The organism is Caballeronia arvi (assembly GCF_001544695.2).
Taxonomy (GTDB): Bacteria; Pseudomonadota; Gammaproteobacteria; order Burkholderiales; family Burkholderiaceae; genus Caballeronia; species Caballeronia arvi.
In genome coordinates, this window is record NZ_FCOM02000045.1 from 1 (window position 1) to 57,671 (window position 57,671).

The 57,671-nt window shown below is 62.2% G+C and carries 50 protein-coding genes, 1 pseudogene and 2 riboswitches; of the genes and pseudogenes, 31 read left to right on the forward strand and 20 right to left on the reverse strand.

All coding sequences use genetic code 11. The features are described from left to right. The 4 genes and pseudogenes from AWB74_RS32375 to AWB74_RS32390 all read right to left on the reverse strand — a co-directional run. A pseudogene (locus AWB74_RS32375) lies at positions 1–842 on the reverse strand (hypothetical protein); the annotation flags it as partial. 497 nt (positions 843–1,339) lie between these two features. Then, positions 1,340–2,518 (reverse strand): transglutaminase domain-containing protein, encoded by a 1,179-nt coding sequence (locus AWB74_RS32380; protein WP_143749359.1) that lies wholly within the window; start codon positions 2,516–2,518, stop codon positions 1,340–1,342. Positions 2,519–2,791: 273 nt separating this feature from the next. Continuing rightward, the gene (locus tag AWB74_RS32385; protein ID WP_160110338.1) at positions 2,792–3,298 is read right to left on the reverse strand and encodes a lipocalin-like domain-containing protein; all 507 of its coding nucleotides are present in this window, start codon (positions 3,296–3,298) and stop codon (positions 2,792–2,794) included. Positions 3,299–3,400: 102 nt separating this feature from the next. Beyond that, the gene (locus tag AWB74_RS32390) at positions 3,401–4,294 is read right to left on the reverse strand and encodes a LysR family transcriptional regulator (RefSeq protein WP_061150700.1); all 894 of its coding nucleotides are present in this window, start codon (positions 4,292–4,294) and stop codon (positions 3,401–3,403) included. 139 nt (positions 4,295–4,433) lie between these two features. On the opposite strand from AWB74_RS32390, the gene AWB74_RS32395 reads away from it, so the two are divergent. The 6 genes from AWB74_RS32395 (at position 4,434) to lhpI (ending at position 11,218) form a co-directional block, all read left to right on the forward strand. Further along, positions 4,434–5,177, forward strand: coding sequence for an SDR family oxidoreductase (locus AWB74_RS32395; protein ID WP_061150701.1), 744 nt, complete (start codon positions 4,434–4,436; stop codon positions 5,175–5,177). A 19-nt stretch (positions 5,178–5,196) separates the two neighbouring features. Beyond that, positions 5,197–5,994, forward strand: coding sequence for a sugar phosphate isomerase/epimerase family protein (locus AWB74_RS32400; RefSeq protein WP_087039326.1), 798 nt, complete (start codon positions 5,197–5,199; stop codon positions 5,992–5,994). A 39-nt stretch (positions 5,995–6,033) separates the two neighbouring features. Next, positions 6,034–7,383: an MFS transporter gene (locus AWB74_RS32405; protein WP_200822063.1), complete on the forward strand. Its 1,350-nt coding sequence runs from the start codon at positions 6,034–6,036 to the stop codon at positions 7,381–7,383. Between the two features lie 308 nt (positions 7,384–7,691). Continuing rightward, complete coding sequence (locus tag AWB74_RS32410; RefSeq protein ID WP_061150703.1) at positions 7,692–8,870, forward strand: branched-chain amino acid ABC transporter substrate-binding protein; 1,179 nt, start codon at positions 7,692–7,694, stop codon at positions 8,868–8,870. Positions 8,871–9,024: 154 nt separating this feature from the next. Further along, the gene (locus AWB74_RS32415; RefSeq protein ID WP_061150704.1) at positions 9,025–10,269 is read left to right on the forward strand and encodes an NAD(P)/FAD-dependent oxidoreductase; all 1,245 of its coding nucleotides are present in this window, start codon (positions 9,025–9,027) and stop codon (positions 10,267–10,269) included. Positions 10,270–10,303: 34 nt separating this feature from the next. Further along, positions 10,304–11,218: a bifunctional Delta(1)-pyrroline-2-carboxylate/Delta(1)-piperideine-2-carboxylate reductase gene (gene lhpI, locus AWB74_RS32420; RefSeq protein WP_061150705.1), complete on the forward strand. Its 915-nt coding sequence runs from the start codon at positions 10,304–10,306 to the stop codon at positions 11,216–11,218. 80 nt (positions 11,219–11,298) lie between these two features. Here lhpI and AWB74_RS32425 read toward each other — a convergent pair whose 3' ends face one another. The 7 genes from AWB74_RS32425 to AWB74_RS32455 all read right to left on the reverse strand — a co-directional run bounded on the left by AWB74_RS32425 (position 11,299) and on the right by AWB74_RS32455 (position 19,610). Then, on the reverse strand, positions 11,299–12,045 hold the full coding sequence (locus AWB74_RS32425) for a FadR/GntR family transcriptional regulator (protein WP_061150706.1): 747 nt from the start codon (positions 12,043–12,045) through the stop codon (positions 11,299–11,301). A 182-nt stretch (positions 12,046–12,227) separates the two neighbouring features. Then, the gene (locus AWB74_RS32430) at positions 12,228–12,980 is read right to left on the reverse strand and encodes an SDR family NAD(P)-dependent oxidoreductase (protein WP_061150707.1); all 753 of its coding nucleotides are present in this window, start codon (positions 12,978–12,980) and stop codon (positions 12,228–12,230) included. A gap of 24 nt (positions 12,981–13,004) precedes the next feature. Continuing rightward, the gene (locus tag AWB74_RS32435; RefSeq protein WP_061150708.1) at positions 13,005–13,748 is read right to left on the reverse strand and encodes an SDR family oxidoreductase; all 744 of its coding nucleotides are present in this window, start codon (positions 13,746–13,748) and stop codon (positions 13,005–13,007) included. Beyond that, positions 13,748–14,944 carry an NAD(P)/FAD-dependent oxidoreductase gene (locus tag AWB74_RS32440; protein ID WP_061150709.1) on the reverse strand — a complete coding sequence of 399 codons (1,197 nt, stop codon included), beginning with the start codon at positions 14,942–14,944 and terminating at the stop codon, positions 13,748–13,750. Before AWB74_RS32440 ends, AWB74_RS32435 begins: the two co-directional genes overlap by 1 nt. 37 nt (positions 14,945–14,981) lie before the next feature. Further along, on the reverse strand, positions 14,982–15,812 hold the full coding sequence (locus AWB74_RS32445; RefSeq protein WP_061150710.1) for an NAD-dependent epimerase/dehydratase family protein: 831 nt from the start codon (positions 15,810–15,812) through the stop codon (positions 14,982–14,984). 10 nt (positions 15,813–15,822) lie between these two features. Further along, entirely contained in the window at positions 15,823–17,505 is a 1,683-nt protein-coding gene (locus tag AWB74_RS32450) for a hydantoinase B/oxoprolinase family protein (protein ID WP_061150711.1), read from the reverse strand. Positions 17,506–17,510: 5 nt separating this feature from the next. Continuing rightward, positions 17,511–19,610, reverse strand: a complete 2,100-nt coding sequence (locus AWB74_RS32455; RefSeq protein WP_061150712.1) for a hydantoinase/oxoprolinase family protein — start codon at positions 19,608–19,610, stop codon at positions 17,511–17,513. 504 nt (positions 19,611–20,114) lie between these two features. On the opposite strand from AWB74_RS32455, the gene AWB74_RS32460 reads away from it, so the two are divergent. From AWB74_RS32460 to AWB74_RS32505, 10 genes are all read left to right on the forward strand, one after another. After that, a complete protein-coding gene (locus AWB74_RS32460) occupies positions 20,115–21,065 on the forward strand; it encodes a branched-chain amino acid ABC transporter permease (RefSeq protein ID WP_061150713.1) in 951 nt (316 codons plus the stop codon). A 17-nt stretch (positions 21,066–21,082) separates the two neighbouring features. Beyond that, positions 21,083–22,252, forward strand: coding sequence for an ABC transporter permease subunit (locus tag AWB74_RS32465; protein ID WP_061150714.1), 1,170 nt, complete (start codon positions 21,083–21,085; stop codon positions 22,250–22,252). An 18-nt stretch (positions 22,253–22,270) separates the two neighbouring features. After that, a complete protein-coding gene (locus tag AWB74_RS32470; protein WP_061150715.1) occupies positions 22,271–23,047 on the forward strand; it encodes an ABC transporter ATP-binding protein in 777 nt (258 codons plus the stop codon). Next, complete coding sequence (locus AWB74_RS32475) at positions 23,047–23,763, forward strand: ABC transporter ATP-binding protein (protein ID WP_061150716.1); 717 nt, start codon at positions 23,047–23,049, stop codon at positions 23,761–23,763. Before AWB74_RS32470 ends, AWB74_RS32475 begins: the two co-directional genes overlap by 1 nt. A gap of 26 nt (positions 23,764–23,789) precedes the next feature. Next, positions 23,790–24,539, forward strand: coding sequence for an electron transfer flavoprotein subunit beta/FixA family protein (locus AWB74_RS32480; RefSeq protein ID WP_061150717.1), 750 nt, complete (start codon positions 23,790–23,792; stop codon positions 24,537–24,539). Between the two features lie 2 nt (positions 24,540–24,541). Next, complete coding sequence (locus tag AWB74_RS32485; protein ID WP_061150718.1) at positions 24,542–25,474, forward strand: electron transfer flavoprotein subunit alpha/FixB family protein; 933 nt, start codon at positions 24,542–24,544, stop codon at positions 25,472–25,474. A 79-nt stretch (positions 25,475–25,553) separates the two neighbouring features. Further along, positions 25,554–26,336, forward strand: a complete 783-nt coding sequence (locus AWB74_RS32490) for a class II aldolase/adducin family protein (RefSeq protein ID WP_061150719.1) — start codon at positions 25,554–25,556, stop codon at positions 26,334–26,336. A 13-nt stretch (positions 26,337–26,349) separates the two neighbouring features. Continuing rightward, complete coding sequence (locus tag AWB74_RS46540; protein ID WP_160110339.1) at positions 26,350–26,955, forward strand: hypothetical protein; 606 nt, start codon at positions 26,350–26,352, stop codon at positions 26,953–26,955. A gap of 112 nt (positions 26,956–27,067) precedes the next feature. Continuing rightward, positions 27,068–28,474, forward strand: coding sequence for an amino acid permease (locus AWB74_RS32500; protein WP_061150721.1), 1,407 nt, complete (start codon positions 27,068–27,070; stop codon positions 28,472–28,474). A 37-nt stretch (positions 28,475–28,511) separates the two neighbouring features. Beyond that, the gene (locus AWB74_RS32505) at positions 28,512–29,681 is read left to right on the forward strand and encodes a branched-chain amino acid ABC transporter substrate-binding protein (RefSeq protein WP_061150722.1); all 1,170 of its coding nucleotides are present in this window, start codon (positions 28,512–28,514) and stop codon (positions 29,679–29,681) included. A gap of 140 nt (positions 29,682–29,821) precedes the next feature. On the opposite strand, the gene betA is transcribed toward AWB74_RS32505, so the two are convergent. The 4 genes from betA to speB all read right to left on the reverse strand — a co-directional run bounded on the left by betA (position 29,822) and on the right by speB (position 35,700). Then, positions 29,822–31,513, reverse strand: coding sequence for a choline dehydrogenase (gene betA, locus AWB74_RS32510; protein ID WP_061150723.1), 1,692 nt, complete (start codon positions 31,511–31,513; stop codon positions 29,822–29,824). Between the two features lie 47 nt (positions 31,514–31,560). Then, on the reverse strand, positions 31,561–33,090 hold the full coding sequence (locus AWB74_RS32515; RefSeq protein ID WP_061150724.1) for a purine-cytosine permease family protein: 1,530 nt from the start codon (positions 33,088–33,090) through the stop codon (positions 31,561–31,563). Positions 33,091–33,136: 46 nt separating this feature from the next. Next, positions 33,137–34,645: an aldehyde dehydrogenase family protein gene (locus AWB74_RS32520; RefSeq protein ID WP_061150725.1), complete on the reverse strand. Its 1,509-nt coding sequence runs from the start codon at positions 34,643–34,645 to the stop codon at positions 33,137–33,139. 80 nt (positions 34,646–34,725) lie between these two features. After that, the gene (gene speB / locus AWB74_RS32525; RefSeq protein ID WP_061150755.1) at positions 34,726–35,700 is read right to left on the reverse strand and encodes an agmatinase; all 975 of its coding nucleotides are present in this window, start codon (positions 35,698–35,700) and stop codon (positions 34,726–34,728) included. 149 nt (positions 35,701–35,849) lie between these two features. On the opposite strand from speB, the gene AWB74_RS32530 reads away from it, so the two are divergent. Both AWB74_RS32530 and AWB74_RS32535 read left to right on the forward strand, forming a co-directional pair. Continuing rightward, positions 35,850–36,776, forward strand: a complete 927-nt coding sequence (locus AWB74_RS32530) for a LysR family transcriptional regulator (protein WP_061150726.1) — start codon at positions 35,850–35,852, stop codon at positions 36,774–36,776. Between the two features lie 99 nt (positions 36,777–36,875). Next, positions 36,876–36,967: riboswitch (glycine riboswitch) on the forward strand. Between the two features lie 3 nt (positions 36,968–36,970). Beyond that, positions 36,971–37,075, forward strand: a riboswitch (glycine riboswitch). Between the two features lie 68 nt (positions 37,076–37,143). Further along, on the forward strand, positions 37,144–38,397 hold the full coding sequence (locus AWB74_RS32535; protein WP_061150727.1) for a D-amino acid dehydrogenase: 1,254 nt from the start codon (positions 37,144–37,146) through the stop codon (positions 38,395–38,397). 79 nt (positions 38,398–38,476) lie between these two features. On the opposite strand, the gene AWB74_RS32540 is transcribed toward AWB74_RS32535, so the two are convergent. After that, the gene (locus AWB74_RS32540; RefSeq protein WP_143749361.1) at positions 38,477–39,112 is read right to left on the reverse strand and encodes a hypothetical protein; all 636 of its coding nucleotides are present in this window, start codon (positions 39,110–39,112) and stop codon (positions 38,477–38,479) included. A gap of 128 nt (positions 39,113–39,240) precedes the next feature. After that, positions 39,241–40,026 carry a DNA-binding transcriptional regulator gene (locus AWB74_RS32545; RefSeq protein ID WP_061150729.1) on the reverse strand — a complete coding sequence of 262 codons (786 nt, stop codon included), beginning with the start codon at positions 40,024–40,026 and terminating at the stop codon, positions 39,241–39,243. Positions 40,027–40,183: 157 nt separating this feature from the next. Between AWB74_RS32545 and AWB74_RS32550 the strand changes: the two genes are divergently transcribed. From AWB74_RS32550 to AWB74_RS32590, 9 genes are all read left to right on the forward strand, one after another. Further along, positions 40,184–42,028 (forward strand): bifunctional 3-(3-hydroxy-phenyl)propionate/3-hydroxycinnamic acid hydroxylase, encoded by a 1,845-nt coding sequence (locus tag AWB74_RS32550; protein WP_061150730.1) that lies wholly within the window; start codon positions 40,184–40,186, stop codon positions 42,026–42,028. Position 42,029: 1 nt separating this feature from the next. After that, positions 42,030–42,998 (forward strand): 3-carboxyethylcatechol 2,3-dioxygenase, encoded by a 969-nt coding sequence (locus AWB74_RS32555; RefSeq protein WP_061150731.1) that lies wholly within the window; start codon positions 42,030–42,032, stop codon positions 42,996–42,998. A 14-nt stretch (positions 42,999–43,012) separates the two neighbouring features. After that, entirely contained in the window at positions 43,013–43,792 is a 780-nt protein-coding gene (gene mhpD / locus AWB74_RS32560; protein WP_087039331.1) for a 2-keto-4-pentenoate hydratase, read from the forward strand. A 26-nt stretch (positions 43,793–43,818) separates the two neighbouring features. Further along, positions 43,819–44,772 carry an acetaldehyde dehydrogenase (acetylating) gene (locus tag AWB74_RS32565; protein WP_061150733.1) on the forward strand — a complete coding sequence of 318 codons (954 nt, stop codon included), beginning with the start codon at positions 43,819–43,821 and terminating at the stop codon, positions 44,770–44,772. Positions 44,773–44,784: 12 nt separating this feature from the next. Next, on the forward strand, positions 44,785–45,804 hold the full coding sequence (gene dmpG / locus AWB74_RS32570; RefSeq protein ID WP_061150734.1) for a 4-hydroxy-2-oxovalerate aldolase: 1,020 nt from the start codon (positions 44,785–44,787) through the stop codon (positions 45,802–45,804). Positions 45,805–45,865: 61 nt separating this feature from the next. Continuing rightward, positions 45,866–47,116 carry a 3-(3-hydroxy-phenyl)propionate transporter MhpT gene (mhpT, locus tag AWB74_RS32575; RefSeq protein ID WP_061150735.1) on the forward strand — a complete coding sequence of 417 codons (1,251 nt, stop codon included), beginning with the start codon at positions 45,866–45,868 and terminating at the stop codon, positions 47,114–47,116. Positions 47,117–47,139: 23 nt separating this feature from the next. Continuing rightward, positions 47,140–48,009, forward strand: coding sequence for an alpha/beta fold hydrolase (locus tag AWB74_RS32580; protein ID WP_061150736.1), 870 nt, complete (start codon positions 47,140–47,142; stop codon positions 48,007–48,009). 95 nt (positions 48,010–48,104) lie between these two features. Beyond that, positions 48,105–49,316 (forward strand): DUF2252 family protein, encoded by a 1,212-nt coding sequence (locus tag AWB74_RS32585; protein WP_061150737.1) that lies wholly within the window; start codon positions 48,105–48,107, stop codon positions 49,314–49,316. A 160-nt stretch (positions 49,317–49,476) separates the two neighbouring features. Then, on the forward strand, positions 49,477–49,950 hold the full coding sequence (locus AWB74_RS32590) for a cache domain-containing protein (protein ID WP_235024766.1): 474 nt from the start codon (positions 49,477–49,479) through the stop codon (positions 49,948–49,950). Here AWB74_RS32590 and AWB74_RS47490 read toward each other — a convergent pair whose 3' ends face one another. From AWB74_RS47490 to AWB74_RS32605, 3 genes are all read right to left on the reverse strand, one after another. After that, on the reverse strand, positions 49,951–50,283 hold the full coding sequence (locus tag AWB74_RS47490) for a hypothetical protein (protein WP_235024767.1): 333 nt from the start codon (positions 50,281–50,283) through the stop codon (positions 49,951–49,953). Positions 50,284–50,604: 321 nt separating this feature from the next. Further along, a complete protein-coding gene (locus tag AWB74_RS32600; protein ID WP_200822064.1) occupies positions 50,605–51,216 on the reverse strand; it encodes a TetR/AcrR family transcriptional regulator in 612 nt (203 codons plus the stop codon). Between the two features lie 34 nt (positions 51,217–51,250). Continuing rightward, positions 51,251–52,477, reverse strand: coding sequence for an MFS transporter (locus tag AWB74_RS32605; RefSeq protein WP_087039327.1), 1,227 nt, complete (start codon positions 52,475–52,477; stop codon positions 51,251–51,253). A gap of 221 nt (positions 52,478–52,698) precedes the next feature. Here AWB74_RS32605 and AWB74_RS32610 point away from each other — a divergent pair, with 221 nt between their 5' ends. Genes AWB74_RS32610 through AWB74_RS32625 form a run of 4 tightly spaced genes read left to right on the forward strand, consistent with a single transcriptional unit; the run spans position 52,699 to position 57,474 of the window. Then, a complete protein-coding gene (locus AWB74_RS32610) occupies positions 52,699–54,057 on the forward strand; it encodes a short-chain fatty acid transporter (protein WP_160110340.1) in 1,359 nt (452 codons plus the stop codon). A gap of 45 nt (positions 54,058–54,102) precedes the next feature. Then, positions 54,103–55,602 (forward strand): class I adenylate-forming enzyme family protein, encoded by a 1,500-nt coding sequence (locus tag AWB74_RS32615; RefSeq protein WP_061150740.1) that lies wholly within the window; start codon positions 54,103–54,105, stop codon positions 55,600–55,602. 23 nt (positions 55,603–55,625) lie between these two features. After that, complete coding sequence (locus AWB74_RS32620; RefSeq protein ID WP_061150741.1) at positions 55,626–56,441, forward strand: enoyl-CoA hydratase/isomerase family protein; 816 nt, start codon at positions 55,626–55,628, stop codon at positions 56,439–56,441. A gap of 37 nt (positions 56,442–56,478) precedes the next feature. Next, positions 56,479–57,474, forward strand: coding sequence for an MDR family oxidoreductase (locus AWB74_RS32625; RefSeq protein WP_061150742.1), 996 nt, complete (start codon positions 56,479–56,481; stop codon positions 57,472–57,474). The last annotated feature ends 197 nt before the right edge of the window (positions 57,475–57,671 follow it).

Here is a 57,671-nt window from a genome sequence, read left to right on the forward strand (position 1 = left end):
GCGTCGCGGCAGAAGAGGCGCTCCGCCGCCGGATTGATGAACTCGACGAACCCGGTCGGCCCCACCGAAATGACGGCCTCGCCGATCGAGCCGAGCGTGGCCTTTGCGCGCGCCTCGCTTCGTCTCAACGCGTGTTCCGAGGCGAGCCGCGCGGTGATGAAGCGTCGTGCGTACCAGACGGACAGGGACACGAGCAGCGCCGCGACCAGCACGTTGACGACGAAGAGCAGCAGCGCCGTCTTGCGGAACGCGACGCCGAGCACATCGGCGAAGGCGCGGGAGATCGGCGCGATGGCGGAGTTGATGTTCCAGATTTCGCCCGTCAGCGACTCGACCTCGTTTCGGCCCGAGGGGCCCGCAGCCTTGGCGACGCGAAGCTCGTTCGCTGCGGCGACGAGTTGTTCGACGAGCGCATCGCCGCGCGTCCAGTACGTGACTGCCTGTTCGAAGAAGCTGTCGCGGCGGAAGGTGCGGAAGACCCAGATCACCGAGCTCACGTCGGCGGGATCGACGCCGCTTTCGAGCAACGCCTGTCGTGCCGTGCCGAGATCGGATTGGGCGCTGTCGAGCGCAAGCCGTGCGCGCTTGAGATTGAGCGGAAATGCGATCGCGCTTTGATATTGGCGAAAGGCTTTTTCGTCGCCAGTCTGCGCGTAGCGGATCAGATAGAAGACCGCGTCCTTCTGGCCTTTCGACCACGTGCTTTCACCGCCGATGTAAGCCCGCACGGACGACATGATCGACAGGCTCGTCGCGACGAGCGCCAGCAGCGACGCAACGACTGCCACGAACGGCCACGTGGTCTTGAACAGTTGTCGATTGGTCTTCGATGCCGCTGGCATTTCGAGCCTGATAACGGTTTTAAGGGGCTAGCGACAAAACAATCTCGGCCTGCGAGAAACGTCTTCGGGAAGTAATCCGAACGGTCGTCTTTCGCAGAGAGTTTTCCGTCGTCTCTATTTCTAACGGCGCAAAGGAGATGAACTTGAGGCTCTAATCGAAACGATAGAAGCGCGGGTGGGAATCTTAACCGCAAGAAATGACAGGTTTGGCTTTGATAGTAAGAAAGAAACGCAGTGTTGTTTTATAACACCGGTAAATCCGCCTGCTCGCGACCGGTTCGATAAGAAGCCGGAAAATTGTTCCCAGGCCGAACGTGCGTGCTTTAGCGGGGTAGTGCGGCTGAGCAATCGAAAGAGACTGCGCTTTTCGGAGTTCGATATCTCGCGATTCGCGTTATCTGGAAATCCATGACGAGCTAATCTGCCTTTCAAAAATCCTTTCTATTTGATATCGGCCTGAAGACATATAACCGTCCGATTTGCGGATCAAAAAAATATCATCCCTTTGCCTCGCCGCTCGCATTGGTCAATTGCCATTTCGGAAAGACGCCCGACGAATCTATGCTCCACGATTGGCCTGCGTCGTCCGCGACGATCGTGCGAATGCCGCGCCGTTTGGAGACGTGCGGCCGGCGTGTGAAGACAGGCGTCTCGCGCTCGAATGACAGGCTGCCTAGCTCATTGAAAACGACGGCAAGCGGGCGCTCCGCCTGCCCGGACGCGTCGAGTGTCGCGACCGCGGGGCCGGAGGGCGCGTGCAGCACCGCGTCGGCGGGCTTGCGGCCGGCGAGGATCGCTGCGAGCCGCGCAGACGGGCCGGACTTGCTGGCGGTATCGACGGTGTCGACCGTGTCGGCGCGCACTGCGTCGTCGGACGCATCGCCGATGCGCTTGCGCACGGGAGGCGGCGGCGAATCGAGTGCCGCCGGCGCGGCCATGCCATCGGTCTGCACGACGAGCATCACGTGCCAGTCGTCGGGCGTGTTGTTGTAGCGGGGCGCGAGCAACACGAGGCGCAATTGCGACGCGTCGAAGCCCGCCTCGCGCAGCAGCAGGTACTTGGCCACCGCAAAGTCCTTGCAGACGCCGCTCTCGGCGAAGAAGCGCGCGGGCGGATAGTAGCTGCCGTCGGTGCCGTCGCGATAGCGGATTTCATTGATCAGGGCGTTGGCCAACATCAGCGCGGAATAATCGCCGGCCTTCGCGCGCGCGGCGCGTACCTGCGTCACGAGCCGATTCCAGCCTGCGGGCTTGTGCTGCTGATGCGCGCGCATCGCGTCGCGCAGACGCTGCACGCGCGATGCACCTTCGGCTGACTGTTCCGTTTCGCCTTCGGGCGACCTGGCCGCGAACATCAGGTCGCCGACCTGCGCAAGCTGGGGCCGCAACTTGCGATTCGCTTCCCACCACGTCGCGCCACGCAGCCGTTCGATGCCGGGATCGGTTGCGTCCTGCGTTGTTTCGGGAATGTCCTCGCGAGCGGATTCGGTCTGCGCGGCAGCCTGAATGATCGCTGCCGCGGGTGGCGTGGACTCGACGGCCGCCACGGCGGGCCGTACGATCGCGCCGCCCTGAATCGTCACCGAAGACGGCCCACTGCGCGACGTGCAGACGCTGCCGATCGCCGTGATCGCGACGATGCTGCACAGTAATCGACGATGCAATCGCCCGGACATACGATCCCCACGACTCGCTCAAGGTTGCCCGGCGTTTCAATACGGCGATGTCGGGCGTCCCCGAACACTGCACATGACGTGCCAATCGTCAGCGTGAACGTGGGGAAAACTGACGGACAGGCTATGGGCGGCGCGCGCGCCCGATTGTGCAGGGATGCGTGGGTGGACCGGCCGGGGAAGGATGGTGGCTCAGGTCCGACAGATTGCAGCGCACTGTCGTTCGGGACGCGACAGGTATTCGCCGAGTACGGTGGAGAAAAAGCGTTGCAGACCTCATTGCGGCTGCAAACTCTTCACCCTCTCGAACGTCAGGATACCTACGCCTTCGCGCCCGTCTACGGGACTCTTGTTCGGTTCGGTCTTGATCGTAAGCGTGTCGCCGTCGATAGCGTAGAACCGCACCTGGTCGCTTCCGATGCGCCTGCCGTCCCATTCGATGTCGATATGATGCACGACTTTGCCGGGCGACACGCTATACGTTCCGCCGTACGCGAGCATCGATTTATGAAGCCTGATTCGCTCTTCGTCGGAGGGCTCGCTCCGCGGCCGTGGCTGATCGCCGGATACGAAGAACGCGAGCATCCGGCCATCCGGCGAGTAGGTGAGATAGCCGTCAGGATGATCGCCGAGCTGGTTGTATCGCTCGCCGGTGCCACTGACTTCGCGCACGAACGACTTCAGGCGCCATGTTCCGAGCAACGGATTTGCATCGGCCCGGGCGAGCGTGGACAGGCACAGCATGATCAGCATGAACGCGCTCGCGACCATTCTTTTGTGCATGGCGTGCTCCTTCACGAATGAGCGAATCCGGCGCTGCGACGAATGCCGCATCAAGGCAGAGTAGAGCGCTTCGGCTGAAACCGCCATTCGATTTCAACGACGTCAATCAGGAACGAACGCGTCCGGAATCGCGCGCTGCAAGACGGTCGCCCGCCGATACACGGCCTGCATGAACACGCTCGCATTACGCGATGGCGGCGCAAAGCGCGAGTACACGAAGTGCGCCGTCAACTCGATGGCTTCGCGCAGCGGGCGAATGACCAGCGCGCTCCCTGTCGTAGCGAAGGTATCGACGATCGTCACGCCGAGTCCGCCCTCTACGAGTGCGAGCGCCTGATCCGCACGCATCACGTCGATCGTCGATTTCAGTTCGACACCCGCCTGCTGGCAGGCTTGCGCAATTACCGTCCCGAACGGAATGTCGCGCTTGAACAGCACGACTGGCTCGTCTGCCAGATCCGCAAGCGAAACGCTCGGCTGTGCTTCCAGCCGATGCCCCTTCGGCATGGCGCAGACCATGTTGCCGTACATGAACGGAACGTTTTCCAGATGCTCGTGCAGAACGGGCATGGCAGCGATGGCGACCTCCGCCTCCTTGCTCAGGAGTTCCATCGGCATATCGGCCATTAGCGTGGTCTGCCAGCTCACCGTCAGCGCCGGAAGCTTCCTCTTGAGTTCGACGAGTGCGGGCGCCACCACGCTCATCGCGAGCGAGGCGCTGCACGACACGCGCAGAAGACTCGACGGCCCGAGCGCCAGCGCATGGGCGAACTCATCGACGCGCACAGCCGCCTGATAAACCTGCTCGACTTCCCTGAAGAGCGCGTGCGCTTCCGCCGTGGGCACCAGCCGGCCTTTCGAGCGCTCGAAGAGGCGCAGGCCCAGTGTGGTCTCGACATGAGAAACCAGCTTGCTCACGGCGGGCTGCGAGACGAACAGCAGCTTCGACGCGGCATTGATCGAGCCGGTCAGCATGACCGCGCGAAAAACCTCCATGTGGCGAAGCTTGAAACGCACTGGATTCGTCCCGGCGATTAACCAAAAGTTATAGGTTATCGGACTTTCAGCATACGACAAACCGGGCGTTTGTCCCTAGTATCGGTTCATCGATTTTGAACGGATGGAGACAAGAAAGATGAACCAGTTGGACTTGCGCAATCGCGTATGCGTCGTGACAGGAGGCTCCGGCGCGATTGGCTATGCGATTGCCGAACGATTCGTCGCGTCGGGAGCGAAGGTCGTGCTTTGGGATATCGATGGCGCGGCCGCGCATGCGGCAGCCGAAAACGTCCGTGCCGTTTCGTCGGCTCAGGTGAATGTGACCGACGCCGCCAGTGTTGCCGCCGCCGCAAAGGCGGCCTTCGAACGCTTTGGTTCGATCGACGTTCTGATCAACGCCGCGGGCATCAACGGCCCGATCGGTCCCGTCGAAACGTATGCGATCGACGCCTGGCGGCAGGTCATCGACATCAATCTCACGGGCGTGTTCATCTGCTGCCGCGAGGTGCTGCCTTATCTGCGTCGTGCGCAGCATGGGCGAATCGTCAATCTGTCGTCGGTGGGCGGGAAAGAAGGCAATCCGAATCAGGGCGCCTACGGGGCATCGAAGGCCGGCGTGATCGCGTTGACCAAATCGTTGAGCAAGGAACTCGCGGATACGCAGATTCGCGTCAATTGCGTGACCCCTGCCGCCATCGAATCGGACATGCTCCGCAATATGACCGCCGACGCGCGCAACTTCGTGCTCGCCAAGATTCCGCTCGGACGCGCAGGCCGTCCCGACGAAGTCGCGTCGATGGTCGCGTGGCTGGCGACGGAAGAGTGCTCGTTCACCACCGGCGCCGCGTTCGATCTCACGGGCGGACGCGCCACCTACTGACCGGACGAGGCGCGACGCAATGAACCGGCTTTCCCTTTCTCATCTCACCGTGCTCGATGTCGGGCCGCCGCATCTGATATCGCTGGCAGCGCAAGCCGGCTTTCGGGCCGTCGGCATCCGGCTGTGTTCACCGATGCCGGGCGGCATTGCGTATCCGCTGCGTGCCGGAGCGCCTGAATTGCGCGACACCCTGCGGCTCATGAAAGCGCACGACGTTATCGTGTCCGACATCGAAGTGGTGCGCATCGCGCCTGACACACGCATCGACGACTACGTGCCCGCGTTCGAAGCGGGCGCGGAACTCGGCGCACGGCGCGTATGTATCAATATCGACGATGCGGATCGCGCGCGCGTCATCGACCGTCTTGCCGCGCTATGCGATCTGGCCCGGCCGTTCGGGCTCTCGCTCGACATCGAGTTCATGATCTGGCGACCGGTCGCACGACTCGAAGACGCAGTCGATATCGTCAAGGCGGTTCGCATGGACAACGCATTCGTGCTCGTCGATGCGCTGCATCTGTTCCGCTCGGGCGGCACAGTCGAAGCGGTCGCGGCGCTCGACCCCGCGTTGATCGGCAGCATCCAGCTCTGCGATGCGCCCATTGCATCGCCATCCCCTTCAGGGATCGTCGACGAGGCACGCAGCAATCGGCTGTTGCCCGGAGAAGGTCAGTTACCCTTATTGAAATTGCTCGCCGCGTCGCCGAAGGACGTGCCGCTGTCGGTGGAAGTGCCGCTCATCCGCGAGACGGATTCACTGAAGCGCGCGACGCTCGTTCGCCAGGCCACCGAGCAACTGCTTCAGCACAGAACCTAGCCAGTATCAGACCTTTCAGACAAAGAAACGGAGACAGACATGACGACAAACACGATGGAAAACCGCGCCGCGCCAGCGCTTGCACAGGCTGACAGCAGACGGCAGGCGAGAAAAGCCGCGATCGCCGGATGGATCGGCAGCGCGCTCGAATACTACGACTTCTTCATTTACGGCACGGTGGCCGCGCTGATCTTCCCGCGCATCTTTTTTCCTCCCGGCGACATGGCCGCCGCGACCCTCGCATCGATGGCGACTTTCGGCGTCGCCTATGCGGCCCGTCCACTCGGCTCATTTCTGATGGGTCACTACGGCGACCGTCTCGGTCGCAAAGTCGTGATGGTCGGCACGCTGCTGCTGATGGGCGTATCGACGTTTCTCGTCGGCTGCCTGCCGAGCTATCAAAGCGCGGGGATTCTCGCGCCCGCGTTGCTCGTCGTGCTGCGGATACTGCAAGGCATCTCCGCCGCGGGTGAGCAGGCCGGCGCCAATTCGATGTCGTTCGAACACGCACCCGCGAATCGTCGCGGCTATTACACGAGCTGGACGTTGAGCGGCACGCAAGGCGGTCAGGTGCTCGCACCAGCAGTCGTGCTGCCGCTTGCCGCCTTGCTGTCGGAAGATCAACTGCTGTCGTGGGGCTGGCGCGTGCCGTTCTGGTTGAGCGCGGCGGTCGTCATCGTCGGCTTCATCGTGCGTTCACGGCTCGAGGAAACGCCCGCTTTCCAGAGCGAGGCGTCACACGGCGAAGTTCCGCACGCTCCGCTCAGAACCCTCTTCACGACGTATCGGAAGGAATTGCTGCAAGTGTTCTTCGCGGCGCTGATCGCATCCATCGGGACGACGTTCGCCGTGTTCGCGTTGTCGTTCTCGCGCACGATGGAGCACCACATCAGCACGTCGACGATGCTGTGGACCGCCATCATCGGCAATCTGATCGCGGTTTTCACCATCCCTTTCTATGCGACGCTTTCCGACAGGATCGGCCGTCGCCCGGTGTTCATCGCGGGCAACGTGTTGTGTGCGATCGGCGCCGCAGTCTTTCTGTGGTCGATCACAACCGGAAGCGACGCGCTGGTGCTCGCAACGGGTGTCTTTCTCGGTGGCGTCGTGTACAGCATCACCAACGCAGTCTGGCCGGCGACTTATGCCGAGCGCTTTCCGACGCAAGTTCGACTTTCGGGCATGGCGATCGGCACTCAGTTCGGCTTCGCGGTCGCCGGATTCGCCCCGCTGATCGAAACCGCGCTGATCGGCAAGTTCGGCACCGCGCCGTGGGTGATGCCGGCCGCCTTCGCAGCGCTCGTGTGTCTGCTTTCCGCGGTTTCGATCTTCTCCATGAGAGAAACCTTCGACGTTCCGCTCGATCGTCTCGGACGGAAGGTGAGCTGAGAAAGCTGGCTGAAGCGACAGAACGCAACATCCAAAAAAGGCATGGGCGTACTTCACGTCGAATCGTGAAGTACGCCCTTAATCTTTTCTGCGCACCAAAACGGTGCCTTCCAATCTAGTGGGAAGTCCCGATCCGAATCCGGTTTTTGACTCATTGACATATGACGTCTCACCTAATATTTTGATGGTCATGCGCCACAGTTTTCCATGCGTCGCGCATCCCTGTGACGAACGCAGGGAAGCCACGGACCATCCGCAGACCGCCGCGGTCGAGGTCAGCCAACTTTTCAACGCGCCAGAGGTTTTAGATGAAATCCCCGCTCATGTTCAAGCCCTTCGTCGTCGCGTGCGCTTTCGCGGCCGGTGCCTCGCTCGCGGCTCCAAGCGCCTTTGCCGACGATGTCAATATCGGTCTTGCGGCCGGTCTCACCGGCTCCTCTGCGCACTATGGCGAAGACATCAAGCGCGGCGCCCAGCTTGCGATCGATGATGCGAACGCCAAAAAGCTGGTCATCGGCGGAAAGCCGGCGAACTTCGTGCTCGCAGTGGAAGACGATCAGGGCGATCCCCGGATCGGCGCTCAGGTCGCGCAAAAGCTGGTCGACGAGCACGTCGCGGGCGTCGTCGGCCATTTCAACTCCGGAACCAGCATTCCGGCATCCCGCATCTATCACGGCGCGGGAATCCCGATGGTGTCGCCCGCAGCAACGAACCCGACGCTCACGTCGCAGGGCTACGCGGACGTTTTCCGGTTGATCAATTCCGATGCGCAGATGGGGCAGCTCGCGGGCCGGTATGCCGTCGAGTCGCTGAAGTCCAAGAGCATTGCGGTGATGGACGACCGGACGGCATTCGGCCAGGGCATCGCCGACGAGTTCGTCAAAGGCGTGGAAAAGTCGGGCGGCAAGATCGCCATGCGCGAGTTCACGACCGACAAGGCGGTGGATTTTCGCGCGCAGCTGACGCACATCAAGTCGATCAATCCTGACGTCGTGTTCTGGGCAGGCCTCGATCAACAGGCCGCGACCATCGCAAAGCAAATGCGCGCGTTGGGCATCAAGGCAGTGCTGCTCGGCGGCGGCAGCTTCCAGAACGACACCTTCCTGCAAGTGGCCGGACCGCAGGCCTCGGACGGCGCGCTGTCATGGGGTTATGGCGCGCCGTTGACGGCGAGCCCGACCGGCAAGCAATTCGAAGACAGGATGAAATCGAAGTACGGCCAGGGCGTCGTTGCGTTTGCGCCGAATGCCTACGATGCGACGTGGGTGCTGATCCGCGCGATGCAGAAAGCGAATTCGACGGACCCGAAGGTCTACGGCTCGCAAATCAAATCGGTTTCGTTTCCGGGCGTCACGGGCGACGTCTCGTTCCAGGCCAACGGCGACCTGAAAGCGCCGGGCGCGACGCTCTACAAGGTCGAACAGGGCAAGTGGGTGCCGGTCGCACAAACCAACGGAGAGAAGATCGAGCCGCTGAAAACAAACTGAGATCCGACGCTAACAGGCGATTGGCAATAGAACCGCATCGCCGGCAACGGGATCATCGACCGTTGCCGGCATTGCTCTTTCAGACGGGCGAGCGACTCGGTGGTCCGGAGCGATTGATCGGCGCTCGAGTGTCGCTTGCTAACAGAATCGATATATGAAAGACGTACTGATCATTGGGGCCGGGCTGATCGGATGCTCGGCAGCATTGAATCTCGCGAAGAAGGGCTTCCGGGCGCAGATCTTCGACAGCGCCGCGCCTGGTTCCGGGTGCTCGTTCGGGAACGCGGGAATCATCGCTGTCGATCACGTGGCGCCGCTCGCCAGTCCCCAGACCGTCGCGGGCATCCCGCGAATGCTGTTGCAGCAGAACAGTCCGCTCCGGCTGAACACTCAGGGCATTCCCCGGATGACGCCGTGGATGTGGAAGTTCGTACGACAGGCATCGCCGTCGAACTATGCGCGCAACACCGTCTCGCTCGCGAGTCTCGTCACGGTCGCAAAAGCGGGCTGGCGGCGACTGCTCGAATCAGGAGAGATTCCGAAGGAGCTGTTCAGAGACATTGGCGCCCTCTACGTGTACGAGCAGCCCGAGGACCACAAGGCACGCCAGCAACTCATGGAAGTGCTCGACCGGTTCGGCGTGGAGCATCGTGAGTTGAACGCTGACGAGGTGCGAGCGAACTATCTCCCTTCGCTCAAGGCAAAGATCAGTCACGCCCGATACGTGCCCGGCATGTCATCCGTGACGAATCCGCACCGAATCGTTCAGAGCCTGTTCGAAGCGGCGCGCTCGGCGGGCGCCACTTTCAGTCAGGCCCGCGTCGAGGGACTTGTCCTGGAACGCGACGGCCGTGTGACCGTGCATGCCGGCGCCCGAACGACGACAGTCGACAAAGTGCTGGTCGCAGCGGGCGCGCTGTCGGCAAAACTGATCGAGCCTCTTGGAACCAAAGTCCCCTTGACCAACGAGCGTGGTTATCACGTCGAGCTCATGGAGCCTTCGAGCGATCAATTGAAAGTCCCCGTCAGCTTCGTTGAAGCGGGATTCACGTGCAACCCGATGAGCACCGGAATCCGATTGGCCGGCACCGTCGAATTCGGCGGCGGCGAGAAGCCCGACTGGCGGCGAGCGGACATGCTCGTCAAGGAATTCACACGCATGTTCTCCGGCGCAGCGCCGAAAGAATCGAGTCGATGGTTCGGGGATCGTCCGACGCTTCCCGATTACCTGCCCATGATCGACGAGGTGCCGACCGCGAGAAACGTATTCGTCGCGACGGGGCATCAGCATCTGGGGCTGACGCTCGCGCCCGTCACGGGCGAACTGGTCGCGCAAATGATAGCTGGTGCGCCGACAGCCGTTGACCTGAATCCGTTCAGAGCCGACCGCTTCGCGTGAAAAACCATCCGATTGTCTGAAGGAGTAGAAAGAAGTGGAAAACGTCAAAGTACTGGATAGCGCGACGACCGCGCGCATTCTCGATTACCGGGCGCTCGTCGACGCGCTGGAGATCGCAAGCCGTGAACTGGATCAGGGGCGCATCCACGTGCCGGTTCGTGTGAGCCTGCCGCTGGGGCGGGACGGTCAGTTTCTGACGATGCCGGCGAGTGCAAAGGACATCGCGATCCATAAACTCGTGAGCGTCAACTTCGATAACCTGCAGAAAGGTTTCCCGACGATCTTCAGTCTCGTGACGGTATGCGACGGTGAAACGGGCGAGCCGCAGTTCATTCTCGACGGACAGACGCTGACCGGGCGCCGTACCGCCGCGTTGTCGATGCTGGGTGTCCGTCTCCTGCATCCCGCGAAGCCGCAGACTTTTGCCATCGTGGGCACGGGGGTTCAGGCGCGCTATCACGCGCAAGCGATCATGGCGCTGTATCCCGAGGCACGCGTCTATGTGAAGGGCATCGACCCTGCATCGGAAATCGCCTTCCGCGATACGCTCAAGCTCGACGGCATCGACGTGTCTCCGACTGAAGGGAAAATACCGGAGGAAGTGGACACCGTCATCACGGTTACGACGAGCAGAAAGCCCGTCTATGACGAGGAAGCGAGAGCCGATCGACTGGTGATCGGCGCAGGTTCGTCGACCCCCGACGCGGCAGAACTGGCGCCGCGAACCGTGCGGGGCAGTCTCGTTTTCGTCGATAACCTCGCGGGCACGCGTGCCGAGGCGGGCGACCTGCTTCAGGCGGATGTCGACTGGGCGAAAGTGACCAGCCTCGGGTCAGTGGACGCCACGCGCATTCCAAAGGGCACGCCGATCCTGATGAAGGCGGTCGGATGCGGCGCCTGGGATCTGGCCGCGTGCCGGGTTGCTCGCGACGCATTGTCGAGTCGATAAGCGCTGCGCGACATGGAAGTGAAAAGGCCGTAGGGCACTCCTTTCGGAGGCGCTACGGCCTTTCGCTTTGCTCGGTACTTTTATTCGGCGCGACTGCTCGTGAGATTGTGATACCGCTCGAGGCTTTCGTTCAGGTGACGTCGCATCGCGCGTCTCGCCGCGGTCACGTCCTGTTGCTCGATCGCGGCGAGAATGTCGCCGTGTTCGCGCTGGATACGACGAATATACGTTCTGCGCTCTTTGGGATTGGCCTTGGCATGCTTGAGACGCAGATCGATGATGATCTCCTGTCCCATCGACCGAAGGATCGACGCGAAGTGCGGATTCTCCGAGCAAGTGGCAACGGCGAGATGGAACTCGAAGTCGGCCCGCGCGCATTCCGCATCGTCATCGACTGCGACGATTTCCATACGGGCATAGACTTCCTTCAGCGCGCGGAGATGAGCTTCTGATCGACGCTGAGCCGCATAGGCAGCGCATTCGGTTTCGACACCCGTGCGCAATTCGAGCACGTGCATCGAATTGTTCAGCGTAGTCGAGTCGATAAAGGCTGTACCTTCGCTATGACCGGGCGCCTCGGCAACGAAAACACCGACGCCATGACGCGCAATCAGGCGGCGCCCCAGTTTGAGAGAGGCCACGGCCTCGCGTATGACGGTCCGGCTCACGCCAAACTCGGAACACAGTTCAGGCTCGGTCGGCATCTTCGAACCGGGAGGGTAGTCGCCCCGATCGATCTTGTCGTTGAGTGCCTGAATCACGAGCTCAGTCAGGCTGCGACGTTTTCCGGAACTCGAAGCATTCTTCAGCAGGGTTTCAGCGTCCATTCCGAGTGCCTCACACCGGATTAATTAGAGCTCCGCAAAGTACGGTTGCGGATGGCCGCGCCAGCGAAAGCAGACGTTACGTCCGTCTGACTTCCGCCGTATGACATATTACGACTTTATCACAGCGAGCGCTGGCGCGTGGCTCTTGACGAGAAACAGTTCGATCAAGCCGGTGACATCCGTCAAGCGTAGATATAGCCGCCGCTGACGATGACGTTCTCGCCCGTCGCATAGGTATTGCGCGCACTGGCCATCATGACGACCCATTGAGCGATTTCTTCCGGTTCGGCAGCGCGACCCAGCGGATTGGCGGCGGCGAGTTCACCGAGAAAGCCCGCCTTCTTTGCCTTTTCCGTGGCAAAGCCTGCAGGGGCGACCGAGTTCACCAGAATGCCGTCCTTCGCGACCTCTTGCGCAAACGACTTGGTGAGACTCACGACGGCTGCCTTCGTCGCCGCGTAATGCGCGTTCTGCGGATGCGCCTTGAACGCGTCGACCGACGTGATATTCACGATCCGGCCAGCGATGTGGGCTTCGACCTTCGGACGGCTGCGCATGTGTTCGACTGCGGCGACCATCATGTGATACGTGCCCTTGATGTTCACCGCGTTCTCGAGATCCCAGTCGTCGTCCGAGATTTCGAGCAGGGCTTTGCGCGGATAGATCGCTGCGCTGTTGACCAGACAATCGACGCGTCCCAGTTCCTTCACGGCATTCTGAAAGGCTTCTTTCGCAAGACTTGCACGCGTGATGTCGCCTTCGACGCCGACGACGCGATGTCCTTCGCTCTTCAGCGACGCGACCGTTTCCGACAGCAGCGGCCCGTTCTTGTCGATGAGCGCGATGCTTTCGACGCCGTCCGCGAGCATCAGCTTCGCAATGCTCAATCCGAGGCCGGTTGCGCCTCCCACAATCACTACTCTCTGATTCTTCATCTGAGTCTCGAATAAAGGGGTTCGTCAGGACTTGACCGAAACGATCTGCGAGCCACCGGGGGCTTGATCGGTCGGGAAAACTTCGAGCCGCGCGACGTCCACGGCTTCGGGAAGTCTGAGCGCCGTCGAAATAAGCTCGGCAATATCTTCGGGCTGAATCGAGCGATACGCTTCGTAAAGCTTCTCGTTGGCGCCTTGCTCGCCCAGAGCGCTTCGATAGAGGTTGGTCTGAACACGACCGGGAGCCAGTTCGGTCACACGCACCTTGGTTCCCAGCAGGTCACAGCGCAACGAGTCGCAAAACATGCTGATGGCCGCTTTGGTTGCGCCATAGACCGCCGTGTTCGGATGCGGGAATCGCCCCGCGCTCGACCCGATAAAAAACAGATGGCCGCGGCCGCGCTCGACCATGCCTGCCAGCGCCATGTGCGCGAGCCGGAGCGGGGCGCGTAAGTTAATGTCGATCATGTTGTCGACATCGTCCGGACTGCTTTCGTTGAACTTGGCGATGGCCGGCAACAGTCCCGCGTTGTTCACGACGACGTCGATCTCGGTTCGTTCGAAGACTCCGCGAAGCGGAGACGGGTCGCGCAAATCGAGTGCGATCGGCGTGATATTGCCAACGGCTGCGAGCGAATCGAGCGCGCTCGCGTCGCGGCCGACGGCGTAGACGTGCAGACCGTCTTTCACGAGACGCGTCGCAATGGCCCGTCCGATGCCGCTGGACGCGCCGGTGACTACTGCGTTTCGATACCTGAGTGTGTTCATCAGATGACACCTTCTTCAAGGAAGGGCTTGTTCTCGACCACACGCTCGTATCCGAGCGGCGAAAGGTCGAGCGCCCGGTACTGTCCATAGACGATCAGCTCGCTCAAGCCTCGGCCGACCGCGGGCGACTGCTGCAAACCGTGTCCGCTGAATCCATTGGCGAACAGGAAGTTGTTCACTTCCGGGTGCGGTCCGACGATCGCGTTATGGTCGAGCATGCAGAAATCGTAGTGGCCTGCCCACGAACTGACGACCTTGATCGCTTCGAAGGCCGGAACGCGTTCAGCGAGCGCGGGCCAGATCATCTCTTCGAATTCGGAATGGATGACGTCGAAATCATCCACGTCTGCGAGCGGGTCGGGTTCCGGATAACAGCCCGTCAGATAGTATTTACCTTCGGGGCGGAAGAAGATGCCCGTCGTGTCGATAGTGAGCGGCACCGTGCCTTCCAGCGGCGTGCGGCAATCGAAGACGAAGAGACAGCGCTTTCTCGGCTCGACCGGAATGTCCAGTCCCGCCTTGCGCGCCATCGCGGGGCCGCGTGTGCCCGCTGCGTTGACCAGCACGCCGCAACCGATCTCCTCACCGCTCTTCAAAACGATGCCGGTGATCTTCGAACCCTCGCGGCGGATATCGACGACTTCATTCTCGATGTACTCCGCGCCCAGCGAGCGCGCCTTCTTGCGCATGCCTTGAAGCAGGCCGTAGCTGTCGAACCAGCCTTCGCCTGTTTGCCCGTACACGCCGTTGACGAGACCGTCGATGTTGAGCCACGGAAAACGCGCGGCAAGCTTCTCCGGGTCGAGCAAAACGACGTCCGCGCCGTTCTCGCGCTGCGTTTCATAGTTGCGCTCGAACATCGGCGCACCTTTCGCATCGCCCAGATAGAGGTATCCGTTCTCCTTGAAACCGAGTTCCGGTGCATCGCCGTCGACCGCGACGAGTTCATGAAAGTTGCGAATGAACTCGGTCCCGAACTGCGAGATTTTGATGTTCAACGGATTCGAGAACTGATGCCGGATCGAGGCGCTCGACAGAGCGGTCGCGGACTGCGCATAAGACCAGTCGCGCTCCACGACGAGTATCGAACCCGTGAAGTCGGGGTTTTGCTTGAGGAAATATGCGGTCGCACTTCCCACCACGGCGCCACCCACAATGACGACGTCATAGTGGGATTTCTGTGCTTGCTGTGCCATCTTTGCTGTCCAGAAAAGACGTTGGGAGACGAGCCGGTCAGTTCGTTTTCGGGTCTTCGAAATGACCGTCCGCCGCGAACTTGCCGCCCTGATATTTGACGGCCGGGTCAAGGGGATCGGGCATGGGCGTGTTCGCATAGACTTCCGCGGCGTATTCGTCGGCGGAGTCTTGCGGGTGATAGCCCAGATAACCGACTGCCGTGTTGTCCCAGAAGTTGGCGCTGTTCTTCGAGTTCCCGTAGACGATCATATGTCCGACGCTCGGCGTCAACAGGGAGCGCACGCACATGCGCGTGAAGTCATCGTAGGAGAGCCACGTCGCGAGCATGCGGCGGTCGGTCGGCTTCGGAAAGCACGAGCCGATACGCAGACACACGGACTCGATGCCGAACTTGTCGAAGTAATAGCGCGAGAGGTTTTCGACGAAGGTCTTGCTCACGCCGTAAAGGCTGTCGGGCCGCTGCGGCACGTTCGAATCGATCGTCTGCGTGCACTCGTAAAAACCGATCGCATGAACCGAACTTGCATAGATCACGCGCTTCACGCCGGCCTGACGAGCGCCTTCGTAAATGTTGTAGCTTCCGACGATGTTCGAATCGAGGATCACCTGGAAGGTATTCTCACGCGGAGCGCCGCCCATGTGAATGACCATGTCCACGCCCTTGAGCATCTCGAACACGGCATCGCGATCGGCGAGGTCGCAGATGAAGTGCTTTTCGTTCTCGCGTACTTCACCGAGCGATTGCCGGCCATGCAAGCTGAGTGTCTCGGCGTAAGGACGAAGCGACTCCCGCAGCACGGAACCCAAAGCGCCGCCGGCGCCGGTGATCAGGATGTTCTTTAACGGGGGCTTGATAACGTCGGTCATGCCTGACTCCTTATTGTTTGGTCGATGCGGTCAGGGCGTCCAGCGTGACGCCGTAGTCCGCGCGCAGTTGCGCCTCAGAGATATATTCGTTGCGCACATCGCGAAGCAATGCTTCCTTCGAACGCTGTTCCGGCGCGCCGACACCGCCTCCGCCAGGCAAAGACAGCGTGACGCGCTGATGCTCGCCGACCGCTGGCGTGCCTTTGCCGCGCATCTTCGTGCCGTCCGAGAGCGTGACCGCGCCGGCTTCGCCCGACTTGCCGCCGGACTGACCACGCGCCGGATGGTCGATACGGTCGAACATCGCATTGAAGCGGAAGTGATAACCCGAGCGCGGTCCGATTTCGACGATCTGACCGAGGCCGCCGCGATGCTCGCCTGCACCGCCCGAACCCGAACGCATCTCCTTGCGCCAGACGACGATCGGCCCGACTTGTTCCGTGGCCTCGACCGACATCGCGTGCACGCCGCTCGGGAACGCCGTCGCCGAGAGTCCGTCGAGTTCGGGACGCGCGCCCGTGCCCCCGCTGTTGAACATGAGGATTTCGCTGCCCTTGAGTCCGGAACCTTCCTGAACCGGGCGTGCGCTGACGTGCAGATTCCACAGCGCGCCCGAGCCTTCGGCAGGCGCGCGATTCGGCACGACCTTGTGAAGCGCGCCCAGCACCAGATCAGGAACGAAGTGGCCGAGAACGTGACGAACCGCCACCGGGCTCGGATGCTGTGCATTCAGGATGCAGCCCTCGGGCGCCTGAACCTTGAACGGTTCGAGAGACGCGGCATTGTTCGGCACTTCCGGCGCGATGATGCACTTGAGGCCATAGCACGCATACGCTTTCGCGTAGAGCAGAGGCACGTTGATGCCGAACGGACTGGCCGGCGACGAGCCTGCGAAGTCGGCGAGCAGATGATCGTCAGCCACCGTCAGCGTGACGTTGAGCTTGACCGGCGTGTCGTAGCCGTCGAGCGTCATTTCGTTCGTCTGCGTTTCTTTCGGCAGTGCGGCGATACGCTCGAGTGTGGCCTCGCGGCTGCGTGCGAGGATGAACTCGCCGATGCCTTCGACGTCCTTCAGCTCGAACTCCTTGAGCATCTCGATGAGCCGCTTGTGGCCGGTCTCATTGCAGGAGGCGAGCGCGTACAGATCGCCCACGACCTTGTCGGCTTCGCGCACGTTGTGGCGCAGGATGTTGACCAGGTCGCGATTTACTTCGCCGCGCTCGATGAACTTCATGATCGGCACGAACAGACCTTCTTCGTACACTTCGCGCGAGTCCGGGCCGAAACCGCGACCGCCGATATCGACCACATGCGCCGTGCTGGCGAAATAGCCGATCAGCTCGCCGTTATGAAACGAAGGCGAGACGACCGTGAAGTCATGCAGGTGACCGGTGCCTTTCCACGGATCGTTGGTCAGATAGACATCGCCTTCGTACATGCGCTCCACGCCGATATCGGTCATGAAGTGTTCGACCGCTTCGGCCATCGTGTTCACGTGGCCCGGCGTGCCCGTCACTGCCTGGGCGAGCATGCGTCCGCGCTTGTCGAAGATGCCTGCGGACAAGTCGCCCGCTTCGCGCACGCTGGTGCTGAACGCGGTGCGAATCAGGGCCATCGCCTGTTCTTCGACCACGGAGATCAGACGGTTCCACATGACCTGCATGTGAATGGTGTCGAGATTGCTCAATGACATAACCTTTACTCCTGATGTGCAGATTCTTTGGATACCGCGAGCAGACAGCCATCGGGCTGCACCGTCGCAGTGAACGACGAGGTCACCAGCGTCGACGTTTCCGGCTCGACGATGATGGCGGGGCCGCTCACGCTCTCGCCGACCTTGAGCGTTGCGCGCTCGACGATCGCCGCCTCCACGAACTTGCTCAGCGCGGCGTCGAAAATCTTGCGGGTCTTCTGCACCTTCGCGGCGTCGCGCGACGTGACCATTTGCAGACGTTCGACAGGCGGCAGCGGCGAGCTCGCCTTGACCGCCCAACTGACGATCTCGATATCCAGGCCATCGATCGGGCGGCCGAAGAATTGTGTGTAGGACTTCGTGAACGCTTCGGCGAAGTTGATGCGATCATCGGCCGTGAAGCGCCGATGCGGAATCGCCACGGGAATTTCCCAGCCTTGCCCGACATAGCGCATGAAGGTCTTGATCTCGACCACAGGCTCCGCTTCACCCGATCCCTGCCGCGCGAAATGAAGCGCCTCTTCGCGCAACTGATCGACGATCTCGTTGAGCGCATCGGCATCGAAATCGGCGAAGCGCATGCTCGCGCTGCGAACGCTTTCATAGCCGAACGGCGCGCGCAGGAAACCAATCGCCGAACCGACGCCCGCACCGGGCGGAACGATGAACTTCTTGATGCCGCTCTTTTCGCACAGGCGCGCGGCGTGCAGAGGGCCGGCGCCGCCGAACGTAATCATCGTGTAGTCGCCGATGTCCTTGCCGCTTTCGACCGCATGAACGCGAGCCGCGTTGCTCATGTTTTCGTCGACGACTTCCGCCACGCCGTAGGCCGTTTCCTCGGGGCTGAGGTTGATCGCCCCGCCGACTTCCGCGACCATCGCGTTCGCCGCGTTATCGCTAGACAGGGGGATGGTGCCGCCCGCGAAGTTCGCGGGGTCGAGGCGGCCCAGCAGCAAGTCGGCGTCGGTGACGGTCGGCTGCGTGCCGCCGCGTTGATAGCACGCCGGACCCGGCTCGGACGCGGCGCTGTGCGGACCGACCCGGATTTGGCGCATGACGTCCATTGAAGCGATCGAACCGCCGCCTGCGCCGATTTCGACCATCTCCACGACGGGAATCGAAATCGGCATGCCGCTGCCTTTCTTGAAGCGATAAGTACGCGCCACTTCGAAGGTGTTCGCCGTTTTGGGCGTGAGATCGTCGATCAGGCAGATCTTGGCCGTGGTGCCGCCCATGTCGAAGGAGAGCACGGTGTTCAGGTCATAGCGGGCAGCGATGTGCGCCGCGAAGATCGCGCCGCCCGCCGGACCCGACTCCACCAGACGAACCGGAAACTCCGACGCGCTCTCGACCGACACGATGCCGCCGCCCGAGTGAATGATGAAGATGGGGCAGACCGCGCCCGCGTCGCGCACCTTGCCGAGCAAGCGGTCCAGATACGACTTCATGATGGGCCGAACATAGGCGTTCGCGCAGACCGTGTTGAAGCGCTCGAACTCACGAATCTGCGGCGACACTTCGCTCGAAATCGACACGGAAACGTTCGGCAGGCGCTTCAGGATGGCGTCGCGCATCATGCGCTCGTGCACGCCATTCGCGTACGCGTGAATAAAGCCGACCGCGACGCTCTCGAATCCACCCTTTTCGATGCGATCGACGACAGCTTCGATTTGCGCTTCAGTCGGGGCGAGCAACACGCCGCCTTGGGCATCGATACGCTCGCTGAGCGTGAAACGGTCCGCGCGCTCGATGAGGGGAGGGGGCAGCTTGATGTTCAAATCGTACTGCTCGAAGCGGTTTTCGGTCCGCATCTCGATCGTGTCACGGAAGCCTTCCGTCGTGACGAAAGCCGTCTTCGCGCCGCGACGCTCGATCAGGGCGTTCGTCGCGAGCGTCGTGCCGTGAATGATGACGCCGATGTCCTTCAGCGCGATACCAGCCTTGTCCGCAACGATGCCGATGCCTTTGATGATGGCGCGCTCGGGCGCCTCGTAATCCGTCAGCACCTTGGTGGAAAAGAGCGCTCCACCGAGTTCCAGCGCGACGTCGGTAAAAGTCCCGCCGATGTCGACACCCACTCGTGCTTTATCGTGACTGGCCACCATGACTCTCCTTGTAAACCATGATATGCGCCGAGCACCGCTCAGCGCGTTTTCCCGATGACGAACAAATCGTTCGAAGGCGTGGCGCAGGGACGACTCGGCCTCTTTCCACACCCTCTGTTCCTGCTCTTGCCGTCTCTATTTTTTGCTCGTTGACATATGATGAGTGACGTCATAAAGTGATGTCAAGCCAAACAAATTAAAAAGATCTTTGAGAGCATTCTTCTCCAATCTTTCGCTTGCGTAAAGCACTGTTTTATAAGGATTAACGCGAACGGAATCGAAGAAATCTGGTCTGTTCGAAGCTGCATCTAGGTAACTTCACCGATTGGCGCAAAACTCGCGAAAAATTAATTTTCCCCGTGTTTTTTGATCGAAGCGGGGGCGCGGAAGAGGCGGGGCGGTCAGCCCGAATCTGCATGCGCCGTTTTGATGTGTCGTCGGGCCGGCGATTCGCCAGTCCGATGGCTTAACAGCTCTCGAAGCCGGGAGCGTCATGGAGTGCCAGTGGATATCTTTATTCAACAGATTCTGAATGGCTTGGTGCTGGGCAGTGTCTACGCGATCATCGCCCTGGGGTACACGATGGTGTACGGCATCCTGGGGATCATCAACTTCGCGCACGGCGATGTGCTGATGGTCGGCGCGCTGGTCGCGCTGTCGACGATCTCGGTGTTGCAGAACCACTTTCCGGGGCTGGGCAATGTGCTCACGCTCGCGATTGCGCTGGTCGTTGCGGCCGTCGTCTGCGCGATCGTGGGCTACACGATCGAACGCGTCGCGTACCGTCCGCTGCGCAAGGCGCCGCGTCTCGCGCCGCTGATCACGGCCATCGGCGTATCCATCCTGCTGCAGACCCTCGCGATGATGATCTGGTCGCGCAATCCGCTCGCCTTTCCGCAACTGCTCCCGACCGATCCGCTCAACGTCATTGCGCCCACCGACACGACGCCCGGCGCCGTGATCTCCATGACGGAAATCGTGATCATGGCGGTGGCCTTCCTGGTGATGGGCGGCCTGCTGTTGCTCGTCCATAAAACCAAGCTCGGCCGCGCGATGCGCGCCATCGCCGAGAACCCGGCCAACGCTTCCCTGATGGGCGTGAACCCCAACTTCGTCATCTCTGCCACGTTCATGATCGGATCTGCGCTGGCCGCGCTTGCGGGCGTGATGATCGCGTCCGAATACGGCAATGCGCACTTCTATATGGGCTTCATTCCGGGCCTGAAAGCCTTCACCGCGGCGGTGCTCGGCGGTATCGGAAATCTTGCGGGCGCAATGGTCGGCGGCGTCCTGCTGGGTCTCATCGAGCAGCTTGGAGCCGGGTACATCGGCGCGCTGACGGGCGGCGTGTTCGGCAGCAACTATCAAGACGTGTTCGCATTCGTCGTGCTCATCGGTGTCCTGGTGTTTCGACCGTCAGGCCTCCTCGGCGAGCGTGTCGCCGACCGCGCTTAACGAGGGAGACAAAAGACATGACTTCGATTCAACGTATCGAGCCATCCACGACGCTGGTACCCGAGCGAGGCGCGGCTCATCGGATTGCAGTCGTCGTCGCAACGACCGTGCTGGTCGCAGCCGCACCGATGATCATCGGCGCGGTCGGCGGAAACTACTGGGTCCGCGTGCTCGACTTCGCGATGCTCTACGTGATGCTCGCGCTCGGTCTGAACGTGGTGGTGGGATTCGCCGGCCTGCTGGACCTCGGGTATATCGCGTTCTACGCGGTTGGCGCATACACGGCGGGGCTTCTCTCGTCTCCCCATCTGGCCAGCCAGTTCGAATGGATCGCTCATCTCGCACCGGGCGGCCTTCATATTCCGTTCGTCATCATCGCGCCGCTTGCGATGGCCGTTGCCGCGTTGTTCGGCATCCTGCTGGGTGCGCCGACGCTGCGTCTTCGCGGCGATTACCTTGCGATCGTGACCCTCGGATTCGGCGAGATCGTGCGGATCTTCATGAATAACCTCGATCGTCCGCTGAACATCACGAACGGTCCGAAAGGGATCAACGGCATCGATCCGGTTCACGTCGGCGGCTACAGCCTCGCGCAGACGCACACGTTGTTCGGTGTGCAGTTTCCATCGGTATATCTCTACTACTACGCATTCGTGCTGTGCGCGTTGCTCGTGATCTGGGTGTGCACGCGATTGCAGCACTGCCGGATCGGTCGCGCATGGGCGGCGATTCGCGAAGATGAGATCGCAGCGAAAGCGATGGGGATCAACACGCGAAACGTCAAGCTGCTCGCCTTCGCGATGGGTGCGTCGTTCGGCGGACTGTCGGGCGCGATGTTCGGCGCATTCCAGGGCTTCGTATCGCCGGAGTCGTTCACGCTGCAAGAGTCGATCGTCGTGCTCGCCTGCGTGGTGCTCGGCGGCATGGGCCATATTCCGGGCGTCATTCTCGGGGCCGTGTTGTTGGCAATCCTTCCCGAAGCCCTGCGCACGACCATGGGTCCGCTGCAGCATGCGCTCTTCGGGCACGAGATCGTCGATACCGAAGTCATCCGCCAACTGGTCTACGCACTTGCAATGGTGCTGATCATGCTCTATCGCCAGGAAGGCCTGTGGCCCGCGCCGAAACACGAGGACAAGATCGCGAAGGTGGCGAGGCGCAACGCGAAGAAGCTGGCTCAATCCTGATCGACGGGAGCATTGAACATGAGTGAAAAGATGATTCGGCTGTCCGTCAAGGGAGCCACCAAACGTTTCGGCGGATTGCAGGCGCTCTCGGATGTAGGTCTGGAAATCGAAGAGGGCACGATCTACGGCTTGATCGGACCGAACGGCGCTGGAAAAACGACGTTCTTCAACGTGATAACGGGTCTTTATACGCCCGACTCGGGCGTCTTCAAGCTCGACGGGCAAGACTACAAGCCAACGGCGGTCTATCAAGTGGCTCAGGCGGGAATCGCGCGGACGTTCCAGAACATTCGTCTCTTCGGCGGCATGACGGCGCTGGAAAACGTGATGGTCGGCCGACACGTTCGAACCAAACACGGGCTGATCGGCGCGGTTTTTCAGACACCCGCCGAGCGACGCGAAGAGCGCGAGATCAAGGACCGAGCGCTCGAATTGCTCGATTACGTCGGCGTTCTCCAATACGCGGATTACACGTCGCGGAATCTGTCGTACGGGCATCAACGACGGTTGGAGATCGCGCGGGCACTCGCCACCGATCCGAAGGTTCTGGCGCTCGACGAGCCGGCAGCGGGCATGAATGCGACCGAGAAGGTCGAACTGACCAAGCTTCTCGACAAGATTCGAAGCGACGGAAAAACGATTCTGCTGATCGAGCACGATGTGAAGCTCGTCATGGGTCTATGCAACCGCATGACCGTACTGGATTACGGAAAGGTCATCGCCGAAGGGTTTCCACAGGATGTTCAGAAGGACCCGAAAGTCATCGAAGCCTATCTTGGCGCGGGAGTGCACTGATGCCGACTTGCATGCTGAAAATCAAGGGCCTTCAGGTCAACTACGGCGGCATCCAGGCGGTGAAGGGCGTCGATCTGGAGATCGGGCAGGGCGAACTCGTGACCCTCATCGGCGCCAACGGTGCGGGCAAGACCACGACGATGAAAGCCATCACGGGGCTCAAACCGTATTCGGCTGGCGATATCGAGTATCTGGGCGAGTCGATCAAGGGCGTGCCGTCGCACGAGTTGTTGAAGCGCGGACTCGCGATGGTGCCGGAGGGCAGAGGCATTTTTGCGCGCATGACGATCGTCGAGAACATGCAGATGGGCGCGTACCTTCGCAACGACAACGACGGCATCAAGGCCGACGTCGATCGGATGTTCGGCTTTTTTCCGCGCCTGAAGGAACGCGCGACGCAACTCGCCGGGACGCTCTCCGGCGGCGAACAGCAAATGCTTGCGATGGCGCGGGCCATCATCAGCAAGCCACGGCTGCTGTTGCTCGATGAACCGTCGATGGGCCTGTCGCCCATCATGGTCGAAAAGATCTTCGAGGTAGTCCGTGAGATTTCTGCCGAGGGCATCACTGTGATGCTGGTTGAACAGAACGCCCGGTTGGCGCTCCAGGCCGCCAATCGAGGATACGTGATGGATTCCGGGATGGTCACGATGTCTGGCGACGCCAAACAGATGCTGGACGATCCAAAGGTTAGAGCAGCCTACTTGGGCGAATGACAAATCAGGTAATGCAGAGGACAGCAATGAAGATCTTGGTGCCAGTGAAGCGCGTGGTGGACTACAACGTGAAGGTCCGCGTGAAGTCGGATAACACGGGTGTCGATATTAGTAACGTGAAGATGTCGATGAATCCGTTTGACGAGATCGCGGTTGAAGAAGCGGTGCGCCTGAAAGAAGCGGGCGTCGCGACCGAAGTGATCGCTGTGTCGTGCGGTGTGACGCAATGTCAGGAGACGTTGCGTACGGCTTTAGCGATTGGCGCGGATCGCGCAGTGCTGGTGGAAACGGATGCGGAGTTGCAGCCGCTCGCCGTGGCCAAACTGCTCAAAGCATTGGTCGATCAGGAAAAGCCCGAGTTGGTCATTCTCGGCAAGCAGGCCATCGATGACGATTCGAATCAGACCGGTCAGATGCTTGCTGCGCTGGCGGGTCTGCCGCAGGCGACGTTCGCATCGAAGGTCGTGATCGCCGACGGTAAAGCCACGGTCTCGCGCGAAGTCGATGGCGGTGCGGAAACGCTGTCTCTCAAGTTGCCCGCAGTCGTGACGACGGACCTGCGCCTGAACGAGCCGCGCTACGTGACGCTGCCGAACATCATGAAGGCGAAGAAGAAGCCGCTGACCACGGTGAAGCCTGCGGACCTGGGCGTCGATGTCACGCCGCGTCTGAAGACGTTGAAAGTCACCGAGCCGCCGAAGCGCAGTGCGGGCGTCATGGTGCCGGACGTGAAGACGCTGGTCGAGAAACTGAAGAACGAAGCGAAGGTGATCTGATCATGACGAGTCTCATCATTGCGGAACACGATAACGCCTCGATCAAGGCAGCGACGCTGAATACGGTTGCGGCGGCTGCGAAGATTGGCGGCGATGTTCACGTGCTTGTTGCAGGTTCGAACGCGCAAGGCGCGGCGAATGCTGCGGCGAAGATCGCCGGCGTGGCGAAAGTGCTGCTCGCCGATGCGCCCCAACTCGCCGATGGCCTCGCGGAAAACATCGAAGGCACGGTGCTGAATATCGCGAAGGATTACTCGCACATTCTGGCTCCGGCGACGGCTTACGGTAAGAACATCGCGCCGCGCATTGCAGCGCATCTCGATGTCGCGCAGATCAGCGATATCACCGCCGTCGATAGCGCCGATACATTCGAGCGCCCGATCTACGCGGGCAATGCAATCGCGATCGTGCAGTCGATCGATCCGATCAAGGTCATCACCGTGCGCTCGACGGGTTTCGATCCGGTCGCGGCTGAAGGCGGTAACGCGCAAATAGAAAAAATCGAAGCCGCCGCCGACGCGGGCATCTCGCAGTTCGTGAGCCGCGAAGTGACGAAGCTCGATCGTCCGGAACTGACGAGCGCGAAGATCATCGTTTCGGGCGGCCGTGGCCTGGGCAGCGGCGAGAACTACACGAAGACGCTGGAGCCGCTGGCCGACAAGCTGGGCGCAGCGCTCGGCGCATCGCGCGCGGCAGTCGATGCCGGCTACGTGCCGAACGATTTTCAAGTCGGGCAGACCGGCAAGATCGTCGCGCCGCAGTTGTATGTCGCGGTCGGCATCTCTGGCGCGATTCAACACCTCGCGGGTATGAAAGACAGCAAGGTCATCGTCGCGATCAACAAGGATTCCGAAGCACCGATCTTCGGCGTAGCCGATTACGGCCTCGTCGGTGACTTATTCGAGGTCATACCTGCACTCGTTTCCGCCTTGTAGCCGGGTCGTGAAGGCCCCCTTCAAAAAGCAATTCAACTCCTGACACGTTGAACCCGATCATCACGGAGAAATTCAAAACATGATTTCCACGACCGACCCGCACATCAACCGCAAACCCCGGAATATTTCGCAAGAGGAATGGGACACCCGTGTGCAACTCGCTGCGGCATACCGCCTGGCCGCCAAGTTCGAGCTGACCGACCTGATTTACACGCACATTTCCGCGCGCGTGCCGGGTACGCAGGACCAGTTCCTCATCAACCCGCATGGCTGGTTCTTCGATGAAATCACTGCGTCGTCGCTGGTCAAGATCGACGTGAATGGCAAACCGATCGGCGACGATCGTTTCGAAGTCAACGCCGCGGGCTTCACCATCCACAGTGCGCTGCATCAGGCTCGACACGACGTCGAATGCGTGGTTCATCTGCACACGACCTACGGCATGGCCGTAGCTGCAATGGAATGCGGGCTTCTGCCGCTGAATCAGATCAGCATGCAGTTCTATAACCGTGTCGCGTACCACGAGTACGAGGGCATCTCGCTCGAACTGGACGAGCGCGAACGGATCGTGAAGTCGATCGGCAAGAAGGAATATCTGATCCTGCGCAACCACGGCTTGCTGACCACCGGGCGCTCGGTTGCGGAAGCATTCACGCGGATGTACTACCTGAACAAGGCGTGTGAAATCCAGGTGGCGACGCTTTCCGCTGGTCAGAAGGTGACTATTCCTTCGCCCGAAGTTTGCGAACACGCGGCCAAGCAGCACGATGACTACGCCTATCTGGACACGGTTCACCTCGACCGCGAATGGACTGCGTTGCTTCGCCTTCTCGATCGCGATGGCGGCGGGTATCGCGCCTGAGTAACGGCACGCGATGAGCACGGGGAAAGCCTTTCGGCCTTTCCCTCGAAAGCGTAGCGCAGGCGTTTGCAGAGCCATATTCAATCCCATGCTGACGTATAAGTTCATTTCGCCGCGCGGCGCGGTCCTGTCGAGGTTGCGGATTCCGTTTGCTCTCACCTGGCGTGCTGAAAGAGGCTCCCTTCGCGTTCAGAAGTCCGACACCGAAAGGATGTTCGGGCAGCGAGGATCGTTTTTCGTGCCGATGGAGGAATTGTTCGACAGTCACATCCTTCCGGATGCTTATGGTTCGGCTGTCGGGCAACTGGTGATCGCTACCGACCCCGCTCATTCGGATTCCGGTTGTGAGCCCGACTGGGATTCGCTGCGCTCGGCCTACATTCGCGGCTCAAGAGGGTTCGGACTCGCGCTCGCGCAGCGCATGTTCACGCATCCGTGGTTCGAGTGGGATCTGCGGTTCGTCGCAACGCAATTGGCAACGACCTCAAAGGATTTGCAGGCAACGCTCTTTCGCGATGCCTACAGCTACGAGTCAGCGCTACGCAGATGCCGGCGATTGCACGGCATGCTGGAGCGCGGACATTCAGGATGCTTCTTCACGAGAGTTGCCGAGCCTTGAGCTTCGCGACGTGCCAAAGCTATCCATATCAAGACTTGAGAGAAGACACATGCATGAAACCCCTCCACGAATCGGACGAGGCAGTTCGACATCGAACGCCGGAAGCGCCGAGATGGCAGCTTTCGGTCTCGGCGCACCGTCGACCGAGCGCCACGAGAACCGCGCTGATTCGGAAGGCAAGCTTTCCAGCGGTCTGAAACAGCGGCACGTGGTCATGCTTTCCATCGGCGGAAGCATCGGTGCCGGGCTGTTCGTCGGCTCGGGACAGGCGATCTCGGAGGCCGGTCCTGCGGCTGTCATCGCCTATGTGCTGGCGAGTCTGCTCGTCGTGCTGGTGATGCGGATGCTTGGCGAAATGGCCTGCGCGATGCCGGACTCCGGGACGTTCTCGACTTATGCGGGGCGCGCGTACGGCCCTTGGGCCGGTTTCATGATCGGCTGGATGTACTGGTGGTACTGGGTGCTTGTTCTTCCGCTGGAAGCGACCGCAGCGGCGAACATCCTGAACGGCTGGTTTCCGGAAATCGAAGTCTGGAAGTTCTGTCTGGCGGTTACCACGATCCTGACCATCGCGAACCTCGCCAGCGTGAAGCATTACGGCGAGCTGGAATTCTGGTTTGCGCTGATCAAAGTCGTGGCCATTGTCGTGTTCATCGGCTGCGGCGTGATTGCCATCGCCGGTCTGATTCCTTCCGTCCACGTCAATGTCTCGTCCAACGTCTTCGGGCACGGAGGCTTCGCACCGAAAGGCTTGGCGCCCATTGCAGGCGCGATGCTCACGACGATGTTCACGTTCCTCGGCACCGAAGTCGTGACCATCGCGGCGGCCGAATCCGAAAATCCCGCCAAAGAAATATCGCGAGCGATCACGTCGGTCGTATGGAGAATTTCGCTTTTCTATATCGGCTCGATCGTCGTCATTCTCGCGATCATTCCCTGGAATGACGAGTCGCTCATCAAGGTCGGCTCTTATCAGGCGGTCCTCGGCGCATTGCACGTGCCGTACGCGAAGCTCATCATTGGCGCGCTGATTCTGGTCGCCGTATGCAGTTGCCTGAACTCGGGCATCTACACGGCCTCACGGATGATCTTTTCTCTGGCCGAGCGGAAACAGGCGCCCGCTTTTCTCAAGCAGACGAGCCGCGCCGGCGTACCCGTGCCCGCGATCGTCGCATCGACTATGGCTGCCTTCGCCGGCTGCGCCGCGAACTATCTCGCTCCAGCCTACGTTTTTCAGGCATTGCTTTCCACGACGGGGTCAATGGCGCTGCTGGTCTATCTGGTGATCGCATCGACGCAATTGAGATTGCGCCCCAGGCTCGAGGCGGCAGGGGAGCTGAAAGTCCGGATGTGGCTGCATCCATTTCTCGGTGTGCTTGTCGTGACGCTCATAGCCGGCGCCTTGATCGTGATGATTTGGACGCCTGAACATAGAACGGAAGTCACTTCGACGCTTGGGGCCAGCGCCGGCCTGGCAGTCGTTGGACTGATCAGGCAACGTTGGCGGAAAGTCCGCTAGCGGCATTTTTTATCGCTTCTTATCCGGAGATCGAATCATGAATGTGCGTTCAATGAAGAGCATCTGTATGGCGGCGACTGCCGTCGCTGTCGCCATGACGTACGCGTCCGCGGCGCGAGCGGACGATGTCGTGATCGGCTTTGCGGCCCCATTGACAGGCGGTTCCGCGCACTACGGCGTGGACCTGAAGCGCGGGGTGGAACTCGCGATAGAAGACGCGAACGCGAAGAAGCTGATCATCGGCGGAAAGCCGGCGCACTTCGCGCTGGACGCGGAAGACGATCAGGGCGATCCGAGAATGGGCTCGCAAGTGGCGCAGAAGCTGGTGGACTCCAAAGTCGCGGGGATCGTCGGCCACTTCAATTCGGGAACCAGCATTCCAGCGTCGCGCATCTATTACAACGCCGGCATTCCGATGGTTTCGCCGACAGCGACGAATCCGACGCTGACGTCACAAGGCTTCAAGACGGTATTTCGCGTGACCAACTCCGATGCGCAGATGGGCCAGCTCGCAGGTCAGTCGGCGGTGCAGACGCTCAAGGGAAAGCGCATTGCCGTGCTCGACGATCGAACGGCATTCGGGCAAGGCATGGCCGATGAATTCGTCAAGGGTGTGCAGGCAGCCGGAGGCAAGATTGCCGATCGCGAATACACCACCGATAAAGCAGTGGATTTCAAGGCGCAACTCACCACCATCAAGTCGATCAATCCGGATGTGATCTTCTGGGGCGGGCTCGATCAGCAGGCAGGCATGCTGATCAAGCAAATGAGGCAGCTTGGAATGAAGGCTACGCTTCTCGGCGGCGGAAGCTTCGAGAACGAAAACTTCCTCAAGGTCGCTGGGGATAGCGCTGAAGGCGCCGTTTCGTGGGACTACGGGGTGCCGATCTCCAAACTGAAGGCGGGCAAAGAGTTCGACAGCCGAATGAAGGCGAAATACAACGAAGGCGTCGTGGCCTATGCGCCTTCGGCCTACGATGCGACCTGGGTGCTCATCCATGCGATGCAGCAGGCGAAATCGACCGATCCGAAGGTTTACGGACCGCTCGTGAAGAACGTCTCCTTCGAAGGCATCTCCGGCAACATCGCGTTTGCGAGTAATGGAGACATGAAGGACCCTGCAGCGACGTTCTACAAGGTCGTCGGCGGAAAGTGGGTGCCGCAGGCAATTGCGGTGGGAGACAAAGTCGAACCCGTTTCGAATTGATGTAGAGCGCGATTCCAGCACTCGAAAATCCAGGCGAATTCAGCGCGAAGTTCGCCTGGACCGGCTTCTGAGGCAACGCATCGCCCTACGTGCATCGACGGTCGATGAGTCCGCGTTCATGGTGGCCGAAGCGGTCCGGCTCACACATGACCGACCGTGCGCTTGGGCGGATGCGTGCGTTGGCGCGTTTCCCAACCTTCCGCGAGTCCCACGTGCGCGTGCGAAGGTGCGAGGGTCGGGTTTCCCTTGACCAGGTCGGCGGCACGCTCGGCCAGCATGATCGTGGGCGCGTTCAGATTGCCGTTCGGCTCGGTCGGAAAGACGGACGAGTCGATCACGCGCAACCCGTCCATGCCACGCACGCGCAGTTCGGAATCGACGACTGCCATCGCATCTTCGCCCATCCGGCACGAGCCGCAGGGGTGCATGGTGCTTTCGAGGTTCGCCCGCACGAAGGCGTCGATCTCGGCGTCGGTCCGGACGTTCGGCCCCGGCGCGAGTTCGACATCGCGAAACGGGTCCATTGCCGGCTGCGCGATGATTTCCCGCGTAAGGCGCACGCAACGCCGGAATCCCTCCCGGTCTTCCTCGCGTTCGAGGTAGTTGAAGCGAATCTCGGGGTGCACATAAGGGTCGGCGGCGTTCAGGCGCACGTAACCGCGGCTCTTCGGCTTGTTGGGTCCGGTGAGCACCATGAAGCCATGTCCCTTGAGCGGCTTGTCGCCGTCATAGCGCATGGCGGCAGGCAGGAAGTGGAACTGGATGTCCGGCCAGCGCAGACCCGCTTCCGAGCGAATGAAGCCGCCGGCTTCGAAATGGTTGCTGGCGCCGAGCCCATCCTTGAAGAGCAGCCAGCGCAGCCCGATCATGAACTTGCTGAACGGGTCCATCCTGCTGTTGAGCGAGACCGGCTGCTTGCACGCGTACTGAATGTAGATTTCGGCGTGATCCTGCAGACTCTCTCCGACGCCCGGCAGATCGTGCCGCACCTCGACGCCTGCGCGGCGCAACACCTCCGCCGGTCCGATCCCCGAGCGTTGAAGCAGATGAGGCGAGCCGATCGGTCCCGATGAAATCAGCACTTCGGCGCGGCACCGCGCGGTATGGCTCACGCCACCCTGATCGTAGACGACGCCGACCGCGCGCTTGCCTTCGACCAGCACCCGGCGTGTCATCGCATTGGTCACGACATGCAGATTGGGACGCGTCATCGCCGGACGAAGATAGGCATTGGCGGTGGACCAGCGCACGCCGTCCTTGACGGTCATGTGCATCGCGCCGAACCCTTCCTGCATGTGGCCGTTGCAATCGTCCGTCTTGATGTAGCCCGCCTGCGCGCCCGCTTCGATCCATGCGCCGTACAGCGGATTGCGCATGTTGTTGCCATTGTTCGTCGACAAGGGTCCGTCCTCGCCGCGGTACTCGTCGCCGCCGAACTTGTAGCTCTCGGCGCGCCGGAAATACGGCAGGCAGTTCGCATAGCCCCAGCCGCGGGCGCCCAGCGATTCCCATTCGTCGAAATCGTATGCATGGCCGCGAATGTACACGAGGCCGTTGATCGACGACGACCCGCCGAGCACCTTGCCGCGCGGACAATGCAACCGGCGTCCGTCGAGATGAGGTTCCGGCGCGGTTTCGTACTTCCAGTTGTACTTCTTCGTGTTCATCGGCATCGAGAACGCGCTCGGCATCTGGATGATGATGCTGCGATCGCTGCCGCCGTACTCCAGCACGAGCACGCGTACCGAAGGGTCTTCGGTGAGGCGGTTGGCCAGCACGCATCCGGCCGAACCCGCGCCGACGATGATGTAATCGTATTGATCGGTGGACATGGCTTTTTCCTGTTTCTCAATCTCTCAATCGGTGATGACGGGTCGCATCAGAAGCGCTTGTCGCCGGTCGTGTACTGCGGCAGGGTCTTTTCGATGTGGTGGATGACCGCCTCTTCCTTTCTCATGTCGAGCGAGCGCGCGAGCACGAAGTACGCGATTCCCGAAACGATCAGACCGACCAGCCATGCGAGATCGACACCGCCGATCAGCCGTGCAAGCGGACCGACGTAGACTTCGTCCTGGCCATCGAAGATGCAGAAGAACGGGATCATCGCGGCGAAGCCGATCACATATGAAATCAGCCCACGCGCGCCCCACGCGCCGTACACGCTGCCGTGCGGCATGAAGAAATGCGGGATCGCATAGCGGCCCTTGCGGACGAAGAAATAGTCGGTGAGGTTGACCGCCGTCCACGGCACGAGAAAATAGAGCATCACGACGAGATAGATGTTCAGCACCGACAGTCCCTTGCCCGACGTGTAGATGCTCAGTGCGACGCCGAGTTGCAGGCACACGACGAAGAGCACCGCGACGATGCGCGTCCTCGCTGTCGGACGGATCTTCCTGAACGAATCGACTCCGGTGATGGCCGTCAGCTTCGCGCTATAGATGTTCATCGCGATGACCGGCAGGAACGCGAGAATCGTGACGCCGACGATCACGCTGCCGAGACCCGGCGCGAGATCGCTGCCGACCTGATTCAGCGCGACGAGCACATCGCTCGCATGCAGGTGATCGGCGAGCCAGCCACCGACCGCGATCATCCACGCACCCGACAGCGACGCCCCCACGAACACGGCTGCAATGAGCTTGCCGCCCGGCGTGTTTTTCGGCAGATAGCGCGAGTAGTCCGAAACATAAGGCGCATAGGCGATGTTGTAGCTGGCGGCCGCCGCGAACTGAGCGATGAAACCCGTCCAGTTGAAGCCAAGCGGCGCGGGCGGGTTCGACCCTGCGGCGGCTGCCGGCAGCGGGATGTCATGAACCCAGTGCATCAGCACCGCGATAGTGACGAGCCCGTACAGCGGGAGGGACAAATACAGCGCCCATTTGAAGCTGCGGTGCATCCAGTCGTGCCCGAGCACTGCGAGTATCGACGCGGGCACGGTCACCATGAGCGCGATCCTGACCGGGTCCCAGCCGAACAGTGTCTTGAGGCCTTGCATCATCAATACGAGATTGACGATATTGAAGCCCGCGAAGACGAACAGCGTCGCGAACAGCACCAGAATCACGCCGCGATAGCCGAACTGCGCGCGCGACTGGATCATCTGCGGCAAGCCGAGATGCGGACCCTGCGAGCCATGAAACGCCATGAACAGCGTGCCGAACATGATGCCGAGCGTACCGGCGACCGTCGTCCACCACGATGTGAGACCGACACTCGGCCCGACGAAGCCGATCGTCATCGTGAAGAAGGTGAAGTTGCCGAGGAACCAGAAAGGTCCCTGGCGCGAGAGCCGGTCGGTTCGTTCGTGCTCCGGAATGAAGTCGATCGAATGACCTTCGATCGCTCCGTGCTCGCTCGCCGCCGCCGGGTTTGCGCCGGCGTTCGCGGCGCTTTCGTATGATTTCATCGCGTACCTCGATCAGTAAGCTGATGCCGTGAGAGGGGACAGACGCTCAGTGCAAGGTGATCCAGACGGCCTTCGTCTCCGTCAGATGATCGAGCTGTTCCATCCCGAGGTCCTTGCCGAAGCCCGATTCCTTGAAGCCGCCGAACGGCATCGCCGGGTCGATCGTGCTATGCGCGTTCACGTAGACGCTGCCCGCGCGCAATTGCGGGACCAGCGTATGGATCCGATTCACGTCGTTCGAATAGATGGCCGCGGCGAGGCCATAGGGCGAGTCGTTCGCGAGTTGCACGGCTTCGTCGATCGCGTCGAAGGGCGATGTCACGAGAACGGGGCCGAAGATCTCTTCGCGGACGATCTTCATCGAGTTGCTGCAATGGGCGAAGATCGCGGGCTCGACGAAATATCCGGTGTCTTCCCGTCTGCGTCCGCCGTAGACGAGCTCGGCTCCTTCGCGGCGTCCCGTGTCGATATACGAGGTCACGCGTTCCTTCTGCAGCGCCGACACCAGCGGCCCGATGAAGCAGTCGGGATCGAGGCCCGGAGCGATCTTCAACGTGCGCGTGTAGTCGATGAGCGCGGCGAGAAAGCGCTCGTGGATCTTGCGCTGGACATACACGCGGGTGCCGGCGTCGCACACCTGGCCCGAGTTGAAGAACATGCCGTTCGCGACGGCGCGCGCGGCGGCGTCGACGTCCGCGTCATCGAGCACGAGCACCGGCGACTTGCCGCCCAGCTCCAGCGTCACGCGGCGGATATCGTGCACGGCCGCCTGCCCGACGTTGCGCCCCACGTCGGTCGAGCCGGTGAACGTGAGCTTGTCGATGCCCGGATGACGCGCGAGCGCCGCGCCGATCACGCCGCCACGTCCCGTCACGACATTGACGACGCCTTCGGGAATGCCGGCCTCCTGCACCAGCTCGGCAAAGCGCAGTGTCGACAGCGACGTGAGTTCGGCCGGCTTGATCACGGCCGTACAGCCCACCGCGAGGGCGGCCGCGAGCTTCCACGCCATCGTCTGCAGCGGAAAATTCCACGGCACGATGATGCCGACCACGCCGACTGGCTCCTTGCGCGTGTAGGCGACATAGTTACCCGGCAGCGAAGGCTCGACGGTGCGCCCGTGCAGCTTCGATGCCCAGCCGGCGAAGTAGCGGAACGTGTCGATGGTGCCTTGCACGTCGACGTCGCGCGCCTGCGCGGCAGACTTGCCCATGTCGATCGATTCGATTTCTGCGATCTCGGTCGCGTTGGCTTCGATCAGGTCCGCGAGCCGATGCAGCAGGCGCTCCCGTTCCAGGGGTTTGAGCTTGCGCCACGGGCCGCCATCGAACTGCGTGCGCGCAGCGCGAACCGCGCGATCGAGGTCCTCGGCCGTGGCGAGCGGAATCTGCGTGATCACGCCGGTGGTCGACGGCTCGATGACATCGAGCGTCTCTCCCGCGCCGCCCGTCACCCACGCGCCGCCGATATACATTTTCTGCGGCTTGTTCAAAAAGCGCGTCGTGGCTTCCTGAACGCCGAAGCGCTCCAGATAGTTACGGACAATGGTATCCAACGTCGTCTCCTGATTGTCCGGGGCTTCGTGATGTCGAGCCCCGTGAATGTCGGTATGAACCGTTCGGCTGCAGCGCGTAGTCAGCGTCTGTTTTTGCTGCGCTCGTGAAAGATGAAGCCGATCGAATTCATCAGCAGTTGAGCGGCGAGAATCGGCGTGACGCCGGCGGGGTCGTAGGCGGGCGCGACTTCCACGAGGTCCATTCCTACGATGTTTCCGCGGCTGCGCCGGGCCAGCGCCTGGATGATCTCGAGCACCTCGTAGTACAGGAAACCGCCGTGGCTCGGCGTGCCCGTGCCGGGCGCGATGGAAGGGTCGAAGCCGTCGATGTCGATGGTTATATAGTAGGACGCGCCTTCCGGAATCCGCGCGAGCACGCCTTCCGTGCCGAGCCGGCGCACGTCACGCACCGACAGGATCTCCGAGCCGGCCCGGCGCGCCGCGTCGTAGTCGTCACGGTTCGACGACGACACGTTGCGAATGCCGAGCTGCGTCATGCCGACGATATGCTCCATCTCGGACGCGCGCCGCAGCGGATTTCCGTGCCCGTAACGCACGCCATGACGCTCGTCGACGAAGTCCAGATGCGCGTCGAAATGGACGATGTGAATCGGACCCTTGCCCTCGAACGCCTTGATCACCGGCGCGTGAATCGAATGGTCGCCGCCGAGCGTGACGGGCATCGCGCCACACGCGAGGATCTTGCGCACCGCGAGTTCGATGTTCGCGTTGCTGCTTGCCATGTCGGTGTGCACGATGTCGGCGTCGCCCACGTCGACCATGCGCAACTGGTCGCGGCTCAGATACAGCACATCGTCTTCGTGGTCGTAGGCGCCGGCGTGACCGAACGAAAACAGTGTCGACGCTTCGCGGATGCTGCGTGGCCCGAAGCGTGCGCCGGAGCGCCATTGCGTGCCCATGTCGTTCGGCGCGCCGAGGATCGCCACGTCGGCGTCGATCCGGTTCCAGTCGAGGCACACGGGCGACTTCGCGAACGTGCAATGGCCGACGAACGGCAAGTTGAGCCGTCCGGATTCATAGCTGTTGCTCTGCATCTGCATCTCCTGTTCTGTCAAGATGGACCGCAGGTCGAGCCTGCGTGCTGTTTGAGAAACTATGAACAGGAATGACGGGCGTAAAAATCACGAGTATCGGATGTTCACATCGGATTATCCGAAGCAACGACGAAGGGAGGCGGAACCCGATGACCCAGTTGCAGGACGTGGATCTCAAGCTGCTGCGCGTCTTCATGGCCGTGGTGCGATGCGGCGGCTTCTCGGCCGCACAGGCGAGCCTGAACGTGAGTCAGTCGACGATCAGCGAACAGATGACGACGCTCGAGACCCGTCTCGGGCTCAAGCTCTGCGAGCGGGGCCGGGGCGGCTTCCGGCTGACCGAGCACGGCATCGCGACCTACGAAGCGGCGCAGCGGCTGCAAATCGCCGTCGAAGCGTTTTGCATGGATACCGATGCGCTGAAAAAGCACGTCTCGGGCAGGCTCTACCTCGGGACCATCGACAATACGGTTTCCGACACGACCTCGCCGCTGCCGCATGCGTTGCAGAAGTTCGTGTCGCGCGGACACGATGTGCACGTCGACATCTATGTCGGCTCGCCCGCGGAACTCGAGGAACGCGTGCTCGACGGGCGGCTCCATGTAGCTATCGGCCACTTTCCGATTCACGTGCCGGGCCTGAGATACGACGAGCTTTACGTCGAGCCGGACGGGCTCTATTGCGCCAGGGGCAACCCGCTCTATGCGCGAGCGTTCGACGCCGACGTCTCCTCTGAAGCGATCGCCGAGAGCCGGATCGTCGCGCGCGGCTACTTCCAGCAGCACGATCTGCGGATATTGAGCGCGAGCAAGGCGGCCGCCACCGTCGACAATGTCGAGGCGCAGGCCATCCTCATTCTGTCGGGCGCGTACGTGGGATTTCTGCCCAATCATTACGCCACCGGCTGGGTCCAGAGTGGCGACATGCGCAGGATCTGCGCCGGGCGCTTCGGCGGCGACTGGCCGTTCTGTGCGATCACGCGGCGAGGGGCGTCGATGCCTTCGATCCTGAAGGTGTTCATGGCGGATCTGCAGGCGTGTCACGATGCGTTGCGCGCCCCTTCGCCCCAGAGTTGACCCGAGCTGCCTGCGCGCTTCGCGACGAGGCGCGCGGACCGTCTGTCGCAAAAATCGCTTGCGCGCGGCAATTCGGAACGCTATCTTGCCTGTGTTCTCGAATGCAGCGCGGGAGAGACCGTCAAGCTCACGACGGCGCCGACGGAGCAACCGCCCCGGAAACTCTCAGGCCCAAGGACCGCGCTGCAGGAACGATCTGGAGAGAGGCGCGCTGCGCCCACCGAAGGGGATTTCCCGCCAGTACGCCGCACGCAAGCGGCGGCCAGGCAGGATCGAAACTCTCAGGTACATGGACAGATGGGGCAGGAGCCGGAATGGACGCATGTTGCGTCTATCGGCACATGCTCAACGCAATCTGGACCATGTCATGTCAAGAATCGCCATCATCGGCGCCGGCATCACCGGCGTCACGACCGCTTACGCCCTCGCTCGCCGCGGCTTCGATGTCACCGTCTTCGAACGTCATCGCTATGCGGCGATGGAAACCTCCTTTGCGAACGGCGGTCAGTTATCCGTCAGCAACGCGGAGGTCTGGAATCACGCGGCAACGGTCGTCAAGGGGCTGCGATGGATGCTCACGCGCGATGCGCCGCTGCTGCTGAACCCGTCGCCTTCCTGGCACAAGTATTCGTGGATGGGCGAGTTCCTCCGTCAGATCGGGAACTACCGCGCGAACACCATCGAGACCGTGCGCCTCGCGCTTGCCGCGCGCAGTCATCTTTACGCGATCGCGGAGCGCGAGCAGATCGACTTCGATCTCGAGCGTCGCGGCATCTTGCATGTCTATCGAAGCCGCAAGGATTACGACAGCGCCGCGAAGGTCAACGAGTTGCTGCGCGAAGGCGGCCTTGAACGACATGCCGTCGATGGCAGCGAAATCGGCAGGATCGAGCCGGCCTTGCATGGCGAGTTTCATGGCGGCTTCTTTACGCCGTCGGATGCGACCGGCGATATCCACAAGTTCACGCGCGGGCTCGCGCAAGCCTGTGTGAAGCAAGGTGTCACGTTCAGCTACGACACGGAGATCGTATCGATCGATCAGACGCCCGACGGGCGCTTCGACATCCGGACGCATCATGCCGAAGGCGCGCACGCGAGCGGGTTCGATCGCATCGTCGTGTGTGCGGGTGTGAGAAGCCGCGAATTTGCGCGGATGCTCGGCGACCATGTGAACGTGTATCCCGTGAAGGGCTATTCGATCACGGTATGCCTCGACGACGAGACGAGCCGGCGGGCAGCCCCGTGGGTGAGCCTGCTCGACGACAAGGCGAAGATCGTGACGAGCCGACTCGGGGCAGACAGGTTTCGCGTCGCCGGGACAGCGGAGATCAACGGCTTCAATCGCGATATACGGGCCGATCGCATCACGCCGCTCATCGCGTGGACGCGTGAGTTGTTCCCGGAGATCTCCACGGCGCGCGTGATTTCCTGGACCGGCCTGCGTCCGATGATGCCGAGCATGCTGCCTCGCGTCGGCCAGGGCAAGCGGGCCGGCGTCTACTACAACACGGGACACGGGCATCTCGGATGGACGCTGTCCGCAGCGACCGCGGAGTCGATCGCGGATGCAATCCTGCTCGACTCGGCTTCCTGCACCGCGGGGCTGCGTCACGCCGCATGAGGCGACTCGCGCGCTGAAACAGGCCCGCGATACCGGGCAGACAGGGACAAGCCCGTGCGGCTTGTCCTCTTTCATGGCTTCAGGTCGGTTGAAAGATCGTCAATGTGGCGGGACCGCTCACGCTCATCAGGCCAGTGCTGCTGCACGCCTTGAGATAGTCGCTTTCGCCTGGACTGGCCAGCAGGAAGACGCTCACGGCCCTTTGGTTTTTGAATAGTCCGTCGGAGATATTCCCCAGTAAAGTGACGAATGTTTCGCCGTCAACCGAGGTCCGCCTCGAGGAATAGCTGAAGGTACTCGTCTGTCCGTTCGACCAGTTGATGACTTGAGTGCCGGGTCCCTCCGCGAGAGGGGTATCGCAGGAAACCTTACGCTGAACCTGTGAATCGACGGTTGCAGAAGTGATTCCAGGCGCTCCACGAACCATGCAAGAACTGAAGCTCGACAGGATCGTCAGGAGCATATCCTGAGGGGTGTCTTTCAATGGCGCACCATAGACGACGATGTCCGTTCCCGATCCGACGGCGGGTGTTCCCGAGCAGATCACAGACTGTGCGTGGGCTCGCGTGCACACGCCGACGAGACCGGTTAGCGATATCGTCAGCATGACGAAGGTTTTTAAAGCCGTGCGACATACGGAACTTGGGCGCACCTGCGGTTCCATGAAGCGAATGTCGATTCGGAACATATCGAGCAGTCGGGCGATGCTGACCATGATGGCCTCCAAAAAACGGATCAAGGAAGCGCATGGGACGCGCTGCCTGCACGACAGCACTGTGAACCGGATCAATTAGACCCGGATTAGCATGAAGTCAGTCGATAGCCAGACCGCAACCCGTCGCGCTATTTTTCCTTCAGCGCCGCGACGATCTCCGCCGCCGCTTCCTGCAACGGCGGCACGTATCGGCGCACCGCATCCGCGAGACTCACCGCGCGCGACAGGAACACCACGTTCAAGCTCGCGTACACGCGTTCCTCGTCCTTGACGGCCACCGCCACCGCGCCGATCTTCGCCTGCGCGGTCCAGTCGCCGTAATTCGTCCCGAAGCCATCTTCACGCACGCGCCGCGTCAGGCTGCGCACGAGCGCGTCGTTGCGCGCGAGCGCCTGCTGCTCCTCGCCGCCCGAACCCGAACGCAGCAGTTCGAGAATGTCCTCGCGCTCCTCGTCGGGGCACATCGCGAAGTAGGCGCGGCCCGCCGCCGTCAGAAGCATCGGCAGACGCCGTCCGACCATCGCGCGATGAAACGACAACTGGCTGAAGCGATGCGTCGTCTCGCGGATGATCATCGCGTCGCCGTCGGGCGTCGTGAGGTCGGAGGGCCAGGCGACGCGCTGCAAAAGCTGTCCCATGATCGGCGGCGCGACGGTCGCGACGCGCTCCGTATCCGTGAAACCCTCGCTCAATGAACGCACCGCGAGCGTGAGGCGAAAGCTGTCGTCGGACGCGCTCCGCCGCACGAAGCCTTCTTCCATCAGCGTTTCGAGCAGACGTCGCACCGTCGTGCGATGCAGGCCGGTGAGTTCCGCGATCTGCTGGCTCGTCGCGCGTCCGCCCTCCATGACGTTGAGCGCGCGGAGCACCTGAAGGCCGCGCGCGAGTCCGCGCACGTTCGTGTAAGTCGTCACGAAAAAATCCCTTTTGAATCAGTCGTGTGCATTCTATGCACAAATCAGAGATTTTGTTGAGCGGGGTTTTCGCGGCCCATAGACTGCACACATCAAGACAGATTTCGCTTCCGCCGCCTTCACGCAGCGGTCCGCAAAACATATTCAGGAGACAAGCATGCGCCCCGCCTTCGACCCGGCGGCCGGCAACGGCCCCGCTCATTCGTTCGAAACGTCACGTCAGTCGATTTCCGCCGATGTCGCCATCATCGGCGCCGGTCCTGTCGGCCTGATGATCGCCAATATCCTCGGCCTTCAGGGCGTGCGCGTGGTCATCGTCGAGAAGCTGCCGCAGATCATCGACTATCCGCGCGCCATCGGCCTCGACGACGAAGCGCTGCGCGTGTTCCAGTCGATCGGTCTCGTCGATGAACTGCTGCCGCACACGACGCCGAATCACTGGATGCGCTTCACGCTGAACGGCAAGTGCTTCGCGTCGATCGAGCCGCGCACCGACGAGTTCGGCTGGCCGCGCCGCAATGCGTTCATTCAGCCGCTCGCCGATCAACTGCTGTACAGCGGGCTGAAACGCTTCCCGCATGTCGAGACCTTGCTCGGCCACACGGTCGACGGTTTCGCGCAGGACGAAGACGGCGTGACCATCGACGTGACGGACGCGGACGGCGCGCGCAAGACCGTGCGTGCGGGATACATCGTCGGCGCGGACGGCGGCAACAGCTTCGTGCGGCGCATGCTCGACGTGCCCTTCGAAGGCCGCACGAAGCCGAATCAGTGGATCGTGATCGACGTGCGTCATGACCCGCTCGGCTCGCCGCATGTCTATCTGCATTGCGATGCGAAGCGCCCGTACGTGTCCGCCGCGCTGCCGCACGGCATTCGCCGCTTCGAGTTCATGGTGATGCCGGGCGAAACGGAAAGCGAGCTCTCGAAGCCCGAGAACATGGCGGCGCTCGTGAGAAACGTCGTCGCTGATCCGCACAAGGTCGATTACATCCGTCAGCGCGTCTATACGCACAACGCGCGGCTCGCGAGCACGTTTCGCGTGAAGCGGATTCTGCTGGTCGGCGACGCCGCGCACATCATGCCGGTGTGGCAGGGGCAGGGCTACAACAGCGGCATCCGCGATGCCAGCAATCTCGGCTGGAAGCTCGCGATGGTCGTGAAAGGCACGGCGGGCGATGCACTGCTCGATACCTACACGATGGAACGCCGCGCCCACGCGCGCTCGATGATCCATCTCTCCGAAGTCGCGGGCGACATCTTCGCGCCGACGAGCTTCATCGGCTCGAAAGTGCGCGACGCGTTCGTGCGCAGCTTCAACGTGCTGCCTTCGGTGAAGCGCTATTTCGTGGAGATGCGCTTCAAGCCGATGCCGCGCTACGAAGAGGGCCTCGTGCTGCTGGACAAGCGCGAACGGCGCGACGGTCTGCTCGCCCGCATGATCGCAAAGCGCGGCCACTCGGCGCTTGGCCGCCTGCTCGGGCTGATGAGCGAGAAGCGCGAGTCGTGGATCGGGCGCGTGGTGCACGGACGCGATCCGCACGCGCATACGCCGGCGGGCCGCATGTTCATCCAGCCGCGCGTGCGTCTCGCGGATGGCGCGGTCGTGCGTTTCGACGATGCCATCGGCAACCGCTTCGCGATGATCGGCTGGGGCGCGGACCCGACCTTCTGCCTGACGCCCGAAGCGCGCCGCATCTGGACGTCGATAGGCGGCGTGTTCGTCATCGCCAAGCCCGATCCGCAGCTCGCGTTTCACGACGACGTCCCCGACGACGTGATTGCGCTCGGCGATATCGACGGGCGTCTGAAGGACTGGTTCGCGCGCGTGCCCGAATCCGTCGTGCTGCTGCGCCCGGACCGCTTCGTCGCGTCGATGTGCTCGCCGCAGTGCGCGTCGGATCACGTCCTGCAACTCGCGCAAAAGCTCGCGCATGTCGCGACGCCCGATGCGCAAGCGGACGTCACGCGTCTGCGCGACATCATCGTCGAAGGGGCCTGACGTGACGATTCATCTCGAATGTATGTCGCACACGCCGCTCGCCGGCTACTACGATCCCGCGCCGGAAGTCGTCGCCGAAGTCGAACGGATGCAGCGCGCGGCGCGTGAGCGCGTGCGCGCCTTCGATCCCGAACTCGTGATCGTGTTCGCGCCGGACCACTACAACGGTTTCTTCTATGACGTGATGCCGCAGTTCTGCATCGGCGTGAACGCGACGGCGATCGGCGATTTCGGCAGCGCCGCCGGTCCGCTCGCCGTCGCGCAGGAAGCCGCGCTCGCACTCGCCGATGCCGCGCTCGCCAGCGATATCGACGTGGCCGTGTCGTATCGCATGCAGGTGGATCACGGCTGCGCGCAGGCGCTCGACATACTGACGGGCGGCCTCGATCGTTATCCGGTCGTGCCGGTGTTCATCAACTCGGTCGCGCCGCCGATGGCTTCGTGCCGCCGCGCGCGACTCCTGGGAGATGCGATCGGACGCTTCATCGCGCACACGGATCGGCGCGTGCTGCTGATCGGTTCGGGCGGCATCTCGCACGAGCCGCCGGTGCCTGAGATTCACGGCGCGGATGACGTCGTCTCGGAACGTCTGATCGCGGGGCGCAATCCGTCGCCGGAATCGCGCGATGCGCGGCAGTCGCGCACGGTCGCCGCAGCCATTGCATTCGCTTCGGGCGACAGCCGTCTTCACGCGCTCAACCCGGCATGGGACCGCGCGTTTCTGGAACTGCTCGCACGCGGTGAAGTCGCCGCCGCCGACGGCTTCACGAATGACGCCATCACGCGTGACGCAGGCAAGTCCGCGCATGAGATCCGCACGTGGATCGCGGCTTTCGGCGCGCTCGCGGCATGCGGGCCTTACGAAGCATCGATCGACTATTACCGCGCGATTCCCGAATGGATCGCGGGCTTCGGCGCGATGCACGCCCATTCGCTCGGCAATGCGCCGTTGCATATAGCACACGCATGAAAGGAGAACACGACATGTCGAACATTCAGTCCATCGCCGCGCGTTTGCGTGACGCGCAGGCAACACGCGAACCCGTCGCGCCGGTGCGCGGTGAATCGCAACAAGCCGACGCCGCGCTCGCGTATGCGATCCAGCAGGTCAACGTCGATCTGCGCGTCGCGACCGGCGAGCGCATCGTCGGCAGAAAGATCGGGCTGACGTCGCCGGCGGTGCAGAAGCAGCTCGGCGTCGATCAGCCTGATTTCGGCGCGCTGTTCGCGTCGATGGCCTATGGCGACCACGAGCCGATGCCGCTCGCATCGCTCATCCAACCGAAGGTCGAAGCCGAGATCGCGCTCGTGCTCGAACGCGATCTCACCGCCGACAAGCACACCTTCGCCGATCTGATTCGCGCGACCGCGTATGCCGCCGCCGCGATCGAAGTGGTGGACAGCCGCATACGCGACTGGGATATCCGCTTTTTCGATACCGTCGCGGACAACGCATCGAGCGCGCTCTTCGTGCTGGGCAGCCGTCCGGTGCTGTTGCGCGATATCGATCTCACCGCATGCGCGATGACGCTTTCCCGCGATGGCGAAGTGCTCTCGCGCGGCAACGGCTCGGCGTGCCTCGGCAATCCGCTCAACGCCGCGGCGTGGCTCGCGGACCGCATGGTGCAGCTCGGCACGCCCTTGCGCGCGGGCGACATCGTGCTGACGGGCGCGCTCGGCCCGATGGTCGCGGTGAAAGCGCCCGGTTCCTACCTCGCACAGATCGAAGGCCTCGGCAGCGTGCGAGCCACATTCAGCGAATGACACACGAAGAGACACGGAGACACTCGATGGCAACAAGCAACCCCAAACGCCGTGCCGCGATCATCGGCTCGGGCAACATCGGCACGGATCTGATGATCAAGATCATGCGCCGCAGCGAACATCTCGAAGTCGCGGCGATGGTCGGCATCGATACCGCATCGGACGGACTCGCGCGCGCGGCGCGGCTCGGCGTGGCGACGACTCACGAAGGCGTGCAGGGCCTCGCGCGCCTGCCCGTGTTCGACGACATCGACTTCGTGTTCGATGCGACCTCGGCGGGCGCGCATGTGAAGAACGACGCGTTCCTGCGCGATCTCAAGCCCGGCATCCGCATGATCGATCTGACGCCCGCCGCGATCGGTCCGTACTGCGTGCCCGTGGTGAACATCGACTCGCATGTCGATGCGCTCAACGTCAACATGGTCACGTGCGGCGGGCAGGCGACCATTCCGATGGTGGCAGCCGTGTCGCGCGTCGCGAAGGTGCATTACGCGGAGATCGTCGCGTCGATCAGCAGCAAGTCGGCGGGACCGGGCACGCGCGCCAACATCGACGAGTTCACCGAAACCACGTCGAAGGCGATCGAAGCAGTCGGCGGCGCGGCGAAGGGCAAGGCGATCATCGTGCTGAATCCGGCCGAGCCGCCGCTCATGATGCGCGATACCGTCTACGTGCTGTCCGAAGCGGCCGATCGCGCGCAAATCGAAGCATCGGTCGCGCAAATGGCGGCGGCGGTGCAGGCGTATGTGCCGGGCTATCGCCTGAAGCAGTCCGTCCAGTTCGACGACATTCCCGCCGATGCGCCGCTGAACCTTCCGGGCATCGGCAGCTTCAGCGGTCTGAAGACGTCGATCTTCATCGAAGTCGAAGGCGCGGCGCATTATCTGCCCGCCTACGCGGGCAATCTCGACATCATGACGTCCGCCGCGCTCGCCACCGCCGAGCGCATGGCGCAGACGCTCGTCAACACGGAAGCATGAGGCGACACCGAAATGGACAAGAAACTCTATATCTCCGATGTAACCCTGCGCGACGGCATGCACGCGATTCGTCATCAGTACTCGATCGACGATGTTCAGGCAATCGCCCGAGCGCTCGATGAAGCCAGAGTGGACAGCATCGAAGTGGCGCATGGCGACGGCCTGCAAGGTTCGAGCTTCAACTACGGCTTCGGCGCGCACAGCGATCTCGAATGGATCGAAGCCGTCGCCGATGTCGTGAAGCACGCGAAGATCGCGACGCTGCTGTTGCCGGGCATCGGCACGATCCACGATCTCAAGGCCGCTTACGACGCGGGCGCGCGCGTCGTGCGTGTCGCCACGCATTGCACGGAAGCGGATATCTCGAAGCAGCACATCGAATATGCGCGAGAACTCGGCATGGATACCGTCGGCTTTCTGATGATGAGCCACATGACGACGCCCGCGAATCTCGCCGTCGAAGCGAAGAAGATGGAAAGCTATGGCGCGACGTGCGTGTATGTCGTCGATTCGGGCGGCGCGCTGAACATGAACGATGTGCGCGATCGATTCCGCGCGCTGAAGGGCGCATTGAAACCGGACACGCAAACGGGCATGCACGCGCATCACAACCTGTCGCTCGGCGTGGCGAACTCGATCGTCGCGGTGGAAGAAGGCTGCGACCGCATCGATGCGAGTCTCGCGGGCATGGGCGCCGGCGCGGGCAATGCGCCGCTCGAAGTGTTCATCGCGGCGGCCGAGCGCATGGGCTGGAACCACGGCACGAAGCTCTACACGCTGCTGGACGCCGCCGACGACATCGTGCGCCCGTTGCAGGACCGCCCGGTGCGCGTGGACCGCGAGACGCTCGCGCTCGGCTACGCGGGCGTGTATTCGAGCTTCCTGCGGCATTCGGAAGTTGCTGCGAAGAAGTACGGGATCAAGACCGTGGACATCCTCGTCGAGCTGGGCAAGCGGCGCATGGTCGGCGGTCAGGAAGACATGATCGTCGACGTCGCCCTCGATCTGAAAAAGCGCGCCGCGCACGCCTGACAACTTTCGATGAGCGAAGCGCCATGAAGAGCGCCGCATCCATCCAACCGGAGACTTTTCGATGAAATCCTCAACGACCGCGCGCATGCCTTCCGGCGGCGCACTCACCATCGGCCTGTGCCTCGTGGTCGCGCTGCTGGAAGGGCTGGACCTGCAATCGACGGGCGTCGCCGCGCCGCGCATGGCGGCCGAGTTCCATCTCGCCGTCGCGCAACTCGGCTGGGCCTTCGGCATCGGCGCGCTCGGCTTGTTGCCCGGCGCGGCGATCGGCGGACGTCTCGCCGACCGCATCGGCCGCAAGCGCGTGCTGATGGCGTCAGTGGCGCTGTTCGGCCTCTTTTCCATCGCGACGACGCAGGTGTGGGATCTGCAAAGCCTTTTGATCGTGCGCTTCCTGACGGGCCTCGGCCTCGGCGCCGCGATGCCGAACCTGATCGCCCTGTGCGCGGAAGCCGCACCGGCCGAGCGGCGCGGCGTGGCCGTCGGCGCGATGTATTGCGGCATGCCCTTCGGCGCGGCGCTGGCGGCGGTCATCGGCATCGTCAGTCCGGGCGATGCAGGCTGGCGGCACATTTTCTATGTCGGCGGAATCGGACCGCTGCTGACGCTGCCGCTGCTCGCGCTGTTTCTGAAGGAGTCGACGCAATTCGTCACGACGAGCGGTCACGTGCGCAGCGGCGTCGCGCAGGCGTTGTGGAAGGAGGGCAGAGCGGGCACGACGCTCGCGCTGTGGACGAGCTATCTCGGCACGCTGATCGTGCTGTACTTCCTGATGAACTGGCTGCCGTCGATGGTCGTCAGCCGCGGTCTCACGCGCGTGCAGGCGAGCGTCGTGCAGATGATGTTCAACATCGGCGGCGGGATCGGCGCGATCGTCATCGCGGGGCTGATGGATCGCATCGGCAAGCGGCCGGTCGTCGTCGGCATGTATGTGGGCATCGCCGGGGCGCTGCTGGCGCTGGCGGGCGCGACGGGCAGCGTGTCGATGACATGCGGCGGCCTGCTCGCCGGGCTGTTTCTGGTCGGCGGGCAATCGGTGCTCTATGCGCTCGCGGGCGCGGCCTATCCGACGCACGTGCGCGGCACGGGCGTCGGCGCCGCCGTGGCCGTGGGCCGCGTCGGCTCGATGGTCGGGCCGCTGATCGCCGGGCAACTGCTCGCACTCGGCCAGAGCGCGTCGATGCTCGTGCTGTCGAGCATTCCGCTGATCATCATCGCGGCTGTCGGCGCGCTGACGCTGGCCGCGAACCTGACGCGCATTGCGCACGATGTGCCCGATCCGTCGCGCGCGCTTCGAACCGAATCCATCTGAACGAATCACCGAGGAACACTGACATGACGACGACCCAACAACGCTGGACCGAAGCCGACACGAGCAAATTCGTGAGCGTGATGGAAGGCGACACGGAACTGCGCATCCACTACAACGACACCGGCGCAGGCCGCGAAACGCTGGTCATGCTGCACGGCTCGGGGCCGGGCGCGAGCGGCTGGGCGAATTTCTACCGCAACGTCGATGCGTTCGCGGACGCGGGCTATCGCGTGATCCTCATCGACTGTCCGGGCTGGGGGAAGAGCGATTCGATCGTGTGCACGGGTTCGCGCTCGGACCTCAACGCGCGCGTCGTGAAGAGCGTGCTCGACACGCTCGGCATCGAGCGCGCGCATCTCGTCGGGAACTCGATGGGCGGCCATAGCGCGGTGGCGTTCGCGCTGTCGCATCCCGAGCGCGTCGGCAAGCTGGTGCTGATGGGCGGCGGCACGGGCGGCCCGAGCCAGTTCGTGCCGATGCCGACCGAAGGCATCAAGCTGTTGCAGGCGCTGTATCGCGATCCGTCGCTCGAGAACCTGAAGCGCATGCTCAACGTGTTCGTGTACGACGCGAGCACGATGACCGAAGAGCTGATGCAAACCCGTCTGCAGAACATGCTGGCGCGGCGCGATCATCTGGATAACTTCGTGAAGAGCCTCGCCGCGAATCCGAAGCAGTTTCCGGACTATGGTCATCGGCTGAACGAGATCAAGGCGAGCACGCTGGTCATCTGGGGACGCGACGACCGCTTCGTGCCGATGGACGTCGGCCTGCGTCTCGTGTGGGGCATGCCGAACGCCGACTTCCTAGTGTTGGGGCGCTGCGGGCATTGGGCGCAGTGGGAGCATGCGGAGCGCTTCAACGAGACGGTCGTGGGGTTCCTGGCGCGGTAGCGACGTATTACGTGCCATACCGTCATGTAAGGCGACTGCAAGACCGCGGCACGCAATCTGCAGTCGGAGCGTTGGACTTTTGAGCGCGACGAGACATGAACAAAAACACAAAGGCAAAGAAGCGGCGGCCGGCGCCCGAGGACCGGCAGGCCGTATTGACGGAACAACGTCGACGGAAGATGGCTCGCTCGCCGCATGCGTACGTCAGAGGCAATACCGAGCGGTTCTACGAGTGGGTGATCGAGTCGAATGGCGATGCATTGCCGCACGGACCGGCTGTCTGGATCTGCGGCGACTGCCATACCGGCAACCTGGGCCCGATCGCCAATGCGGAGGGAAAAGTCGAGATTCAGATTCGCGATCTCGATCAGACGGTCATCGGCAATCCGGTACATGACCTGGTTCGTCTCGGGCTGTCGCTCGCGACCGCCGCGCGGGGATCGTCCCTGTCGGGGCTGAACGTCGTTCGCATGATCGAGGCGCTGGCAGCCGGCTATGAGTCCGCCTTTTCGGATCAGGACATCGAGGCCCGGCGTCCCGAACCCGTTCACGTGACGATGAAAGAGGCGATCCGGCGGTCATGGCACCATCTCGCACGCGAGCGAATCGAGGACCTCCATCCATCGATTCCCTTGGGCAAGCGCTTCTGGCCGCTCACGAAGGAAGAGCGCGGCGAGATCGAAATGCTCTTTCGCAAGAAGGAGATCGCCAGCCTGGCGACCTGCCTGAAAGACCGGAACGAATCGGGCGACGTGGTGGTGCTGGACGCCGCCTATTGGGTCAAGGGCTGCAGCTCGCTCGGCCGCACGCGCTATGCGGTCCTGCTCGACGTGGATGGCGGCGTCGTCGAGGGAGACGATCTATGCCTCATCGACATCAAGGAGGGCGTGAAGGCGGCCGCTCCTCGCTATAAGGATGTCGCGATGCCACGCGATAACGCCTTGCGCGTCATCGAAGGCGCGCGGCATCTCTCGCCCTTCCTCGGCGAGCGCATGCGGGCCGCGCGTCTGCTCGATCGCGGGGTGGTCATTCGCGAACTCTTGCCGCAGGACATGAAGCTCGAAATCGAGCGGCTGGACAAGGACGACGCGATGCATGTGGCGCATTATCTGGCCGCCGTGGTCGGGAAGTCGCACGCACGACAAATGGATGCGACGACGCGAAAAGGATGGCAAGCCGAGTTACGACGCAACCGCTCGAAAACGATAGATGCGCCTTTGTGGCTTTGGAGCAGCATCGTCCAGCTGGTGAGCAGTCACGAAGCCGGATATCTGGAGCATTGCCGCCGTTATGCGACCGGGACGTGATCGTCTCTCCGATTCCCACTGCCTTCGCAGCCTTGGCCACCGTGTAGCCATGCTCCAGCACGAGCCCCACCGCCTCACGCTTGAATTCCTCTGAAACCGCTCTTCTACCCATTTGACACCTCGCTGGTCGATCGAAGTCTACCTTTTGAAGTGTCCAGGATTGTTAGATCATTACAAACAAACCAAAGCGCTGGTCGAGAAGGCCGCCGCGTTGATAGACAGCAGAGGCAAAGCCGCGTTTTCCGAGTTCAGGATCAAAGGCAGTGAGTGGTTCCATGGCGACACCTATCTGTTTGCGTACGATCTGAATGCGAATGTCCTGTTGAATCCGGCCTTCCCTGCACGGGAAGGAACTAACGTCCACGGCCAGAAAGATGCCAACGGCAAGCTATTTCATGACGCCATGATCCGGACGGCTGAAACAACGGGATCGGGCTGGGTCGACTACATGTTCCTGATACCGGGGCAGACTGAGCCATCGCATAAATGGACCTATGTGAAGGCAGTCACGATTGACGGAGTTTCAGGCTTGGTGGGTTCGGCTTCGATTCGCAGTAGGGTCGGGCTGGCGGCGTTGCGTTGTCATCTCCTGCAACTTTCCCGCAAGTCGCCGTTTAGTCGCCTTACCGCATGATCATCCTCGTGCGGGCTTGTCTTCGGTTGGCAGCGAGGGAATACGATGAACGCCGTAGGTATTTTCCAATGCGCTAGGCGAATGCGCCGGCTGATTGCAGTCCGACAACGCGAGCGTGAGGCCGTCGTTCGGGTCGCCCGCGAGCACGCTCCTGAAGTAGTCGAAGAATACGGAGTTCTCCGGATCCGCGCAGAGTACCCGCGTCTGATGGCCGCGGTACGCGACGTAGCGACCGAGCGTCGCGATCGTTCCGCCGGTACCGCCGCTCGATACGAGCCACGTCGGCACAGGAAACTCCTCGGCGGCCATCTGCTTGAAGATCGGCCTTTGCAATCGACGCCCCAGTTGCGTATGTCGACTTCCGCTCCCGCCGATAAGTCGAGCCGCTATCGGCGCGGAGCCGGCCGGGATGACCGGACCGCTCCGTTACCCGCCTTTGGATCGTCGACGATGCGACCGTTGGCAATGGGGCGAAAAGACTCATTCGTCGCGCATGGTCAACGTTTTCTGGCGCTCGGCGCTCGCACCGGCGGCGGGCATTCCGTTGAGAGTCCTGCTCCAGCCATTGTCTGCGCTCATGTCTTCTCCTTGATGTTGTACGCGCTGTCGTTCGTACGATTGCTCTAGCAAGACCGTCCGGCCCGCGCTCAGCGCTCAGCGTTTGTCGCGAGGCGCGAGATGCGCGAGGAACGCGGCGCTCGCGTCATCGAGCGGCTCGCGGGACTTCTCGAGCTTCGAGCACATCACCGCGCCTTCCCACGCATTCCAGAAGTAGCGCGAAAGCGCGGCGGTGTCGGCGTCCGCGCGAATCTCGCCGTTCGCCTTGCCTTCCTCCAGACATGCGCGAATCCTGCCGCGCCAGTCTTTCAGCACATCCATGAGCGCCTTGCGGAAAGTTTCGTCGAGCGCGGCCAGCTCCTGACTCAGATTGCCGACGAGACAACCACGCTTGAACTTGTGCCGCTGCATGCCGATCGCGGCGTCTTCCGTGAACGCCTTGATGCGTTCGAGCGGCGAGAGGCTCGTATCTTTCAGATGCATGTCGAGTTTCTTCGCGAAGTACTCGTGATACGCCTGAATGACCTCCAGGCAATACGCGTCCTTACTGCTGAAGTAGTAGTGAAACGAGCCTTTCGGCACGCCCGCGAGCGCGACGAGTTCGTCGAGCGAGAAGTTATGAAAACCCTTCTCGGTGAGGATCGCGACGCCGAGCCGGATCAGCTCGGAGCGGCGGCCACTATCCCTTTTGGTTGCAACGGTTGCCATGATTCTGACGTCCTTCGAATGGTTGATGCTTTTTCTACCAGCGCGGCTGTTTCTTCAGAAGCGGGCTCATCGCGATCAGACCGAACAGCGGGCCTGGCAGCAAGAGCAGGGAACTCCACGCACCCAACGCGTGATACACACTCGTCGCCGAAAAAATCGAACAGGCCGAGATGAAGAAGCCGAGACTGTTCTGTATCGTCAGCGCGCCGCCGACCCGTTCGGGCGGACAGGCGCGCACGGAAAGCGCGGAGAACTGCGGTGAATCGGCGACCACGCTCACGCCCCAGATCAGCAGCACCGCGAGTTGCGCGTAGACGGGCGCTTTATCGGCGAAAAAAGGATAAAGCAGACAGATCGATCCCGACACGAACAGCGCGATGAACGCCGCGCGCGCACTGCCGAAGCGCTTGCTGAACGCGCCGCCCGCGATGCAGCCCAGCGAGCCGATTCCGATGACCGCGAACGACCACAACGCGACATCGCGCGTCGACGCCGCGGTACCGCCCTGCAACGCATGCGCGACGAGCAGCGGAACGAGCGTCCAGAACGCGTAAAGCTCCCACATGTGGCCAAAGTAGCCGAACGCCGCCGCGCGAAATTCCCGCGAACGAAACACTGAGCGCGCGTTGCCCAGGCCCGCCTTCGATTTCGTCCGTCGCGCGTGCGGCCCTTCGCCGAGCGTCAGCACCATCGCCGCGCCGATGAGCGCCAGCATCGACGACGTAAGCACGACCGTCTGCCACGGCACCGCATCGAACGCGCCGCGTATCGCGTGCACGGAAGCCGTGCCGAGCGTCAGCATCGCGACGAGCCACGCGAGCGTCTGTGCCGCGCGCGCAGGCGCCCATGTCACGAGCAGCTTCATGCCGAGCGGATAGATGCCCGCCAGCGCGACGCCGACGCCAAATCGAAACACGACCGCCGATGCGAAACCCGTACTGCACAGCGCGAAGAGCGCGTTGAGCGCCCCGCCGAGCAGACCGCATGCGGCGAAGACGCGGCTCGTCGGCAAGCGGTCCGCGATGCCCGTGAACGCCGAAATCAAGGTCCCGACGATGAACCCGGCCTGCACGGAGTTCGTGAGCCAGCCCATGCCCGACGCGGTGAGATGCCACGACAACTGCAAGTCGTGCATGGCCGCGTTCGCGCTGAACCACAGCGATGTGCCGAACAACTGCGCGATCGCGATCACCGCTATCGCGCGATTGGCGCGCGACGCCGCCTGTATGTCCGTTCGATCCGCGCCCAGCCCGGTGCTCACGTGGAAGTCTCCTCAAAGTTCATGTTCGATATCTTTCGAGCCGCGTCAGTACTTTCCCGAAACCACTATAGGTTTTTGTAGACGACCAGTCAACTAGGGGCTATAACGTCTCTAACTGACCGGTCGTCTAGTACCACGCCCACATGACTGAGCGACATGAAACGCATCAGACAACGGAGACATGAGCAATGGAAAAGGTGAACGCAGGAGCGGCGGCGTCAATGAACAGGCCCGTGCGATCTTACGGGCTACGCGGATTCACACGCGTATGCGTGGTGCTGGTCGAAAAAGTGATGCCGGATCCGTTCGTCATCGCCGTATTGCTGACTTTGCTGACGTGCGTGCTCGCGGTCGGCTTCGCGCCGCATGGCGATATCGGCACCGTCGTCACGAGCTGGTACGACGGCGTATTCAAGATCGCGAGCTTCGCGTTTCTGGTCGCGTTGACCCTCGTGACGGGACACGCGTTGTCGACCTCGAAACCCGTGTCGATGCTGCTCAGGAAAGTCGCGTCGTATCCGACCACCGCGGCAGGCGCGATGACGCTCACCTTCTTCGTCTCGATGGTGAGCGGCCTGCTCAACTGGGCCGTCGGCCTGGTGGTCTCCGCGCTGTTCGCCCGCGAGATCGCCAAGCGCGTGCGCGTGGATTTCGCGTGGCTCGTCGCGGCGGCTTACGCGGGCTGGTCGTTTTATCCGTGCGGTCTGTCGAGCTCCATCGCGTTGCTGAGCGCGACGAAGGGCTCGCCGCTGAACATCATCGAGAAAGTGACGGGTTCGGTGCTGCCGATGCGCGAATTCCTGCTGTCGCCGTTGAACTTCGTGCCCGTCATCGTTCTCGGCGTGCTGGTTCCGCTCGTGTTCCGGTTGATGAAGCCGCACGACAGCGAGACCATCGCGGCGGACCCGGCGAAGCTCATCGAGGAAGACACCGTCGATGTATCGAATGAACGTCCGAAGACCTTCGCCGCATGGCTCGATCACGGATGGGTACTTAACCTGATTCTCGTCGCGCTGGGCTTGGGCTATATCGTGATGAAGGTCATGGCAGGCAAGTTCACGATGGACCTGAACATGCTCGTCATGATTTTCCTGATCCTCGGTCTGGTCACGCACTGGACGCCGCGCGCGTATCTCACCGCCATCAACAATGCCGCGCGCGTCGCGGGTCCGGTGCTGCTTCAGTTCCCCATCTACGGCGGCATCATGGGCGTCATGACGGTCACGGGCCTCGCCGACGAAATGGCGAAATGGTTCATCAGCTTTTCGACCACGCACACGCTGCCGTTCTGGACCTTCGTGTCGTCGGTGCTCATCAGCATGTTCGTGCCGAGCGCGGGCGGACACTGGATCGTGCAGGCGCCGTTCGTGGTGCCTGCCGCGCAGCATCTCGGCGTCTCGCAGCATGCGGTCGCGATTGCCGTTGCGCTCGGTGAAGGCGTGGCCGACATGGTGCAGCCGATGTGGGTCATTCCGCTGCTCGCCATCGCCGGCGTGGGCATGGGCCGCGTGATGGGCTTCACCGTCATCATCTTCTTCGTCATGCTCGCGGTCATGGGAGGCACGCTCCTTCTGCTGTAAGCGACGCGTTCAATCATTCGCCTACTTTGATGTCACTGAAAGCTCATGGATGAAATGAATAACCTCGGCTTCACTCTGGCGGCCGCGTGCAGAAAGCACGGCGCGGCGATCGCCATTGAAGCGGCTGAAACGAAGCTGACGTACGCGGCGCTGCTCGACCGCGCGATGCATGTCGAGCGCGCGCTCGCCGCCCACGGCTTGCAAGCCGACGAACCGGTGCACGTGTTCGTGTCCAGTCATCCGGCGGACCTCGCCGGTTTTCTCGGCGTGTGGCTCGCGGGCGGTGTCGTGGTGCCGCTGCATCGCACGTCGCCGGCGAGCGTGATCGACAGCGTGCAAGGCCGAAGCCGCGCGCGGTTCGTGGTCGATGTGGCGCGCGCGGATCAAGCCGAAGACGACGCCATCGCGCGTTTCGGCGAAACGCCGCCGCCGGTGCGCGCGCAACTCGAACGCGCTGCGATGATCATCTTCACGTCCGGCTCGACGGGCGCGCCGAAGGGCGTCGTGATCGGTCACGATGCGTTCAGCGGCAAGCTTCGCGCCATCGACGCGATGATCCACTTCCGCCGCAACGAACGCACGCTGCAACTGCTGAACATCACGTTCAGCTTCGGCATCTGGTCGAGCCTTCTGACGCTGATCGGCGGCGGAACCATCGTGCTGCCGCAGAAGTTCGTTCCGGCGCTGCTGCTCGAACAATTGCGCAATGAAGAGATTCATCGCGTGGGCGTGGTGCCGACAATGTTGCGCGCGATGCTCGCCGTGCTCGCGCAAGACGCCGATGGCCTCACCGCCGCCTGTCCCGCGCTGCGCCAGATCCTGACCGGGGGCGAGCAGTTGAGCGAGCAGCTCGCGACGCAGGTCGCGCAGCTTTTCCCTGATACCGATCTCGTGAATATCTTCGGCCTCACCGAAACATCCACGTGCGATTTCTTCCAGTTTCCGCGGGACCGTCAGGCGAATCCGCATTCGCTGGGTCTGCCGTCGAGCAACGTGCGGTTTCGCGTCGTCGATGAACTGAGCGCGCCGTGCGGGCAGGGCGTCATCGGCGAATTGCAGATCACGAGTCCGTTCCTGATGAGCGGCTACCTCGATGAACCCGGTCTCACGCAAGCCGCGTTCTCCGATGGCTGGTTCAGAACCGGCGACCTCGCGCAACTCGAAACGGACGGCCAGGTGCGTCTGATGGGCCGCTCAAAGGAACTCATCTCGCGCGGCGGCAACAAGGTGACGCCGATGGAAGTCGAGCGCGCCCTCAAGCAATACGACGCTGTTTGCGACTGCATGGTCGTCGGCGCGCCCGATGACATTCTCGGCGAACGCATTCACGCGCTGATCGTTCCGAACAGCGGCTGCGCGATCGAAGCGGACCCGTTGCGCGCGTTTCTCTCGACCCGGCTCGACCGCTTCAAGATGCCGGACTTCATCTACATCGCCGATGCCCTTCCTATCGGGCGAACCGGAAAGGCGGACCGGCGCGAGCTGCGCAACATGATTTCGGGCGGCGCGCTGTCACCGTTGTCATCGCTTGCAGGCCGTTCCTGATACCGAACCGGAGAGAGACATCGATGTCCGAATTCATCACGCTCAAATACGAAGTCAAAGAGTCGATCGCGATCATCACGCTGAACCGTCCGGAGCGCCTGAACGCGCTGGGCAAGAAGTCGCTCGAAGAAATCAACGCCGTCATGAACCGCGCGGAAGGCGACGCAAGCGTGCGCGCCATCGTCATCCACGGTGAGGGCAAGGCGTTCTCGTCGGGCTTCGATCTGAAGGAACAGATGGAAGCGCGTCCGGAAGGCGCGGCCGTGTGGCGCGAAATTCTCGACCGCGATTTCGATACCACCATGCGCTTCTGGGACTGCCCGAAGCCGACCATCGCCGCGGTGCACGGCGCCTGCGTGGCCGGCGCGTTCGAGATCGTGCTCGCGTGCGATATCACCGTGGCCGCGCGCTCGGCCATCTTCGGCGAGCCGGAGCTCAAGTTCGGCGCGGGCATCGTCACGATGCTGCTGCCGTGGATGACCAACCCCAAGCAGGCGAAGGAAATCATCCTGACAGGCCTCGACCATATCGATGCGCAAAAGGGCGCGGAACTGGGCTTCGTCAATCGCGTCGTCGATGACGGCGAGCACCTGAACGAAGCGCTGCGAATCGCGCGCACGATGTGCGTCATCGATCCGAACCTGATGCGCGAAACCAAGCGCGCGATCAATCACAGCTTCGAGGCGCGCGGCATGAAGGAGACGCTCAAGCACGCGCTCGATATCGACCATGCGGTCGAGACGGCGGTGTCGCCCGACAAGAAGGCATTCATGGAAGTGGCGCGCGCGCAGGGCATGCGCGAGGCCATCCGCTGGCGTGACCGCCGCTTCGAAGTCTGATGCTGCAAACCCAAATCATCTAACTGGAGAACACGTGATGACCGGACAGACGTTCAATGCAATGATGCTCCGCGAGGAAGACAAGAAGACCAAGGCCGCGATCGAGAAGCTGAGCTTCGACTCGCTGCCGGGCGAAGACACGCTCGTGAAGATCGAATATTCGACCATCAACTTCAAAGACGCGCTGGCCGTCACGGGCAAAGGAAAGATCGTCAAGACGTGGCCGCTGGTTCCGGGCATCGACTTCTCGGGCGAAGTGGTCGAGACATCGAATCCGAATCTGCGCGCGGGGCAGAAAGTCGTGCTGACCGGCTGGAGCGTCGGCGAGAAATACTGGGGCGGCTACAGCCAGTATCAGCGCGTGCGCGGCGAATGGCTGGTGCCGCTGCCCGAAGGACTCACCACCCGGCAGGCGATGATGATCGGCACCGCGGGCTTCACCGGCATGCTGTGCGTGAACGCGCTCGAAAGCGCGGGCGTGACGCCCGCGAGCGGTCCCGTGCTCGTGACGGGCGCGGCGGGCGGCGTGGGCAGCGTCGCGGTGGCCGTGTTGGACAAGCTGGGTTACGAGGTGTTCGCGCTCGCCGGCAACGAAGAGAAGCACGAATACGTGAAGGGCCTCGGCGCGAAAGCGTTCGTCGATGGTCCGCAATGGGCCGATGCGCCGCGCGCGCTCGAAGCGCAGAAATGGGCCGCGGCAATCGACACGGTCGGCTCGAAAGTGCTCGCGCGCGTGCTCGCCGAGATGAACTACAACGGCGTGGTCGCGGCGTGCGGGCTCGCGGGCGGCGCCGACTTGCCGACCACGGTCATGCCGTTCATCCTGCGCGGCGTGAAGCTGATCGGCGTCGATTCGGTCATGCTGCCGTCGAAGGATCGCATCAAGGCGTGGAACCGCATCGTCATCGATCTTCCCGCTGCGCTGCTCGACGGCATCACCGCGCAAACGGTTCGGCTCGAAGACGTGGGCCCCGCAGCGGAAGCGATGCTTGCCGGCCGACTCAAAGGCCGCGTGCTGGTGGACGTCAACTGACGTTTGCGCGTTGCGTCGAACATGCCCGGATGCTTCGCTGCTCATGCGTGCATCCGGGTCGCATGAATCGGGACCGGCTATGATGCGCGTACTTTTGTCATCGCGCGCTGCTATAAAAAGCACGGAACGTTCATGGACACTCGCAACTTGCATTCGGGCATCGCAGTCGCTCGCCGATGCGCTCGGCACCGGACTGC

What these genes read in the sequence shown, in the direction of transcription:
- AWB74_RS32380 (WP_143749359.1), bottom strand. Translation starts at nt 2,518, where the DNA reads ATGTCCGGGCGATTGCATCGTCGATTACTGTGCAGCATCGTCGCGATC.
- AWB74_RS32385 (WP_160110338.1), bottom strand. Translation starts at nt 3,298, where the DNA reads ATGCACAAAAGAATGGTCGCGAGCGCGTTCATGCTGATCATGCTGTGC.
- AWB74_RS32390 (WP_061150700.1), bottom strand. Translation starts at nt 4,294, where the DNA reads ATGGAGGTTTTTCGCGCGGTCATGCTGACCGGCTCGATCAATGCCGCG.
- AWB74_RS32395 (WP_061150701.1), top strand. Translation starts at nt 4,434, where the DNA reads ATGAACCAGTTGGACTTGCGCAATCGCGTATGCGTCGTGACAGGAGGC.
- AWB74_RS32400 (WP_087039326.1), top strand. Translation starts at nt 5,197, where the DNA reads ATGAACCGGCTTTCCCTTTCTCATCTCACCGTGCTCGATGTCGGGCCG.
- AWB74_RS32405 (WP_200822063.1), top strand. Translation starts at nt 6,034, where the DNA reads ATGACGACAAACACGATGGAAAACCGCGCCGCGCCAGCGCTTGCACAG.
- AWB74_RS32410 (WP_061150703.1), top strand. Translation starts at nt 7,692, where the DNA reads ATGAAATCCCCGCTCATGTTCAAGCCCTTCGTCGTCGCGTGCGCTTTC.
- AWB74_RS32415 (WP_061150704.1), top strand. Translation starts at nt 9,025, where the DNA reads ATGAAAGACGTACTGATCATTGGGGCCGGGCTGATCGGATGCTCGGCA.
- AWB74_RS32425 (WP_061150706.1), bottom strand. Translation starts at nt 12,045, where the DNA reads ATGGACGCTGAAACCCTGCTGAAGAATGCTTCGAGTTCCGGAAAACGT.
- AWB74_RS32430 (WP_061150707.1), bottom strand. Translation starts at nt 12,980, where the DNA reads ATGAAGAATCAGAGAGTAGTGATTGTGGGAGGCGCAACCGGCCTCGGA.
- AWB74_RS32435 (WP_061150708.1), bottom strand. Translation starts at nt 13,748, where the DNA reads ATGAACACACTCAGGTATCGAAACGCAGTAGTCACCGGCGCGTCCAGC.
- AWB74_RS32440 (WP_061150709.1), bottom strand. Translation starts at nt 14,944, where the DNA reads ATGGCACAGCAAGCACAGAAATCCCACTATGACGTCGTCATTGTGGGT.
- AWB74_RS32445 (WP_061150710.1), bottom strand. Translation starts at nt 15,812, where the DNA reads ATGACCGACGTTATCAAGCCCCCGTTAAAGAACATCCTGATCACCGGC.
- AWB74_RS32450 (WP_061150711.1), bottom strand. Translation starts at nt 17,505, where the DNA reads ATGTCATTGAGCAATCTCGACACCATTCACATGCAGGTCATGTGGAAC.
- AWB74_RS32455 (WP_061150712.1), bottom strand. Translation starts at nt 19,610, where the DNA reads ATGGTGGCCAGTCACGATAAAGCACGAGTGGGTGTCGACATCGGCGGG.
- AWB74_RS32465 (WP_061150714.1), top strand. Translation starts at nt 21,083, where the DNA reads ATGACTTCGATTCAACGTATCGAGCCATCCACGACGCTGGTACCCGAG.
- AWB74_RS32470 (WP_061150715.1), top strand. Translation starts at nt 22,271, where the DNA reads ATGAGTGAAAAGATGATTCGGCTGTCCGTCAAGGGAGCCACCAAACGT.
- AWB74_RS32475 (WP_061150716.1), top strand. Translation starts at nt 23,047, where the DNA reads ATGCCGACTTGCATGCTGAAAATCAAGGGCCTTCAGGTCAACTACGGC.
- AWB74_RS32480 (WP_061150717.1), top strand. Translation starts at nt 23,790, where the DNA reads ATGAAGATCTTGGTGCCAGTGAAGCGCGTGGTGGACTACAACGTGAAG.
- AWB74_RS32485 (WP_061150718.1), top strand. Translation starts at nt 24,542, where the DNA reads ATGACGAGTCTCATCATTGCGGAACACGATAACGCCTCGATCAAGGCA.
- AWB74_RS32490 (WP_061150719.1), top strand. Translation starts at nt 25,554, where the DNA reads ATGATTTCCACGACCGACCCGCACATCAACCGCAAACCCCGGAATATT.
- AWB74_RS46540 (WP_160110339.1), top strand. Translation starts at nt 26,350, where the DNA reads ATGAGCACGGGGAAAGCCTTTCGGCCTTTCCCTCGAAAGCGTAGCGCA.
- AWB74_RS32500 (WP_061150721.1), top strand. Translation starts at nt 27,068, where the DNA reads ATGGCAGCTTTCGGTCTCGGCGCACCGTCGACCGAGCGCCACGAGAAC.
- AWB74_RS32505 (WP_061150722.1), top strand. Translation starts at nt 28,512, where the DNA reads ATGAATGTGCGTTCAATGAAGAGCATCTGTATGGCGGCGACTGCCGTC.
- betA (WP_061150723.1), bottom strand. Translation starts at nt 31,513, where the DNA reads ATGTCCACCGATCAATACGATTACATCATCGTCGGCGCGGGTTCGGCC.
- AWB74_RS32515 (WP_061150724.1), bottom strand. Translation starts at nt 33,090, where the DNA reads ATGAAATCATACGAAAGCGCCGCGAACGCCGGCGCAAACCCGGCGGCG.
- speB (WP_061150755.1), bottom strand. Translation starts at nt 35,700, where the DNA reads ATGCAGAGCAACAGCTATGAATCCGGACGGCTCAACTTGCCGTTCGTC.
- AWB74_RS32530 (WP_061150726.1), top strand. Translation starts at nt 35,850, where the DNA reads ATGACCCAGTTGCAGGACGTGGATCTCAAGCTGCTGCGCGTCTTCATG.
- AWB74_RS32535 (WP_061150727.1), top strand. Translation starts at nt 37,144, where the DNA reads ATGTCAAGAATCGCCATCATCGGCGCCGGCATCACCGGCGTCACGACC.
- AWB74_RS32540 (WP_143749361.1), bottom strand. Translation starts at nt 39,112, where the DNA reads ATGGTCAGCATCGCCCGACTGCTCGATATGTTCCGAATCGACATTCGC.
- AWB74_RS32550 (WP_061150730.1), top strand. Translation starts at nt 40,184, where the DNA reads ATGCGCCCCGCCTTCGACCCGGCGGCCGGCAACGGCCCCGCTCATTCG.
- mhpD (WP_087039331.1), top strand. Translation starts at nt 43,013, where the DNA reads ATGTCGAACATTCAGTCCATCGCCGCGCGTTTGCGTGACGCGCAGGCA.
- AWB74_RS32565 (WP_061150733.1), top strand. Translation starts at nt 43,819, where the DNA reads ATGGCAACAAGCAACCCCAAACGCCGTGCCGCGATCATCGGCTCGGGC.
- dmpG (WP_061150734.1), top strand. Translation starts at nt 44,785, where the DNA reads ATGGACAAGAAACTCTATATCTCCGATGTAACCCTGCGCGACGGCATG.
- mhpT (WP_061150735.1), top strand. Translation starts at nt 45,866, where the DNA reads ATGAAATCCTCAACGACCGCGCGCATGCCTTCCGGCGGCGCACTCACC.
- AWB74_RS32580 (WP_061150736.1), top strand. Translation starts at nt 47,140, where the DNA reads ATGACGACGACCCAACAACGCTGGACCGAAGCCGACACGAGCAAATTC.
- AWB74_RS32585 (WP_061150737.1), top strand. Translation starts at nt 48,105, where the DNA reads ATGAACAAAAACACAAAGGCAAAGAAGCGGCGGCCGGCGCCCGAGGAC.
- AWB74_RS32600 (WP_200822064.1), bottom strand. Translation starts at nt 51,216, where the DNA reads ATGGCAACCGTTGCAACCAAAAGGGATAGTGGCCGCCGCTCCGAGCTG.
- AWB74_RS32610 (WP_160110340.1), top strand. Translation starts at nt 52,699, where the DNA reads ATGAACAGGCCCGTGCGATCTTACGGGCTACGCGGATTCACACGCGTA.
- AWB74_RS32615 (WP_061150740.1), top strand. Translation starts at nt 54,103, where the DNA reads ATGGATGAAATGAATAACCTCGGCTTCACTCTGGCGGCCGCGTGCAGA.
- AWB74_RS32620 (WP_061150741.1), top strand. Translation starts at nt 55,626, where the DNA reads ATGTCCGAATTCATCACGCTCAAATACGAAGTCAAAGAGTCGATCGCG.
- AWB74_RS32625 (WP_061150742.1), top strand. Translation starts at nt 56,479, where the DNA reads ATGACCGGACAGACGTTCAATGCAATGATGCTCCGCGAGGAAGACAAG.